Annotated in this window: 45 protein-coding genes (2 of these 45 only partly in view); 21 read left to right on the forward strand and 24 right to left on the reverse strand. The window is 72.8% G+C overall.

Going from position 1 to position 57,671, the window contains the following annotated elements:
• The 6 genes in view from A6A25_RS20215 to A6A25_RS20240 are tightly spaced (at most 19 nt apart) and all read right to left on the reverse strand, a layout consistent with a single transcriptional unit that may run on beyond the window.
• Nucleotides 1-230: the beginning of a hypothetical protein gene (locus tag A6A25_RS20215; protein ID WP_241828809.1), read on the reverse strand. 394 nt of this gene lie to the left of the window's left edge; 230 of the gene's 624 nt are visible here — the first part of the coding sequence; its start codon is at nucleotides 228-230; its stop codon lies off the left edge, out of view.
• A 19-nt stretch (nucleotides 231-249) separates the two neighbouring features.
• Nucleotides 250-1,977 (reverse strand): hypothetical protein, encoded by a 1,728-nt coding sequence (locus A6A25_RS20220; protein ID WP_073892247.1) that lies wholly within the window; start codon nucleotides 1,975-1,977, stop codon nucleotides 250-252.
• Entirely contained in the window at nucleotides 1,974-5,510 is a 3,537-nt protein-coding gene (locus A6A25_RS20225; RefSeq protein ID WP_073892249.1) for a DUF5682 family protein, read from the reverse strand. Before A6A25_RS20225 ends, A6A25_RS20220 begins: the two co-directional genes overlap by 4 nt.
• Complete coding sequence (locus tag A6A25_RS20230) at nucleotides 5,503-6,648, reverse strand: ATP-binding protein (RefSeq protein WP_073892251.1); 1,146 nt, start codon at nucleotides 6,646-6,648, stop codon at nucleotides 5,503-5,505. Before A6A25_RS20230 ends, A6A25_RS20225 begins: the two co-directional genes overlap by 8 nt.
• Nucleotides 6,645-11,462: a hypothetical protein gene (locus tag A6A25_RS20235; protein WP_073892253.1), complete on the reverse strand. Its 4,818-nt coding sequence runs from the start codon at nucleotides 11,460-11,462 to the stop codon at nucleotides 6,645-6,647. The genes A6A25_RS20230 and A6A25_RS20235 overlap by 4 nt, the downstream gene beginning before the upstream one ends.
• Complete coding sequence (locus A6A25_RS20240) at nucleotides 11,459-12,361, reverse strand: DUF4132 domain-containing protein (protein WP_241828810.1); 903 nt, start codon at nucleotides 12,359-12,361, stop codon at nucleotides 11,459-11,461. The genes A6A25_RS20235 and A6A25_RS20240 overlap by 4 nt, the downstream gene beginning before the upstream one ends.
• 164 nt (nucleotides 12,362-12,525) lie before the next feature.
• Between A6A25_RS20240 and A6A25_RS44130 the strand changes: the two genes are divergently transcribed.
• A complete protein-coding gene (locus A6A25_RS44130; protein ID WP_158073771.1) occupies nucleotides 12,526-12,687 on the forward strand; it encodes a hypothetical protein in 162 nt (53 codons plus the stop codon).
• 310 nt (nucleotides 12,688-12,997) lie between these two features.
• A complete protein-coding gene (locus tag A6A25_RS20245) occupies nucleotides 12,998-14,209 on the forward strand; it encodes a putative glycoside hydrolase family 15 protein (protein ID WP_073892255.1) in 1,212 nt (403 codons plus the stop codon).
• On the opposite strand, the gene A6A25_RS20250 is transcribed toward A6A25_RS20245, so the two are convergent.
• The 3 genes from A6A25_RS20250 to A6A25_RS20260 form a co-directional block, all read right to left on the reverse strand.
• On the reverse strand, nucleotides 14,165-15,625 hold the full coding sequence (locus tag A6A25_RS20250) for an ATP-binding protein (RefSeq protein WP_073892257.1): 1,461 nt from the start codon (nucleotides 15,623-15,625) through the stop codon (nucleotides 14,165-14,167). The two genes, A6A25_RS20245 and A6A25_RS20250, sit on opposite strands and share 45 nt — an antisense overlap.
• Nucleotides 15,625-17,304, reverse strand: a complete 1,680-nt coding sequence (locus A6A25_RS20255) for an FAD-dependent oxidoreductase (protein WP_073892357.1) — start codon at nucleotides 17,302-17,304, stop codon at nucleotides 15,625-15,627. Before A6A25_RS20255 ends, A6A25_RS20250 begins: the two co-directional genes overlap by 1 nt.
• Nucleotides 17,305-17,452: 148 nt before the next feature.
• Nucleotides 17,453-17,866 (reverse strand): hypothetical protein, encoded by a 414-nt coding sequence (locus A6A25_RS20260; RefSeq protein WP_073892259.1) that lies wholly within the window; start codon nucleotides 17,864-17,866, stop codon nucleotides 17,453-17,455.
• Between the two features lie 194 nt (nucleotides 17,867-18,060).
• Here A6A25_RS20260 and A6A25_RS20265 point away from each other — a divergent pair, with 194 nt between their 5' ends.
• On the forward strand, nucleotides 18,061-21,186 hold the full coding sequence (locus A6A25_RS20265) for a discoidin domain-containing protein (protein WP_073892261.1): 3,126 nt from the start codon (nucleotides 18,061-18,063) through the stop codon (nucleotides 21,184-21,186).
• 182 nt (nucleotides 21,187-21,368) lie between these two features.
• Here A6A25_RS20265 and A6A25_RS20270 read toward each other — a convergent pair whose 3' ends face one another.
• The 4 genes from A6A25_RS20270 to A6A25_RS20285 are packed head-to-tail and all read right to left on the reverse strand — an operon-like array spanning nucleotide 21,369 to nucleotide 24,360.
• Entirely contained in the window at nucleotides 21,369-21,842 is a 474-nt protein-coding gene (locus A6A25_RS20270) for a hypothetical protein (RefSeq protein ID WP_143193290.1), read from the reverse strand.
• 45 nt (nucleotides 21,843-21,887) lie between these two features.
• Nucleotides 21,888-22,589: a response regulator gene (locus A6A25_RS20275; RefSeq protein WP_241828811.1), complete on the reverse strand. Its 702-nt coding sequence runs from the start codon at nucleotides 22,587-22,589 to the stop codon at nucleotides 21,888-21,890.
• Nucleotides 22,586-23,803 carry a sensor histidine kinase gene (locus A6A25_RS20280; protein ID WP_073892265.1) on the reverse strand — a complete coding sequence of 406 codons (1,218 nt, stop codon included), beginning with the start codon at nucleotides 23,801-23,803 and terminating at the stop codon, nucleotides 22,586-22,588. Before A6A25_RS20280 ends, A6A25_RS20275 begins: the two co-directional genes overlap by 4 nt.
• Entirely contained in the window at nucleotides 23,803-24,360 is a 558-nt protein-coding gene (locus A6A25_RS20285; RefSeq protein WP_143193291.1) for a hypothetical protein, read from the reverse strand. The genes A6A25_RS20280 and A6A25_RS20285 overlap by 1 nt, the downstream gene beginning before the upstream one ends.
• A gap of 263 nt (nucleotides 24,361-24,623) precedes the next feature.
• On the opposite strand from A6A25_RS20285, the gene A6A25_RS20290 reads away from it, so the two are divergent.
• From A6A25_RS20290 to A6A25_RS20305, 4 genes are all read left to right on the forward strand, one after another.
• Entirely contained in the window at nucleotides 24,624-25,805 is a 1,182-nt protein-coding gene (locus tag A6A25_RS20290) for a 3-deoxy-7-phosphoheptulonate synthase (protein WP_083668494.1), read from the forward strand.
• 13 nt (nucleotides 25,806-25,818) lie between these two features.
• Complete coding sequence (locus A6A25_RS20295) at nucleotides 25,819-26,817, forward strand: FkbO/Hyg5 family chorismatase (RefSeq protein WP_241828812.1); 999 nt, start codon at nucleotides 25,819-25,821, stop codon at nucleotides 26,815-26,817.
• 17 nt (nucleotides 26,818-26,834) lie between these two features.
• Nucleotides 26,835-28,451 carry a hypothetical protein gene (locus A6A25_RS20300; protein WP_073892269.1) on the forward strand — a complete coding sequence of 539 codons (1,617 nt, stop codon included), beginning with the start codon at nucleotides 26,835-26,837 and terminating at the stop codon, nucleotides 28,449-28,451.
• Nucleotides 28,452-28,544: 93 nt separating this feature from the next.
• Nucleotides 28,545-29,072, forward strand: coding sequence for a DoxX family protein (locus tag A6A25_RS20305; protein WP_073892271.1), 528 nt, complete (start codon nucleotides 28,545-28,547; stop codon nucleotides 29,070-29,072).
• 67 nt (nucleotides 29,073-29,139) lie between these two features.
• Here A6A25_RS20305 and A6A25_RS20310 read toward each other — a convergent pair whose 3' ends face one another.
• Nucleotides 29,140-29,442: a DUF1540 domain-containing protein gene (locus A6A25_RS20310; RefSeq protein WP_073892273.1), complete on the reverse strand. Its 303-nt coding sequence runs from the start codon at nucleotides 29,440-29,442 to the stop codon at nucleotides 29,140-29,142.
• Nucleotides 29,443-29,634: 192 nt separating this feature from the next.
• Nucleotides 29,635-31,290, reverse strand: coding sequence for a cellulose binding domain-containing protein (locus tag A6A25_RS20315; protein ID WP_073892275.1), 1,656 nt, complete (start codon nucleotides 31,288-31,290; stop codon nucleotides 29,635-29,637).
• Between the two features lie 141 nt (nucleotides 31,291-31,431).
• Here A6A25_RS20315 and A6A25_RS20320 point away from each other — a divergent pair, with 141 nt between their 5' ends.
• The 3 genes from A6A25_RS20320 (at nucleotide 31,432) to A6A25_RS20330 (ending at nucleotide 34,724) form a co-directional block, all read left to right on the forward strand.
• The gene (locus A6A25_RS20320) at nucleotides 31,432-32,286 is read left to right on the forward strand and encodes a sigma-70 family RNA polymerase sigma factor (RefSeq protein WP_073892288.1); all 855 of its coding nucleotides are present in this window, start codon (nucleotides 31,432-31,434) and stop codon (nucleotides 32,284-32,286) included.
• A gap of 55 nt (nucleotides 32,287-32,341) precedes the next feature.
• Nucleotides 32,342-33,286 (forward strand): DNA polymerase domain-containing protein, encoded by a 945-nt coding sequence (locus A6A25_RS20325; protein WP_073892290.1) that lies wholly within the window; start codon nucleotides 32,342-32,344, stop codon nucleotides 33,284-33,286.
• A gap of 163 nt (nucleotides 33,287-33,449) precedes the next feature.
• A complete protein-coding gene (locus A6A25_RS20330) occupies nucleotides 33,450-34,724 on the forward strand; it encodes a M28 family metallopeptidase (RefSeq protein WP_338013219.1) in 1,275 nt (424 codons plus the stop codon).
• A gap of 341 nt (nucleotides 34,725-35,065) precedes the next feature.
• Here the strand turns inward: A6A25_RS20330 and A6A25_RS20335 are convergent, their stop codons facing one another.
• Nucleotides 35,066-35,464 carry a VOC family protein gene (locus tag A6A25_RS20335; protein WP_073892294.1) on the reverse strand — a complete coding sequence of 133 codons (399 nt, stop codon included), beginning with the start codon at nucleotides 35,462-35,464 and terminating at the stop codon, nucleotides 35,066-35,068.
• 133 nt (nucleotides 35,465-35,597) lie between these two features.
• On the opposite strand from A6A25_RS20335, the gene A6A25_RS20340 reads away from it, so the two are divergent.
• Complete coding sequence (locus A6A25_RS20340) at nucleotides 35,598-36,302, forward strand: TetR/AcrR family transcriptional regulator (RefSeq protein WP_073892295.1); 705 nt, start codon at nucleotides 35,598-35,600, stop codon at nucleotides 36,300-36,302.
• Nucleotides 36,303-36,308: 6 nt separating this feature from the next.
• On the opposite strand, the gene A6A25_RS20345 is transcribed toward A6A25_RS20340, so the two are convergent.
• Entirely contained in the window at nucleotides 36,309-37,286 is a 978-nt protein-coding gene (locus tag A6A25_RS20345; protein ID WP_073892296.1) for an NB-ARC domain-containing protein, read from the reverse strand.
• A 177-nt stretch (nucleotides 37,287-37,463) separates the two neighbouring features.
• Between A6A25_RS20345 and A6A25_RS20350 the strand changes: the two genes are divergently transcribed.
• The 5 genes from A6A25_RS20350 to A6A25_RS20370 all read left to right on the forward strand — a co-directional run bounded on the left by A6A25_RS20350 (nucleotide 37,464) and on the right by A6A25_RS20370 (nucleotide 41,561).
• On the forward strand, nucleotides 37,464-37,829 hold the full coding sequence (locus A6A25_RS20350; RefSeq protein WP_073892297.1) for a hypothetical protein: 366 nt from the start codon (nucleotides 37,464-37,466) through the stop codon (nucleotides 37,827-37,829).
• Nucleotides 37,830-37,962: 133 nt separating this feature from the next.
• On the forward strand, nucleotides 37,963-38,508 hold the full coding sequence (locus tag A6A25_RS20355) for a PadR family transcriptional regulator (protein ID WP_073892298.1): 546 nt from the start codon (nucleotides 37,963-37,965) through the stop codon (nucleotides 38,506-38,508).
• Complete coding sequence (locus A6A25_RS20360) at nucleotides 38,505-40,520, forward strand: NADPH-dependent 2,4-dienoyl-CoA reductase (protein WP_073892299.1); 2,016 nt, start codon at nucleotides 38,505-38,507, stop codon at nucleotides 40,518-40,520. Before A6A25_RS20355 ends, A6A25_RS20360 begins: the two co-directional genes overlap by 4 nt.
• A 22-nt stretch (nucleotides 40,521-40,542) precedes the next feature.
• Complete coding sequence (locus tag A6A25_RS20365) at nucleotides 40,543-40,929, forward strand: nuclear transport factor 2 family protein (RefSeq protein WP_073892300.1); 387 nt, start codon at nucleotides 40,543-40,545, stop codon at nucleotides 40,927-40,929.
• 29 nt (nucleotides 40,930-40,958) lie between these two features.
• Nucleotides 40,959-41,561: an HD domain-containing protein gene (locus A6A25_RS20370; protein WP_083668495.1), complete on the forward strand. Its 603-nt coding sequence runs from the start codon at nucleotides 40,959-40,961 to the stop codon at nucleotides 41,559-41,561.
• 21 nt (nucleotides 41,562-41,582) lie between these two features.
• Here A6A25_RS20370 and A6A25_RS20375 read toward each other — a convergent pair whose 3' ends face one another.
• The gene (locus A6A25_RS20375) at nucleotides 41,583-44,792 is read right to left on the reverse strand and encodes a S8 family serine peptidase (RefSeq protein ID WP_073892301.1); all 3,210 of its coding nucleotides are present in this window, start codon (nucleotides 44,790-44,792) and stop codon (nucleotides 41,583-41,585) included.
• Between the two features lie 179 nt (nucleotides 44,793-44,971).
• Here A6A25_RS20375 and A6A25_RS20380 point away from each other — a divergent pair, with 179 nt between their 5' ends.
• Nucleotides 44,972-45,661, forward strand: a complete 690-nt coding sequence (locus tag A6A25_RS20380; protein ID WP_143193293.1) for a DUF6461 domain-containing protein — start codon at nucleotides 44,972-44,974, stop codon at nucleotides 45,659-45,661.
• 43 nt (nucleotides 45,662-45,704) lie between these two features.
• Here the strand turns inward: A6A25_RS20380 and A6A25_RS20385 are convergent, their stop codons facing one another.
• Nucleotides 45,705-46,601, reverse strand: a complete 897-nt coding sequence (locus tag A6A25_RS20385) for a LysR family transcriptional regulator (RefSeq protein WP_073892303.1) — start codon at nucleotides 46,599-46,601, stop codon at nucleotides 45,705-45,707.
• An 86-nt stretch (nucleotides 46,602-46,687) separates the two neighbouring features.
• On the opposite strand from A6A25_RS20385, the gene A6A25_RS20390 reads away from it, so the two are divergent.
• Nucleotides 46,688-47,530, forward strand: coding sequence for an oxidoreductase (locus A6A25_RS20390; RefSeq protein WP_073892367.1), 843 nt, complete (start codon nucleotides 46,688-46,690; stop codon nucleotides 47,528-47,530).
• A 75-nt stretch (nucleotides 47,531-47,605) separates the two neighbouring features.
• Here A6A25_RS20390 and A6A25_RS20395 read toward each other — a convergent pair whose 3' ends face one another.
• Both A6A25_RS20395 and A6A25_RS20400 read right to left on the reverse strand, forming a co-directional pair.
• Nucleotides 47,606-48,073, reverse strand: a complete 468-nt coding sequence (locus tag A6A25_RS20395) for a nitroreductase family deazaflavin-dependent oxidoreductase (protein WP_073892304.1) — start codon at nucleotides 48,071-48,073, stop codon at nucleotides 47,606-47,608.
• 145 nt (nucleotides 48,074-48,218) lie between these two features.
• The gene (locus A6A25_RS20400; RefSeq protein ID WP_073892305.1) at nucleotides 48,219-49,955 is read right to left on the reverse strand and encodes an RICIN domain-containing protein; all 1,737 of its coding nucleotides are present in this window, start codon (nucleotides 49,953-49,955) and stop codon (nucleotides 48,219-48,221) included.
• 549 nt (nucleotides 49,956-50,504) lie between these two features.
• Here A6A25_RS20400 and A6A25_RS20405 point away from each other — a divergent pair.
• Nucleotides 50,505-51,638: a hypothetical protein gene (locus A6A25_RS20405; RefSeq protein WP_073892306.1), complete on the forward strand. Its 1,134-nt coding sequence runs from the start codon at nucleotides 50,505-50,507 to the stop codon at nucleotides 51,636-51,638.
• On the opposite strand, the gene A6A25_RS20410 is transcribed toward A6A25_RS20405, so the two are convergent.
• Together A6A25_RS20410 and A6A25_RS20415 are read right to left on the reverse strand one after the other, a co-directional pair.
• Nucleotides 51,639-52,319, reverse strand: a complete 681-nt coding sequence (locus A6A25_RS20410) for a response regulator (RefSeq protein ID WP_073892307.1) — start codon at nucleotides 52,317-52,319, stop codon at nucleotides 51,639-51,641.
• Nucleotides 52,316-54,856: a DUF4118 domain-containing protein gene (locus tag A6A25_RS20415; protein WP_073892308.1), complete on the reverse strand. Its 2,541-nt coding sequence runs from the start codon at nucleotides 54,854-54,856 to the stop codon at nucleotides 52,316-52,318. The genes A6A25_RS20410 and A6A25_RS20415 overlap by 4 nt, the downstream gene beginning before the upstream one ends.
• Before the next feature lie 204 nt (nucleotides 54,857-55,060).
• Here A6A25_RS20415 and A6A25_RS20420 point away from each other — a divergent pair, with 204 nt between their 5' ends.
• Together A6A25_RS20420 and A6A25_RS20425 are read left to right on the forward strand one after the other, a co-directional pair.
• A complete protein-coding gene (locus A6A25_RS20420) occupies nucleotides 55,061-56,767 on the forward strand; it encodes a PHP domain-containing protein (RefSeq protein ID WP_073892309.1) in 1,707 nt (568 codons plus the stop codon).
• A complete protein-coding gene (locus A6A25_RS20425; RefSeq protein WP_073892310.1) occupies nucleotides 56,767-57,309 on the forward strand; it encodes a hypothetical protein in 543 nt (180 codons plus the stop codon). Before A6A25_RS20420 ends, A6A25_RS20425 begins: the two co-directional genes overlap by 1 nt.
• Here the strand turns inward: A6A25_RS20425 and A6A25_RS20430 are convergent.
• Nucleotides 57,229-57,671: the 3' portion of a DUF6010 family protein gene (locus A6A25_RS20430; RefSeq protein WP_073892311.1), read on the reverse strand. 4 nt of this gene lie beyond the right edge of the window; 443 of the gene's 447 nt are visible here — the last part of the coding sequence; its start codon lies beyond the right edge, outside the window; it ends in the stop codon at nucleotides 57,229-57,231. The two genes, A6A25_RS20425 and A6A25_RS20430, sit on opposite strands and share 81 nt — an antisense overlap.

Raw genomic sequence — 57,671 nt, forward strand, 5'->3', positions numbered from 1 at the left:
GCCCGCTCGGTCGGCGCCAGCGTCTCCAGCACCAGCAGCATCGCCATCGAGACGCTGTCGGCCAGTTCGACGTCCGCCGCCACGTCGGGCGCGGTCAGCAACGGCTCGGGCAGCCACGAGCCGACGTACGACTCCTTGCGCCGACCCAGCGCCCGCAGCCGGTGCAACGCCTGGCGGGCGGTGATCCGGACCAGGTACGCCCGCCGGTCGCACCGCGTGGCGCTCGTCACGTGTCGAGCCGGGCCGCGGTCACCGTTCGACCGCCGCCAGCCACGCGCGCCGGGCGGCGGCACGGGTGAACTCGCGGACGTGCAGGCCCGCGCGCAGCCACGCGAGCGGGAAGTCGTCGCTCTCGTCGCGGATCACCCGACCGAAGGCGTCCCGGCCGCGGTCGCGCGAGGCGGCGGCCAGGTCCGCCAGCAGGTCGGCCGTGGCGGTGAGGCCGTTGCCGGTGAGGGCGCGGACCGCAGGTTCGGCGGAGGCGACGGCCGCCACGGCGCGTCCGCCCAGCGCGATGCGGTGCAACACGTTCTCCAGCGGACGGACCGGGGGTGGGACGCGGTCGGTGGGTTCCGGCCGAGGTGGCAGTGCGCGGGTGCCGTCACCGGCGACGTGGGACCGCTGCAGCTGGTCCAGGCCCAGGTCGACGTGGTGGCGCAGGTCGGTGGGCAGGTCGAGTTCCCCGGCGACGGCCAGCGCGACCGCCGTGCCGGGGCGGTCGGGCCGCAGGCGTGCCACGGCACGCAGCCGCAGCCCCGGCGCGTCGGCGAGCACCCGCAGGTTCTCCCGCGCCCGGCTGTTCGCGCCGACCAGGTCCACGTAGGCCTCGTCAGTGCCCAGCCGCACCGCGTCGCCCGCCGCGCCGAGCACGGTCCCCGCGACGAACAGCAGGTCCGCGCCCGCGGGACGGTGGGACTCGGGTCGGGTGTGCGCCTGGAAGGCACACGTCACCTGATCCGGCAACGGCCGCGCCCACAGGTCGGCCAACGGCGGCTCGTCCCACGACGCGGCGGACGCGGCCACCGCGCGGACGGCCTTGCCCGCGCCGAGCCGGTGGTCCGACGACGCCGTGCCGCCGGACAGCAGCAGGCCCGAACGGCCCAGGTCACGGTGGCTGAGCCCGGACTCGCCGATCGCCACCGGTCCGCTCGCGGCGGCGGCGACCCGTTCCGCGCCGCCGGGCATGATCGCGGGCACGGTCCACAGCACGCCGCCGTCGTCCACGAGGTGCGTGACGACACCGGCGTAACCCGAACCGGCGACGACCGCCTCGGTGCACAGGCCGTACAGACGCAGCGAGCCGATCGGCCGGTACTCGCGCCGGGCCGTGCCGCGCAGCTCGGCCGCCGGGCCGGTGCCCGTGCGCAGGTCGTGGCAGAGCACCATCAGCTCGACCAGTTCGGCGGTCAGCGCCTCGCGGTCGAACGTCGGGTCGCCCGACCGCGCGGCGGCCAGGGTGGCGGCGATGCGCAGGCCGTTGGCGGCGGCCCGGTGCAGGCCCGCGACGCGGGCGGTGTGCACGGCGCGCAGCAGTTCGGCCCGCACCACCGCGCCACTGCCCGTGGCACCCGCGCGGAGCACCGTCGCGCACGCCGCCCAGAGCGCGCCCGCCGCCGCACGCTCGTCGTCGGAGATCGTCTCGACCACGACGGGAGCCGGCTCGTCGGGCACCGCGGCCGGCTCCTCCGCGACCGCGTCGGCGACGTCGGCCGCCGCCACGGCCACGCCCCGGTGCAGGCACTTCGGCGCGAGCAGGCAACTGCACACCAGGTCGTCGGCCGCCGTGAGCACACCTCCGTGCAACGTCCAGGTGAGCGTGGTCTCGGGATCGAGGACGGCCCGGGCCGTGTCGTCGGCCGCGGTCACGGTCCACTCGGCCACGCGCCCCAGCGACGCGTCGACCCGTTTGCGCAGCCGGGGAGGCAGGGCGTCGAGCACGTCGCCCACCACCGCCGGGAACACCGGTGGCACGCTCATCCGCGCACCTTCTCCCCCACCCAACGGGCCAGCTCCCGCGGGCTGAGGGCGGCGACCGGCATGCCCGCCGCGACCAGCGCGCCCGCTACCGACGTGGAGTAGCGGGCGACGCCGCGGTCATCGAGGCTCGCGCAGCCGAGCACCGTCACGCCGGACGTGACCAGTTCCCGCACCTGCCCGACGAGCGGCCCGACCGGACCGCCCTCCTCGAAATCGCTGACCAGTACCACCATCGTCCTCTCCGGCACGGTCACCAGGGAACGGGCGTGGCGCAACGCTCCCGCGATGTGGGTGCCGCCGCCCACCCGGACCTCCAGCAGCAACGACAACGGGTCGGCGACCCGGTCGCTCAGGTCTACGACTTCGGTGGAGAACGCCAGGAAGTGCGTCGACAGCGCGGGCACCCCGGCGAACACCGACGCGGTCAGCGCCGCCCACACCGTGGACGACTCCATCGACCCCGACACGTCCACCACCAGCACCAGCCGCCAGTCGTTCGCCTTGCGCCCGCGGGTGCGGAACACCGGCCGTTCCGGCACGACCACGACCCGCCCCTCGGCGTCACGGCGGGCGGTGGCGAGGTTGGCCCGCAGGGTGCGCGGCAGGTCCAGCCGACCACCGGGTCGCCGCGTCGGCGTCGGCAGCTGGATCCCGGTCAGCGCGGGCTTCACCCGGTTGGCCAACTGGTCGGTCAGCTCGCGCACCAGCCGTGCCACCAACGGCCGCAGCCGCGCCAGCGCCGACTCCGACAACCCACCCGCCAACGACAGCACGTTGCGCAGCAGGTCCACCGACGGCCGCACCGACCCGGGGTCGATCTCCAGTGCCGCCTCCAGCCGCCCACCTTCCGCCGCCGCGGCCAGGACTTCCTCCCGGACGCGCTCGCCGAACAGGTCCCGCAGCTCCTCGGACCACTCGCGCACGCCGGGGAACGGGCTGGAGCGGTCGGCCCCGAGATCGCCCCGCGCCGCGCCTTCACCCCCGTCACGCCCATACAGCTCGTCCAACGCGGCCGCGAACCGACCCGCCCCCGCCGGACGGTCACCGTTCGCACCCAACACCAACCGCCACCGGACCGCGACGGGCAGCCCACCCGCACCGGTCACCTCGGCGGCCACCCCACCCTCACCGACCGCCTCAGGCAACTCGCTCCTACCGGCCCCGGACAACGCGCCTTCGCCGGCCACCTCCGCGGGCAACCCTCCCTCAGCCGCCGCCTCGGCAAGCGACACACCCCTACCGGCCGCGGGCGACACACTCCCACCGGCGGCTCCGACCGACCGCTCGCCCGCGTCGGCCGACGCGACCTCGCGGTGCGGCAGCAAACCGTGCGCCCGCAAGGCGTCCACGGCGGCGTGCTCGGCTGCCAACCACACCGCCAGCAGCTCCGGGTCGGGCGCGCCGACCGCGTCGACCCGCTCACCGGTGCGTCCCTCGACCACCGCCAGCACGCGAGCCCGCGCCGCAGGCCCGACCGACGTGAACGCACCGCGCAACGCGGGCAGCCGCTCCAGGAACTCCCGGTCCGCCAACCCCTCCACCCGGTCCAGCAGTGGTGTCAGCGCTTCCGGCGTCTCCAGCAACGGCCCGGCCGCCGCGAGCACCCCGGTGAGCGCTCGCCGCAGCACGCCCCGCCGCTCCGGCGTCGACGCACCGTCCACCCAAGACGCCACCCGCTCCCCCAGCGCCGACGGCGGCACCAGGCCGAGCAGCACCCGGGCCGCACCCGCCGCACCGGCGATCAGCGGCGCGCCCGTGTCGGCCAACGTCCGCAGGCACGCTTCGAGCCGCAGCCCGTGCACCTCGGGCCGCTGCCCCAGCTCCACCAGCGCCCGCGCGTCGGCGACGTCCTCCGACCCGGCCAGCCCGTCGAGCTGCGCCACGGCCGCCGTCTCCAGTTCCCGCGCCAGCGACGGGTGCCCGTCGAGCACGTCGCCGGGCGTCCCGGGCACGTGACCGGCACGCAACCGGTCGAGCAGGTCCAGTCCCGCCAACAGTTCCCGCAACGTCGCCGACGCCGGCAGCACGATCGCCGCGTCGGCCAACAGCGTGTTCACCACGTCGGGCAACCCGCACAGCGCCGCGTCCACGAGATCGGCCAGCACCGCACCGGGTGTGTGTCCGCCGTGCTGGTCGCGTTCGGCGCGGCGGGCCCGCAACCGGCCGGCCGCGGCCAGCTCCAACGTCGCACCCCACAGCCCCGCCACCGGCAACGTCGCCGCGGTCGCCGGGGTCCACGCCACCGCCCAGCGGGTGGTGAGCGCGTCGGCACCGCCGACGCCCGTGGTCGCGGTCTCCTCGCCGTAGGTCACGCCGAGCACGGTCAACCGCCGCAACGCCACCTCGCGCCGCGCGTCCAGCGCCGACCGCAACGGGTCCAGCCGCAACGACACCGGCTCCCGCGAGTCCGGGCCGGGCAGCTTCAACCCCTCGACCAAAGACTCCACCGCCGGCGCCAGACCGGACCGGGGCGTGCCCGGCGCGAGCACCCCGGTCCGGTGCCCGACCAGCACGTCACCGGCGGCCCGGGCCACCACCCGACCGCGGCCCAGCGGCTCGGCGTGGGTCAGCACGCTCTGCACCGCCTCCACCAGTTCACCGCGACCGGGCGCGGGCAGACCGCGCAGCCGGGCCAGGTCGACCGCCAGCCGCAGCGCCTCCCGCGCCTCGCCGGGACCGGCCGGGTGGCCCAGTTCCCGCACCCGAGCGCAGATCCGCACGACCACCGACGCGGCGGCGGCCTCGACCGCGCCCGGGTCGCCCGCCGCCTCCAGCACGGCCTGCTGCCACTCGGGGTCGCGGATGCCCGCCGGGTAGCCGGAACGCTCGTCCAGCAACGCGAACCCGTACGGCACCAACGACGTGACGACGTCGGCCGCGGGCACCGGCGAGTCGTCCACCGGCCCGTCCAGCAACGCCGCCGCGTGGAACGACCCGACCACCGCCGCGCAACGCCGTCCGTCCACCCCTCGCACGGCCCGCCGCATCCACGCCTCCCGGCACAGGTCGTACGGGTCGACGTCGGCGTCCTGCCGGAACGCCCAGCCGACCATCAACGCCGCCCGCCGCACGGCTTCCGGCGTCTGGCCGGGCGCGGCCGCCTCGACCAGCCGGTCCCACAGGTCGTCGCCGTCACGGCCGGTCGTCGCGCCGCGCAACGCGTCGGTCAACGGCGTCGCGCCCCGCTCGGCGGGCCGGTGCCCGTCACCGCGCAGGGCGAGCGGCAGGTCGCACGGCCGGACCTCGACGCCGTTGGCCCGCGCCCAGCGGACCGCGGCCAACTCCGGCGAGAAGTCCGCGAACGGGTAGAACGCCAGGCCACCGCCGGGCGACGCGCCGGACAGCGCGACCGGCGCGACGAGGTCGGGATCGGCCAGGAACGGCAGCCACTCCCCCAGTTCCTCCGGCAGCTCGACCAGCAGCACCTCGGGCGCGAACGCGTCCAACAGGGCGGGCACCACCGCCGCCAGCGCGGGCGAGTGGTGCCGCACCCCGATCAGGTACGGGTGCCGGTGGTCTGCCAGCTCACGCATCGAGGACGTCACGGAGTTCCCACAACTGTCGCCAGGTGCGCGCGCCGGACTCGGCCCGCCGCCGCACCGCGCCGTCCCAGTAGCCGAGCAGCCGGGCCGCGTCGCTCGGGTCGTCCTTGCGGACCACGCCGAGCAGGTGGCCGGGCAGCAGCGACAGCGGGTCGCGGTCGCCCGGGAAGTACGCGCCGGCCAGCCCGAGCGAGGTGGCGACCGACACCGCCTCCGCCGTGCTCATCACCGTGGACGGCCGTTCGACCGCCCACCCCTCCTCCGACACGCCGTTGCGCAGGTCCCGGAACGCGGTGACCAGCACCTCCAGCACCACGTCGTCCACCGCGAAGGGCGCGCTGACCCGGTCCAGCGCGGCGGTGGCCTGCCGCCGCACCAGCGCCGTCTCGGCGGCCAGGTCGCCGATGGGCCCGACGTTCTCGAAGTTGAACCGGCGCTTCAACGCCGCGGACATCTCCGACACGCCCCGGTCGCGCAGGTTCGCCGTGGCGATCACGGTGAAGCCGGGCGCGGCGTGCACGGTCGCGCCGTCGGTACCGGACAGCTCGGGCACCGCGATGCGCCGGTCGGACAGGATCGACACCAACGCGTCCTGCACCTCCGGCAGGCACCGGGTGACCTCTTCCACCCGGACCACGCCGCCGCCGCGCATCGCGGTGAACACCGGTGACGGCACCAGCGCACGCGGGCTCGGCCCCTCGGCCAGCAGCAACGCGTAGTTCCAGCCGTAGCGCAGCTGGTCCTCGGTCGTGCCCGCGGTGCCCTGCACGACGAGCTGGCTGGTGCCGGACACGGCAGCCGCCAGCAGTTCGGACAGCATCGACTTGGCCGTGCCGGGTTCGCCGACCAGCAGCAGGCCGCGTTCGCCCGCCAGCGTCACCACGGCACGCTCGACCAGCGCCCGTTCGCCGACGAACTTGGGGCTGATCGCCAGCCGGGACGGCACGCCGTCCACCGAGACTCCCTTGGGCAGCGCCAACACCTCACCGCTGCCCATCACAAACGTCACCACGGCACGCGGGGTGAGCCGCCACCCCGGCGGCCGGGGGCCGCTGTCGTAGGCCGCGAGGAACGCCAACTCCTCCCGGTAGGCGTCCTCGGCCGGTTCCACCTGCCTGGGTGCGGTCACCTGCGTCCTCCGGTCTTGAGCTCTTCGTAGGCGGGCGCGTCGCCGTCGAGCACCCGTTGCCAGGCGCGGGCGAACAGGTCGGCGACGGGTTCGAGCGGCACGATCACGCCGGGCCCACCGGGCGTGTAGTCGAACATCGGCGTCTTCCACTGCTCCAGCGGCAGGTGCGGCGAGGACAGCGCCAGCCAGCCGCCGGGCAGGAACAGCGACCGCCCGGCCCGCGCCCGCTTCGCGGTGAGCACCAGGTCGGTCTCGGCGAGCGCGGCCCGAGCCTCGCGCAGGCGTGCGGGTTTCCACCCGGTCCACCGGGCCACGTTCGCGTCCGTCGGGTCGGGCAGGGCCAGCAGCTGCAGGTACAGCGCCGCCGCGTCCTGGGTGAGGTCGAACCTCGTCGCGACCTCGACCACCAGCGCGGGCACCGACACCGTCGGGTCCTGGTGGTAGGCGGCCGGGTCGACGCCTTCGGGCGCCGGTACCGCGCACAGTGCGGTGAGGCGGTCGTCGACCAGCCGCTCCAGCATGCGCAGCACGTCGCGGGCACCGGTCAGCTCCACCACGGCCACGAACAGGTCGACATCGGCCGGTCCCACGAGACCCGGCCTGGCCACCAGCCGGCAGTACTCGTCGCGCGTGCGGGCCAGCTCCAGCCAGTCGTGGTAGGTGTACACCTCGCCGTCGGCGGGCACGTCGGTCCCCAGCAGCGCGCAGAGCTTCTCCACCGACACCCACGAGCTGAGGTCCAGGGCGAAACCGGGGTGCGCCACCCGCAGTCGCGCCAAGGTCAACGCCTCGGCCAACCGCGGTCGCAGCGGCGAGCCCGCGGGGAGCCGGTGCGCCAGCCACGCCAGCGTCTCCGGCACCGCCCGCAGCGCCGCCCGGTCGAACCCCTCCGAGCGGCGGTACTTCAGCGCCGTGCCGGTGAACGTCATCTCGGCGTCCACGGTGAGCCACGGCGTGAGGTCGGGGTTGACCACACCGGCCACGTACTCGCCGGCGTTGCGCAGGTTCAGCAGCTTCGCCGCGTCCACCAGCACGTCGTCCGGCACGGCCGTGCGCCGGCCGAACTCGGCGGTCCACACCTCGGCGACCGCGGCCACGTCCGGGCCTCTGGTCCACAGGTCGGCCGGGTCGGCGGGCACGGCGGCGGCGACCAGCCGGAGCCGGAACCAGTCGGCCAGCCCGCGGAACCGCTCCTTGGCCGCCTTGGCGCCTGCCGCGGACAGGCCGAGCAGGTGCCGGTCGGCGCTGGCGAGGAAGTTCGCGTCCCGCCGGTCCACGTTGGGCAGCCCGGCCAGCAGCAACGTCGCCTCGGCCGTGCCCAGGCCGGTCCGCTCGACCAGCGCGGGCACCGCCTCCGGGAACCACGGCGCGGGGCCGCGCTCGGCGAGCACGTCGAGGAACCGGGCCACCCGCTCGGGCCCGAACGCGGTGCGCACCTCCACGTCCGTCTCGACGTGCCAGTCCTTCGGCAGGTCGAACACGCCCGGCGTGCGGGTGAACTGCACGCCGTCGAACCGGCTGCCCGGATCGTTGCGCCACCGGGTCTCGAACAGGGCGATGAACCCGTCGCGCACCGGCGTCACCCGGTCCTTCGGGTTGGTCTGTCCCTTGTGGACGACCACGCCGACGGTGCGCCAGTGGCCGGCGCCGTCGGCCAGGCCGCCGTCCGCGACGGACCGCAGCACCAGCGCGAGCGCGGCGCGCTCGTCGTCCGGGGTGAGCGGTGACGCGGCGCGGTGGGCCAGCGCGGCGAGGTGCGGCAGCACGTCGAACCAGCGCGGCGCGTTCGACTGGGGCAGGGCGCGTTCCCCAGGCCGCTCGACCGCCTCGGCGAGCGCGGCGATCAACGCGGGCAGCGGCGTCGGCACCGGGCCGCGCGAGTTGTAGGACCGGTAGCCGCCGAACCAGTTGAGCGCGGCGTTGACCTGGTCCTCGGTGACGTCCGGCCCGGTGGGCGCGAGGACCGGGTCGACCTCGCGGGCCGCCGTGGCGATCTCGGCGTAGCCGCGGTACGAACGCTCCAGCTTGGCGGCGCGGCGGACCAGGCCCACCACGCCGGAGATGAGCGCGGGGTGGGTGAGGCCGGGCAGTGCCGCGGCGACGACGCCGGCCAGCCCGTCGCGCTCGCCCTTGACCAGCGCGGTCAGCCGCTCGCGGATCGTGCGCTTGTCCGGCCCTTCCTCCCGCGCGGCGGCGAGCATCCGGTCGACCGCCTCACGCGTCACGCCGCGCAGCGCGGCCGAACCGGCCTCGTCCCGGGGCCGCAGGAGGTGCCACCAGTCCAGCGGCGGCACGAACGGCGTGCCGGTCGCGTACTGCGGGTGCTGCTCCGCAGCCGACAGGGCGGCCAGCCTGGTGCCTTGAGGGTCGAACAGGACCATCGACGCGCGCCCGCCGGTCAGCGCCACCTCCGCGCCACCGGGCAGCCGCAGCAGGCCGATCGGGCAGTGGGAGAGCCGGACCCGGCGGCCGTCCACGCCCTCGCCGACGTGCGAGCCGTCCGCCTCGCGGCGCGCCCGCCAGCCGTGCAGGCCGTCGGCCGTGCCGAGCGGGCTGTCGCCGGTGCCGGGCGCGGCGGGTCGCAGGTCGCAGCTGCCGAGCACGAGCGTCGCGCCGTCGGCGGCGAAGTCCTCCACGAACCGGGGCAGGCTCGCGCGACCGCGTTCACCGCTGGCCGGGTCGACCTCGAACCAGCGCCAGGCTTGGTCGTGCCAGAGCGGGGTCCACACCGCGGCACCATCGCCGTGCGCCTCCGCCGGCCTCGGCACGACCGTGTCACCGGGGTGCACGGCCCGCCGCCCGGCGAACCGGCCGCCGCCGGGCAGCGCGATCGAGGCCGTCGGCTCGGAGTTGCGGTAGAAGCCCGAGTTGCGCTCGCCGAGCTCGAAGACGTGGTCCGGCGCGTCGCTCCAGTACGCCAACTCGCCGTCCGGGCCCTGCCAGCGCACCAGCAGCACACCGTCGAACCAGGACGCGGCGGGCGCGAACCCCCAGCGGTGCCGGGCGTCGGCCGGGATGCGGGACAGGTGCTCGGCGAGCACGCCGTCCGGGCCGACCACGACGAACGTCTCGCCGCGGCGCAGCACCAGGGCGGGCCAGCCTTCGCCGCACACCATCACGACGCCGTCGTCCTTGGGCGCGCCCGCCGACCGCAGCCGTTCGACGGCCTCCTCCAGCGCGGGCCACCCCAGCTCGTCCAGCAGGCCCGCGCGCAGCGTCGTGTGCAGGGCGGCGGCGACATCGGTGCGGGCCAGCGCCTCGGCCACCTCGGGCACGTCCACGTACGCCTCGGGCAACCGCACGACGGCCAGCCGGTCGAGGTGGTCGGTCAGGTCGGGCAGACCGGTGGCGGCGACGCGTCCGGCGTGCGCGCCGATCCACGAGCCCAGCGCGCTGCGCAGCCCCGGCGTGGCCATGGCGGACGACAGCACGTCCAAGGCGACGGCGTTCCCGCGGATCTTGGAGCGGGCGTGGGCGATGAACCCGTCGCCGAGCTTGCCGCCGAACCGCTCGGACGCGGCCAGCGCGGACAGGTCGCGGCGGCCGGGGGCGTCGTCGGCCAACCACCCGGCGACGTCGAGATCGCGGCCCCGTCCGCCGTCGTCCGCGATCGGCACGTCCCGCGACACCAGCAGGTCCAGCACGTCCAGGTCGAACTGGCGGTAGTAGCGCAGCGTGCGGACCGGCACGCCGTCGGCCACGAGCCGGTCCGCCATCGCCTCGACCAGCTCCAGCAGCCGCACCGACCGCCCGGTGGCGCGCCACCCCGACTCGCGGACCGCCAGCACCGACGACAGCCACTCGGCCGGGTGCGCCTGCACCTCGTCCGGCCCGATCAGGGCACGGGTGGCGCCGCAATCGGTCAGGATCTCCAGCCACAGGTCGAGCACGGTGTCCGAGTCGGGCACGAACGACAGCAGCCGACCGCGCACCGCCGCGTCGTCCTTCGCCAGCGCCACCAGCGAGGCGCGGTAGGACTTCCAGAACGCGCCGCCCGCGCGGCTGATCGAGGAACTGTCGAGGATCTCGCGCAGCAGCCGCCGGTCCTCGGCCGCGAGGTCGCGCTTGGCGGCCTTGGCCAGCCGCCGCACGTCCTCCGGCATCCCCGTGTACGGCGGCAGGCCACCGCGCGTGCGCTCCACGCACAGCGTGAAGAACAGCTCGTAGGCCGCATCCGGGTCGTGCTTGCGGGCCAGGCCCTTGGCGTGCGCGGACAGCGCCTTGGCGGTCAGCGCGCCGGCGAACGCGAACTCCAGGAACACCTCGCGCGTGCGTTCCGGGTCGACCGCCAGGTCGTGCACCTCCTCCGCCTCGCGGGCCTTGCCGAACATGCTCGCCGCGTAGGAGGTGTTGCCGTGCTGCAGGAAGATCCGCCCGGCCTGCTCGTAGAACGTGGGCAGGAAGTGCGGCGCGGACCGACCGAGCATCTCGCCGAGCCTGGTGAAACCGTCCTTCGCCGACCCCGCCTTGGACTTGGCGGTGCGGGCCAGCCGTTCGACGTCCTTGACCAGGTTGAGCGCGTGGTGGGCGTTGGCCGGGTCGTTCACCAGCGCCCACGCGGGGAAGCCGAGCGCGCTGCGCTTGCCGGTGCCGACGTCGGCGACCCGGGAGGGCGCCTCGAACCCGAGGTACTCGCAGGTCAGGTCCTCGGCGCGGCCGAGCACGGCGGGCACCAGCCGGACCACGACCTGGCCGTCCAGGCCTTCGTGGGTGTAGTGGCGGGCGGTGATGGTGTCGCGGTCCTCGCCGACGTCGGCGGTGCCGGGCAGCACGGCGCCGGCCGCGATCAGGGCCTTCGGGCTGAGGTCGTTCACGCCACCACCGCTTCCTCGACGACGCGACCGGCGTGGATCGCCGCCGCCATGCGCATCCCCTCGGACCACGCGACCGGTCCGACGTCGCTGAGCGGCACCGCGGTTCCGTCCTCCAGCGACCAGGCCAGGTGGCCGGTCCACGCCTCGGACTCGGGGTAGTCCGAGCCGAGCCAGTAGCGGGCCTCCACCACCCGGCCGTCCTCGAACGCGGAGTAGACCGCCTCGCCGCCGCGCACCGGGTAGCCGAGCGTGCGACAGCGGCTCAGCGCGTGGTTGAGCTGCTCGAACTTGCCGCCGGCGTAGTCGTCCACCGAGGTCTTGCCCGCCAGTCCGGCGGGCTTGGCGAACGTCTGCCGGAACAGCTGCTGCACCTTCTGCTCGACGCCCAGTTCCGCGCCGAACTCGCGCAGCTCCTCCAGGTCGTCCAGCAGCACCGGGTGCGGTATGCGCACCACCTCGGGCTTCAGCCGGCGCGTGTCGCCGTCGAGGGTGACCACGCCCAGCCCCCGTTCGGGGTCGGCGTCGCGCAGGAACCCGGTCTCCGCGCCCGTGCCGTCGTCGGCGGTGACGACGAGGTCGCGCAACGCGTCGGCCCACGCGGCGTCCGCCCAGACCTCGGCGATCAGTGCCGCGGGCACCGGCAGCGAGCGGACCATCCAGCCGTCCACGGCGGCCAGGCACTCGGCCCGGTGCCGGGACAGCCACTCGGCGAGCTGCCGCAACTGCACGACCCTGGGGTCGTCCTTGAGCGACGCGGGCACCGAGGAGAGGAGCTTGCCCTTGCCGTTGCGGCACTGGACGCGCCCGTTCTCCCCGAGCCGCACCTGGTAGCCGGAAGCGTGCCCGGATTGGGATTGGGCGCTGAGCCAGCCCACGGTGTCCTCCTGCGAGTCGTTCACGACGGTTGGCGGGGAGGTTAGCGACGGGGTCCGACAAAACGATCAGTTCGGCCGGTTCGTCGCCTCGCCGTGACCAGCGGCGGGACGTCCGGCGGCCGGCTCCTACCTCAAGCCTTGCCCAAATCAGGTGCGAATGTGACTGGCGTCTCCCTAGCCTTTCCCCCATGAGACTGCTGCTGTGGATCGCACTCACGTGCGCACTGGCGGTCGAGGGGGCCATGGTCCTTCCGCTGGTGGCGGGTATGGCGCTCGTCGGCTGTGCCGAGGTGCGACACCGGACGGCCCGGCCGAGCGCGCGGGTACGCCATGATCTTTTCGCCGGTTGACCGAAATAGTTGCGACCAATAGAGACGACCGATTTCGTGCGTAGTGTGGCGCACGTTACTTGACCTGCCCGGTGACGAGCGGTTTTACTGCGGTCGCGCATTCGCCCTACTGACCGGTAGGCGATCTTCGCGTGACCGAATCGAGGGCGGGCACGCCCATTGTCCCCTGTTGTGGGTAGACATTGTCGTCGCGATCGACAGTGGGTGCCGCCTGCCGTACCGGGAGTCCGGCATGTCCCTGTTCCAACGGAATGACCGCGTCCGACACCGGCTTGCGCGCCGCGGCCGAACCCGCATACTGCTCTCCGTCGTGGCCGGTGTCACCGCGGCGACCGCGCTGGTCGCACCGTCCGGCGCGACGGGCGCGACCGGCGCGGCCGACCAGGACGTCTCGGGAGGTGGGCGGGTGCAGTCCTTCTGGCTGCACATGAACTCCACCCCCGTCTCCGACGAGGTGCTGGCCACCGAGGCGCGCCGCCGCGCCTACATCGTGCTGAACGCCTGGGAAGGCGCGCTGATCCCGAAGCTGAAGGCGGCGAACCCGGCCGTCCAGGTTTTCGTCTACAAGGACTTGTCCTCCACGCGTTCGTACGCGTGCCGCGACGGGGTGGACGACGCGCAGTTGCCGACGGGTGTCGGGTATTGCCAGGCGGAAAAGGACCACCCGGAGTGGTTCCTGCTCGACCCGAACGGCCGCCGGTTCGAGTACAGCGGCTATTCCGGCCACTGGCAGATGGATGTCGGCAACACCGCCTACCAGGACGCGTGGGCGGCGAACGTGATCGAGAGCAGCACGGCGGCCGGATTCGACGGCGTGTTCATGGACAACGCGCTGTTCCCGTGCGACGCCTATCACGAGGGCGTGTGCCCGGCGAAGTACCCGACCGACGCGGCGTTGCAGGACGCGTACAAGTCGATGTTGGCCAACACCCGGGACGAGTTCGTCGCGGCCGGGTTGAAGACGGTGGCGAACCTGTCGAACGCGCGACTGCACGCGGGCGCGTGGGACGCCTACACCGAGCACCTCGACGGCGGTTTCGACGAGTGGTGGCTGACGTTCGACGACACCAACCTGCTCTCGGAGTACCCGGAGGGGTGGAGCAGGCAGGTCGCCGAGATCGCGGCGAACGAGGCCCGCGGCAAGATCACCTGGGTGCAGCCGCACCACACCGACGGCGCGGACCGGCCGTACCGGTTCGCGCTGGCCAGCTACCTGCTGGCGGCGGGTGACCGGGCCGCGATCGCGAGCATCGACCAGACCGACGGCTACGGCGACCCGACGCCGTGGCGCACCGAGTACGACTGGGACCTCGGCACGCCGTCGGGGCCGTACCGGTCCGCGGGCACGAACATCTTCGTCCGCGACTTCGCGTGCGGCACGGTCGTGGTCAACGCCAACCGCACCGACAGCAAGTCCGTCACCGTGCCGCTGGACGGCGGGCACGTGAACGAACGCGGCACGCAGGTCACGTCGGTCTCACTGGCCGGTACCTCCGGCGCCGTCCTCCGCAAGCCCTGCTGACGGAGCGGTCAGCGGCAGGTGTACCCGGAAGCGGGTGTCACCGGGCTCGGAGTCCACGCGGATGTCGCCGTGGTGGCGGTCGACCACGATCCGCCATGAGATGTCCAGCCCGAGCCCGGTGCCCTCGCCGACCGCCTTGGTGGTGAAGAACGGCTCGAAGATGCGCCCTTTCACCTCCGCCGGGATGCCCGCGCCGGTGTCGCCGATCTCGACCACCAGGTCGTCGCCGGCGCGGGAGGTGCGGACGGTCAGCGTGCCGTCGCCGTCCATTGCCGCCACGGCGTTGTCCACCAGGTTCGTCCACACCTGGTTGAGCTCGGCCGGGTAGGCGGGCAGCGGCGGCAAGGAGCGGTCGTAGTCCTTGACCACGCGCACACCGTCGCCGAGCTTGCCGCCGAGCATCACGAGCGTGGAGTCGAGCAGGTCGTGCACGTCGACCACCTGGAACGGCGCCCGGTCGACCTGCGAGTACTGCTTGGCCGCGCCGACCAGCGTGGACACCCTGGTGGTGGCGTCCTCGATCTCGTTCATCAACGTCTCGGTCTCGACCGTGTAGGCCAGCCAGCGCACGGCGGCCTCGGTGGCGGTCTGCGGGCACAGCGCCGCCGCCCGGTCCAGCCACTCGACGTCCAACCCGCCCGCGACCAGCACGGGTGCCAGGTCCCACCCTCCCGCCACGCCGTGCGCGTCCAGCCAGTCGGCGACCTCGTCCTCCAGGTCGGCGGTCTGCATCGGACCGAGCTTCGGCGCCTTCGCCACCCGCTCGACCGCGCTCTCCTGCAGTTCCACCAGCACCGGCAGGGTGGCCGGGTCGATCGAACCGCTCGCCAGCAGCGCCAGCTTGTGCCGCATCCCGGCCACCCGCTCGCGCAGCGCGCCGGTGGCCCGCACCGCCGCCGCGGCCGGGTTGTTCAGCTCGTGGGTCAGGCCGGCCGACAGCGAGCCGAGCGCGAGCAGCCGTTCCCGCTGGCTGACGATCCGCTCGGTGTTGCGCATGCCGAAGAACAGGCCTTCCAGCAGGTGGATCGCCATCGGGAACCACGAGCGGAACATCGCGCCGAAGTCGTGCGCGGGCAACTGGTACAGCCGCACGTCGGTCACCGCGTCGGCGGTCATCTGGTAGACTGTCTTGGCCTCCGCGTCGGCGCCCAGGTACGCCTGGGTGGCACCGAAGTACGCGCCGCGGTGGTCGGTGCGGTTGGTCTCCACGCGCTGGCCGCCGATGACGCGGCTGAGCGCCACCGTGCCGTCCAGCAGCACGAAGAAGCAGGTCGCGGGCTGACCTTCGCGCAACACCTGCGTACCGGCCGCGTGCGTCTCGACCTGGCCGTGCGCGACGAGCCACGCCAACTGCTCCTCCGACAGGTGCTCGAACAGGAACAGCCCGCGCAGGTCGTCGACCGTCAGGTTCTCCATCACGACCTCTCCAGGTAGCGGTGCACCAGTGACACGGCCATCGCGCCGTCGCCGACGGCCGAGGCAACCCGCTTCACCGAGTCGGCGCGCACGTCACCGGCCACGAACACGCCCGGCACGCTCGTCTCCAGGTGGTAGGGCGGCCGGTCGAGGTCCCAGCCCTCGGGCAGTCGGCCGTCGGTGACCAGGTCCGGTCCGGCGAGCACGAACCCGCGCTCGTCACGGGCCAGTGTGCCCGCCAGCCAGTCGGTGTGCGGCGCGGCGCCGATGAACGCGAACAGCCACGACGTCGGCACGGTCGTCGTCTCGCCGGTCTTGTTGTGCCGCAGCGTCACGGTCTCCAGGTGCTCCTCCCCCGTGCCGCCGACGACCTCGGTGCACGTGCGCACCTCGATGTTGTCCACCTTCGCCAGTTGTTCGACCAGGTAGTGCGACATGGACGTGGCCAACGAGTCGCCGCGCACCACCAGCACGACGCGGCGAGCGTGGGCGGCGAAGTACAGCGCCGCCTGGCCCGCCGAGTTGGCGCCGCCGACCAGGTAGACGTCCTGGCCCGCGCAGCCCGGTCCTTCGGTGGTGGCCGCGCCGTAGAACACGCCCCGGCCGGTCAGCTCGTCGAGACCGGGCGCGTCCAGCCTGCGGTAGGACACGCCGGTGGCGAGGATGACGGTGTGCGCGGCCAGCTCGGTGCCGTCGTCCAACCGCACCACCCGTGCCGCGCCGCGTGCCTCCAAGCCGACGACGTCGCACGCGGTCAGCACTTCGACGTCGAACTTCAGCGCCTGTCTGCGGGCCCGGTCGGTCAACTGCTCGCCGGACACGCCGTCGGGGAAGCCGAGGTAGTTCTCGATCCGGCTGCTGGTGCCCGCCTGGCCGCCGGTGGCGCGGCGCTCGACCAGCACCGTCCGCAGTCCTTCCGACCCGCCGTAGACGGCCGCGCCCAGCCCGGCCGGGCCGCCGCCGACCACGATCAGGTCGTAGAAGTCGGTGGATGGCCGGGTGGTCAGGCCGACCCGGGCGGCCAACTCCGCGTCCGACGGCTCGACCAGCGTCTCGCCGTCCGCGGTGACGACGACGGGCAGCCGCACGCCGTCCTCGCCGCACGCGGTGAGCAGCCGCCCGGCCTCGGCGTCGCCGTCGTCCAACGCGTGCCAGCGGAACGGCACGGAGTTGCGGGCCAGGAAGTCGCGCACCTCGTAGGACCGCGACGACCACCGGTGCCCGACGACCCGGACCTGCCGGACGGGCCCGCGGTCGGCCGACGCCCAGGCGCGCAGCAGGTCGTCCAGCACCGGGTACAGCTTCTCCTCCGGCGGGTCCCACGGTTTGAGCAGGTAGTGGTCGAGGTCGACGACGTTGATCGCGCGGATCGCCGCGTCGGTGTCGGCGTACGCGGTGAGCAGCACCCGCCGTGCCGCGGGGAACAGGTCCATCGCGGCCTCCAGGAACTCGATGCCGCTCATCCCGGGCATCCGGTAGTCGGCCAGCAGCACCGCCACCTCCTCGCCGCGCAGCTTGATCTCGCGCAGCGCGTCGAGCGCCTGGGCGCCGGACTCGGCCCGCACGATCCGGTAGTCCTCGCCGTACTTGCGGCGCAGGTCGCGCGCCACGGACCGGGACACGCCCGGGTCGTCGTCCACGGTCAGGATCGAGGGCCTCGCGACCGGAGGTGTCGTCATGTCCACATTGAACCAGTCGGCGGCACCCATTCGGCTTGCCGACGGGTCGACGCCCGCGCCTACCCGAGCCAGGGAGCGGATCTGTCCTCTTTGGACTCACGACGGCGCCGGACGGCACGTTCACCCGCCCGGTCCATCCCGGTCGGGGTCACTCGTCGGCGAGGTCGACGTCGGCGAGGTCGTCCACCCCGACCACATCGGCGCCGTTGAACACCACGACCACGCCCAGCTCGGTGAAACCGGGGACTCGGCACTCGGCGAACCGGACCAGCCAGTCCCGGCCGGGGTGGAAGGTGAACTCCGGGTCGGACACGGCGTCGGGACCGTAGCCGGGGCGTTCGCGCAGGTGGTCGGCTACGGCCTGGTGGGCGGTGGCGAGCAGCCGGTCGCGGTCGCGCAGGACCGAACCGATGAACGGCAGGTCGAGGTCGTCGGTGGTGGCCGGCTCCTCCACCAGCACGCTCACCGACGTCCCGGCGGCGGTCGTGTTCCAGCACGCCACACCTTCGGGCACGTGGTCCACCGGGGTCAGCTCGCCGAAACCGGGAATCGTGATCGTCACCCGTCGATCCTAGTGCCGCGCCGCTCCCGGACCCGACCGGAACCGGGCCGCCAGGTCGGCGAGAACCGGTCCGCCGGTCCCTTGACGGCGGCACCACCCGTGAAGTTCGCTGTGGGAGAGCGCTCTCCGAGAGTCAGTCGACGATCCGCGGCCGGCGGCACACCGGCCGCGGGTCACCCCTGCCTGGAGTCGCCATGCCCGAAGCACCCACCCGGCACCGCCGCCGGGTACCGTCCCCGCTCCCCGCCTTGCTCCCACCGCCGCGACGTCGCCGGGTCCGGCCCCTGCCCGCCCTCCTGGCCGTCGTCGCCGCCCTGGTCGCCGGACAGCTCGCCATCGGGTCGCCCTCCGCACAAGCGGCCGGTGTCCTGCTGTCGCAAGGCAAACCGACCACCGCGTCGTCCACCGAGAACGGCGGCACCGCCGCGTCCGCCGCCACCGACGGCAACGCGGGCACCCGGTGGTCCAGCGCGTTCGCCGACCCTCAGTGGTTGAGCGTCGACCTGGGTGCCACCGCCACGCTGGACCGCGTGGTGCTGACCTGGGAGGCCGCGTACGCGACCGCGTTCCAGCTCCAGACCTCGGCCGACGGCGTCACGTGGACCACGATCCACACCACCGCCAACGGCTCCGGCGGCACGCAGAGCATCCCGGTCACCGGCACCGGTCGGCACGTGCGGATGTTCGGCACGGCCCGGGCGACCGGCTACGGCTACTCGTTGTGGGAGTTCCAGGTCTACGGCACGACCGGTGGCACGCCGTCCGGCACGCCGATCTCGGAGTACAAGCAGGTCGCGGCCTCCACGTGGGAGGGCGGCAACGCCCCCGCCGCGGCGCTCGACGGCCGCACCAACACCCGCTGGTCCAGCCAGTTCGCCGACAACCAGTGGCTGCGGGTCGACTTCGGCGCCGTGGCCACCGTCAACCAGGTCGTGCTGAACTGGGAGGGCGCGTACGCGCGCGGGTACCGGCTCGAACTGTCGAACGACGCGGTGAACTGGACGTCCATCTACTCCACCACCACCGGAGCGGGCGGCGTGGAACGGCTCGCCGTCGGCGGCACGGGCCGTTACCTGCGGCTGTTCGCGACCGCACGGGCCACCGGCTACGGCGTCTCGCTGTGGGAGTTCCAGGTCTTCGGCACCGTCGACACGTCCGCGGCGACCCCGCCGTTGCTCTCGCCGCCGACCAAGGCCCCGGCGGTGACCGGCCGGTTCGCCCTGTCCGCGCCCGCCGACAACGCGATGGTCACCTCGACCCGGCGTCCGGTGTTCTCGTGGGCGACCGTGCCGGGCGCGGTGCGCTACCAGGTGTGGCTCAACGTCAGCCGCACGGACTACGACTTCACCGCATCGGGCAACCTGATCGACCTCTACACCAAGGTCGCCGAGCCCACCGGCACGAGCTACACACCTTCGTGGGATATTGCCGACCGGTGGACTTACAAGTGGTTCGTGGTCGCGGTGGACGGGTCGGGTGGCACCAGCGCGTCGAACATCCGCGCGTTCAGCGTGTACGTGCCGACGTTGGCTTCGGTGGACGACGGCGTGCGGGTGGTGAACGGCAGCCGTGACCTGAACAGGAGCGGCACGATCGAGCCGTACGAGGACTGGCGGCTGCCCGTGGAGACGCGGGTGAACGACCTGCTCGGTCGGATGACGATCGAGGAGAAGGCCTACCAGATGTTCTACAACGCCCAGGTGTTCCCGCGTTCGGGGTGGCACTTCGGGCCGGCGGAGGCGCAGGACCTGCACAACGCGTTGCTCGGGTCGAGCGGGACGCGGTTGGGCATCCCGTTCGTGACGGCCGGTGACACCATCGCCGGGTACAAGACGACGTACCCGCTGCAGAGCGCGTTGGCGGCGGCCCGGAACTACCCGTTGCAGTACAAGCTCGGCGACATGCAGCGGCGTGAGCAGCTGGAGGTCGGGGCGCGCGGTGTGCTGGGGCCGTTGGCCGAGGTGGGCACGAAGGTGCTGTACCCGCGCATCCAGGAGGGCAACGGTGAGAGTTCCGAAGTGGCGGCGGCCCAGGTGCGGGCGCTGGTGGCCGGGTTGCAGGGCGGGCCGGAGCTGAACCCGGCCTCCGTGCTGGCGACCGTGAAGCACTGGCCGGGTGAGGGTGCCGGTGGTGAGGCGTTGATCGTGTTCGACAACGTGACGATCAAGTACCACACCGCGCCGTTCCGGGCCGCGATGGAGGCCGGTGCGGTGAACATCATGCCGGGGTACGCGGGCAGTTCGCTGCTCGACCCGGGCGGGCCGGGCGCGGGCGACAGCGCGAAGATCCTCGCGTACCTGCGGCAGAACCTCGGGTACACCGGGCTGATCACGACCGACTGGCTGCCGTCCGGGTCGTGGGTGGGCGCGGCGAACGCCGGTTCCGACGTGATGGGTGGTGCGGACCCGGGTGCGCCGGGGTTCACCATGGGCCAGTTCACGGCGGGGGTTCCGGCGGCGCGGATCGACGACGCGGTGCGGCGGGTGCTGCGGCTGAAGTTCAAGCTCGGGATCTTCGAGAACCCGTACGGCGACCCGGTGAACGGGCCGTACCGGTTCCACAAGCCGGAGTACGCGGCGCTGGCCAACCAGGCGTCGCGGGAGGCGATGACGTTGTTGAAAAACACGCCCGGTGTGCTGCCGGTGCGGCTGAACCGGGGTGACAACATCGTGGTGGCCGGTCCGCGTGCCGACGACACGGCCGCGTGCTGCATCTGGACGAGCTACTTCCACCAGGAGTACGGCTCGCAGACCATGTTGCAGGCGATCCGCACGCGTGCCGCGCAGGCCGGGGTGAACGTGCACAAGGACACCGGGCCGGCACCGAAGCTGGCGATCGTGGCCGTGGGCGAGACGTCGTACACGCACGCGACGAGTTGGCCGAAGGAACAGCCCTACCTGCCGCCCGACCAACTGGCCCTGATCCAGGACTTCCACCGCCAGGGCATCCCCGTCGTGGTCGCGTTGGTGCTCCCGCGGCCCTACGTGATCACGGAGTGGCACAACCTGGCGAGCGCGATCGTCGTGACCTACCGCGGTGGTGAGGAGATGGGTCCGGCGCTGGCCTCGCTCCTGTTCGGCGACTACACCCCGACGGGCAAGCTCCCGTGGCAACTGCCGCGTGCTCTCAGTGACGTCCTCCGCCCCGGCGGCACCGACGTCCCGGCCGACGCCACCGAGCACTGGGACCTGCCGTACGACCTGGGCGCCACCGCCGCCGAACGTGCCGACATCCGGGCCAGGATCGACGCCGGCACCCCCGTCCCCTCCACCTACGGCACCCCGCTCTACCCCTTCGGCGCCGGCCGCACCACCTTCTAACCCCGAGAGTCGTACCTCCAGCCCTCGTGTGTCCTACGTTCGCGTCACGCGTGTCCTACGTTCAGAACCCCCGAGTTGAACACTCAGAACAAGATCGACTGTGCTGAGTGTTCAACTCGGGGGTCGCGAACGTAGGACACACGCGTTCCGAACGTAGGACACGCGCGGGCTGGAGGTTGGGCTCACGTGGAGAGGGTGGTGATGCGGGTGCGGAGGGCGGACTCCAGGTCGCGCAGTTCGCGGGCCGGTGCGCCCAGGCCGGTCAGGGCGAGGCGGTGGCGTTCCAGACGGTCCGAGCGGTAGCGGGGGAACGCGAGCTTCAGCGCGCAGTCCAGCATGACCAGGTGGTAGCGGAGCAGTTCGACGGTCCGCTGCGGCAGCGGGGGCCGGTCGGTCTGCCACGCGAGGTCCGCCGCCCAGCCGGACAGCCTGCTGTACTGGGCCGCTACGGCACGCCCGCTGCGCGCGACCTCCCACGACGGCTCACCCGGTTGCGCGCAGTCGGCGATCACCGCCTCCGCCCGCTCCTGCAGCGCCACGGCCTGGACCACGACCTCCAGCAACGTCCCCAGCCGCACGAGTTCCGCCGTGGCCGGGTCGAGCATCACGCTCGTCGGTTCGGCACGGCGACGTGCCCTGCGCGGATGAATGCGCACCACCGCACGGTACCGCGCACGGGGCCGCACGGTCGACCGTAACGATCAAGGCGTGCGGCCGGCAGGCGGCGGCGGGCTGCTGCCCGGCACGACCAGCCCGCTGTGGTAAGCGGCGGCGATCGCCTGGGCGCGGTCGCGCAGCCCCAGCTTCATCAGGATCCGCCCCAGGTGCGTCTTCACCGTCGCCTCGCCGACCACGAGGTGCGCGGCGATCTCCGGGTTCGACAACCCGTGCGCCACGAGCACCAGCACCTCCCGCTCGCGCACCGTCAGCTCGCGCATCTCCGCCGACGTCGGCATCTGGTGGCGCGGCCGGGCGGCGAACTCGCGGATCAGTCCTTTCGCGACGGTCGGGTCCAGCCACGCCTCGCCCGACGCCACCGTGCGCACCGCGTCGACCAGCTCGCGCGGCACCGCGTCCTTGAGCAGGAACCCCGACGCGCCCGCCCGCAACGCCGCGTACACCGCCTCGTCCACGTGGTACGTCGTCAAGATGATGATCTTGGTGGCGTGGTCCTCGCCCGCCGGGTCGGCGTCGATGATCCGCCGCGTCGCCTCCACCCCGTCCACGCCGGGCATCCGCACGTCCATCAGCACCACGTCGGGGTGCAGCTCACCGGCGCGCGCCACCGCGCCCGCGCCCTCGTCCGCCTCGGCCACGACCTCGATGTCCGGCTCGGCGTCGAGCAGCATCGCCAGACCGGCCCGCACCAACGGCTGGTCGTCCACCAGCATCACCCGGATCACCGGTGTTCCCGCACGGGGTCGCTCGCCACCGGGCCCGCGACCGGCAGCACGGCCCTCACCCGGAACCCGCCCGACGGCACCTCCTCCGCCGCCAGCCGCCCGCCCACGATCGCCAGCCGCTCCTGCAGCCCGGCCAGACCGTGGTTCGTGGACAGCGCGCGCTCCGGCCGCCGACCCCGTCCGTCGTCGGTGACCTCGACGGACAGCTCGTCGGGCTCCCACCGCAGCCGCACCTCCACGCACGCACCCGGCCCGACGTGCTTGGTCACGTTCGTCAACGCCTCCTGCACGACCCGGTACGCGGCGAGGTCCACGCTGGCCGCCAGCCGGCGCGGCTCGCCCTCCACCCTTGTGTGGACCCGCACCCCGGCCGCCGCGACCGTGCCGACCAGGTGCTCGACGTCGGCCAGGCCGGGCTGCGGCCTGCCGGTCACGCCGTCACCGGACTCGTCCTCGTCGCTGAGCCGCAGCGCGGTCAGCATCCGCCGCAACTCGCCCATCGCCTGCTCACCGGCCTCCTCGATGTGGCCGAGCGCGTGCCCGACGCGCACCGGGTCGGTGTCGAGCACCCGCCGCGCACCCGCCGCCTGCAGCACCATCACGGTCACCGAGTGCGCCACGATGTCGTGCAGTTCGCGCGCGATGCGGGTGCGTTCGGCCACCACCGCCTCGTGCGCCTCGACCCGGCGGCGGAACTCCAGGTCGTCGGCGTGCTGCCGGCTCAGCCGCGCCCACCGCCCACCGGCCCACACGCAGCCGTACACGAGCAGGTAGAACACCAGCGTGGCGTAGGTGGCGACCATGCGCGCCTCGGGCGGCCGGGACGCGGCCTCCCGCAGCCCGGCCAGCACGGCGAGCACCGCGCACGCGAGCAGCGCACCGGCCGACACCTTCGCCTGCGCCCGCAGCGCGACGGTGAACAGCGCTACGCACGGGATGGCGGTCGGCTGGAACTCCAGCTCGCTCGTCGGCGTGACGAGCACCGCCCACACCCAGACCACGCCGAACACCAGCACCGGGTACCTGCGCCGCACCAGCAGCGCCGCGAACCCGATCGCGGCCAGGGCGACGAACAGCCACATCCCCGCACCCTCGGGTTTGCGGCTGCTCACCGCGGAGAACAGGAAGACGTCCACCACGGCGGCCGACGCCGCCAGGGCGAGATCGGCCGCCGTGGCGCGGGACAACCACGGTGGCCGTCCCTGCCGGTCCATCAGGCGGTCTCCTTCCGGCACGTGGGCAGCAGGTCGCACGGGTCACCCGGCACGAGACCGTCCTCGGGTTCCTCGAACTCGGGCTTGCGCTGAGCCGCCTCGACCTCGGGCACCTGGCGCAGCAGCTCCGGCGTGACGGCGTCCCGCGCGCCGGGTTCGATCACGCCCAGGGACTCCAGCGCCGCCCACAGGTCGCCCGGGTGCCGCTTGAGCGCCTCCTCCAACTCTCGCTCGGTGAACTCGCCGACGTTCGGCCGGTGCCGCGAGTCGTTCGCCATCCGGATCAGCGCGAACCGGGCGCCCTCACCGCCGGGCACCAGGCAGAACGTGACCCGCTCGGCGACGAGTCGCTCGATCCGGCCGCCCTCGCCGAGCGGCAGCGGCAGCACCAGCAGGTCGATGCCCTCGGTCGACTCGGCGATCCCGTCGGTCGAGGCGGGCACGAGCACCACGCCGGGTTTGGTCAGCAGCCCGGTGGCCAGGTGGCCTTCCTGCGGTTTCTCGGCGAAACCGTGTGCCTGCACCGACACCGTGAGACGCACGTTGGAACTGGACACCATTCCCTCCCCTTGTCACCCGATCACACGTCACCGCACGCGTATTTCCGCGCGCCGCGAACAATGGGATCACCCCCTGCCCGGATTATCGTCCACCCCGCGTCGGAGCTTGACGATCCCCCTCCCGGTTTACCTCGATCGGGCGACGCCGCACGGGAAAGCGGAGGCGGCGAATCCCACCGGGGACCGACGAAAAGGTGCCGCGTGATTCAGCACCATTGTCGTCGAAACCAGCGAGGCAAACCGGATCGACGGAGGCGCGAGTGTCCACGGAGCCAGTTCCGCGCAGTCACGCCAGGGTGTTGTCCGAATGGGAGACGGCGCACTGGAAATCGCTGCCCGCAGTCCAGCAGCCGACGTGGCCGGACCGCCGGGCGCGGGCGTTCCGGGCCCGGCTGGCACGGCTGGACGGCCTGGTGACACCGGCCGAGGTGGCGGCGTTGCGCGCGGACCTGGCCGAGGTCGCGGCGGGTCGGCGGCTGGTCGTGCAGGCCGGTGACTGCGCCGAGCCGTTCGCCGAGTGCGGACCGCGGCACGTGACGCCCAAGGCGGCGCTGGTCGACCGGCTGGCCACCGCCCTGGGCGGCGACGACGTGCCCGTGGTGCGGGTCGGCCGGATGGCCGGGCAGTTCGCCAAGCCGCGGTCGCGGCCGACCGAGGTCGTCGGCGGGGTCGAGCTGCCGGTGTACCGGGGCGACCTGGTCAACGCGCCGCAGCCGCACGTGCTGGCCCGACAACCGGACCCGACGCGGCTCATCGCGGGCTACCACGCCGCGCGGTCGGCGACGGAGCTGCTGCGCGGCCACCACCCGTGGCTGCGGACCAGCCACGAGGCGCTGGTGCTGGACTACGAGCTGCCGCTGGTGCGCCTGGACGACCGGGGCGTCCCGCTGCTCACCTCGACGCACTGGCCGTGGATCGGCGACCGCACGCGCGACGTGTGCGGTGCGCACGTCCGGCTGCTCGCGTCGGTGGCCAACCCGGTGGCCTGCAAGGTCGGCCCGGGGCTGCGGCCCGACGAGCTGCGGGCGCTGTGCGACCGCCTCGATCCGGAACGGGAGCCGGGTCGGCTGACGCTCATCGCCCGCCTCGGCGCGGACCGCGTGGCCGAGCTGCTGCCGCCGCTGGTGGCGGCGGTCCGCGCGGCGGGCCACCCGGTGATCTGGCTGTGCGACCCGATGCACGGCAACACGGTCACCGACGCGGACGGCCGCAAGACACGACTGGTCGACACGGTCGTCCGCGAGGTGGCGGACTTCCGGGCGATCGTGCACGCCGCCGGTGGGGTGGCCGGCGGCCTGCACCTGGAAACGACGCCGGACGAGGTCGAGGAGTGCGGTTGGGACGGGTTCCCGACCGGCTCGTTCACGAGCCTGTGCGACCCGCGGCTCAACCCCGGGCAGGCGCTCGCCGTGGTCGCGGCGTGGCGCGCTGTCCGGCTCTGAAGGGGGAAAATCATTGCGTGGCAACGTGATCGTGACGCCACCGTGCACCTTCCGGTCGGCGGAGGAGTTCGCCGAACTGGCCGGTGACACCGTGCTGGGCGCCGTGCGGTACTCGACCGCGGGCGGCCGGCCGAGGTGGGAGCACGGCCTGCCGGTCCTCCCGCTGCACATGGTGCGGCCGGGTGAGCCCGAGGTGGTGGAGGTCTGGCACTCCGAGGGGGGCGTGATCCGGACCGGCGAGCACCAGGGGCTGCTCTACGCGCACGACGGCGAAGTGCTGTTCTGCGCCGGGTGGATCGGGCCGTCGGCGGACTGCGGCGAGGCGACGCGCCGGGCGTACCTGGCGGCGTTCGAGCTGGTGGAGCGGCTGGGCTACCCGACCGTGTTCCGCATGTGGAACATGCTCGACGGCATCACCGACCGCAGTGCCCGCGGCACCGAGGTGTACCGGGACTTCTGCGTCGGCCGGGGCCAGGCGTTCGACGAGTACGGGCACGCCATGCCCGCGTCCACCGGCATCGGCTCGCTGGGCGACGGGGTCGCGTTCTACTTCCTGGCGCACCGGTCGCACGCGGCCGTGCACTTGGAGAACCCGTTGCAGGTGCCCGCGCACGAGTACCCGGAGCAGTACGGGCCGAGGCCGCCGAGCTTCGCGCGGGCGACCTACCTCAGGCCCGAGCAGGGGCGCGGCTCGCTGTACGTGTCGGGGACCGCGAGCATCCTCGACCACGCCACCGTCGCCCCCGGTGACGTGGGGCGCCAGGTCCAGGTGACGCTGGCCAACATCGCCGCGCTGATCGGCACCGACAACCTCGTCCGGCACGGGATCGACGGCGGTTACCGCCTCGGGGACCTGCGGGCGATCAAGGTCTACGTCAAGCGACCGGAGGACGTGCCGCTCGTGACGCGGCTGTGCCGCGACGAGTTCTCCCGGCGCGCGGACTTCGCGGTGTTCACCGTCGACGTCTGCCGCCCGGACCTGCTGGTCGAGATCGAAGGGATGACACCGTGAACCGAGGGGGAGCACCCATGCCGAACACGTCCGTCCTCGCCGAGCCGGGCGCGATCCGGATCCTGATGGTCACCGACGGGACGGCGAGCTTCGACCGGGCCGACTTCGGCCTGGCCACGCTCGTGGACGTGCTGCAGACGCCACCCGGGTCGTGGGTGGGCTTCGAGGTGACGCGAGCGCACCGGGAGACCAACCTGCCCGCGCAGAGCGCCGACCTCGCGGGGTTCCGGTTCGACGGGCACGACCTGGGCCAGTACGACCAGATCTGGCTGTTCGGCGTGGCCCGGGCGCAGCGGCCGCCGTTGGAGGAGACGGAGTTGCGCGCGCTCTCGGAGTTCATGGACGGCGGTGGCGGCGTGTTCGCCACCGGCGACCACGAGGACCTGGGCGCGTCGATGTGCGGCTCCGTGCCGCGCGTGCGGAGCATGCGCAAGTGGCACTGGCCGGACCCCGGCCCGAACGGCGAGCCGGTGGCGCCGTCGGTCGACGGCCCGGACCGCAACGACACGCTGTCGGAGGGCCACGACCCGATGTTCCAGCTCAACGACCAGTCCGACGACATCCCGCAGGTCATCACGCCCCGGATGTACGCGACGTCGGACTCGCCGAAGTGGGCGCACCAGGCCTACCCGCACCCGCTGCTGTGCGGTCCGCGCGGCACGATCCGCGTGCTGCCGGACCACCCGCACGAGGGCGAGTGCTACGTGCCGGACGACCTGACGCGGTCGTTCACCTTCGACGGGTACGAGATCACCGAGTACCCGGCGGGGCTCGCGCCCGAGGTGGTGGCGTGGTCCACGCTCACCGCGCGGGCGGCGGAGCTCGACCCGAGCAAGGGGCGGCTGGCCGCGAGCACGTTCGGCGCGATCGGCGCGTACGACGGGCACCAGGTCGGCGTGGGCCGGGTGGCGGTGGACGCCACGTGGCACCACTTCTTCAACGTCAACCTGGTCGGCGACCCGACCGTGCCGGAGGACCCGATCAAGAGCGTCGGGTTCGCCGCGTCGGAGTCCGGGCGGGCCGCGTACGAGGAGATCAAGGCCTACTTCCGCAACATCGCGGTGTGGTTGTCGCGGCCGGCCGACCAGGAGGCCATGTGGTGGCGGGCGGTGTGGGCGACGCGCTGGCACCACCAGGTGGCGATGGACGTGCGGCCGGCGCTGCTGGGCTCGCCGGAGTCGTTGGACCTGGCGGAGTTGCTGCGCATCGGCGCGGACGCCCGTCGGGTGCTGACGGCCACCGTGACCAGGGCGGACGCGTTGCAGTGGGCCGGCCGGTACGGCGTGGGCGCGGTCGACGCGGGCCTGTGGGAGACGGTTCGGCCGCACCTGGACCCGTGGCAGCCGCGGGCCGGTGAGGAGGAAGCGGGGCACTTGCCGAACCTGGTGATGTCGCTGCTGCCGGAGTTGGTGCTGGACGCGGTGCTCGGCGCGGTCGTGTACGCGGTGGCCACGGCGTTCCCGGAGCCGACCGAACAGGCCCGCGACGGCGCGGCGGGCGTCGACTGGGCGTCCACGGTGCGCCCGCATTTGGACCGGGCGCTCGACGTGGTCGCCGAGCAGGTGCGGCGGACCGACACGCGGTTGCGGACGTTGGGCGACACGCTCACCACCGCCCGCCGGTCCGGTGCCTGATTCCGGACGACCGATTCCCGGGGCCGTTTCGCGGGGTCGATTCACCGAGCCGATTGCCGAAGCGATTCCGGATGAGCGACGAGGGGATGAGTGATGAGCAGCGAATTGACCAGGCCACCGGAGGTCGACCGGGCGCCGGCTGCCGGGTCGTCACGTTCCGCGTTGCCCGGGATGGCGTTGTTGTCCGGCACGGCGTTCTCCGGTGCGGTGTCACGCGCGGTGGACGGCGTGCTGGACCGCAGCGTCGGGCTGCTGCGGGTCGCGCTGGGCGTGGTGTTCCTGTGGTTCGGCGTGCTGAAGGTCGCGGGCACGTCACCGGTGCGCGACCTTGTCGCCGCCACCGTGCCGTTCGCGCCCGCGTCCTGGCTCGTGCCCGCGGTGGGCGTGGTCGAGGTGCTGGCCGGGATGGCGCTGGTCGTGGCGGTCCAGGTGCGGCTGGTGACGGCGTTGGCGGCGGTGCACCTGCTCGGCACGTTCCTCGTGCTGGTGGTGCAGCCGGCGGTGGCGTTCCGCTTCGGCAACCCGTTGCTGCTCAGCGTCACCGGTGAGTTCGTGCTGAAGAACCTGGTGCTGCTGGCCGCCGCGCTGGTGGTGGCACGGCACCACGACCGACGGCGCTGAGACGCCGTCCCGCCCCGCCGGTCGGTCAGCTCTGAGGGGTGCTGACCGGCCGGCGGCGGTCGTCGTGTCAGCCCCTGGTGTAGGTGAGGCAGTTGGCGGCGTGGTCGCCTTGGCCGGGCCCGACGGTCACACCACCGGGCGCGGTGCACTCCAACTCCCTGTTGTGGACGCAGTCCGTGCGCGAGCACGCGCCGACCTGCGCGACGACCTTCGGCAGGCCGCCCTTGCGGGCGAGGGGGATGAACGTCCCGCAGTCGGCTGCACCGTTCGCACCGCTCACGGTGATCGCGAAAGCGTGACAACCGTCGTGGTTGTACGAACAGCCCGTGACGGTGCACTCGCTGACGGCCGGCATTTCCGTGGTGGTCATGACCGCTCCTCTGGGCAGCAGTTTTCCTGAACGGGACGTTGCCACCGACCACGGTGTGCCGCAACACGAAATCATTAAGGCGAGCCTAACCTAAAGGCTGCGGCATGATTCGGATCGGCGCCCCGGAAAATGTCATGCACGGTTTGCACGGCGGCGGTGGGCACGCCCGGAACCCGGGCGATCGTCGTGCTCTCACGGCGTCACCGCGATGTTGGTCAGCCCGATCACCGCCCGCGTCACGGTGTTCGACCCGTGCACCACGTTCGGCACACCCGGGCACTTCGAGGTCGACGTGACCCGGATCGCGTACTGGCCGACACCGCCCAAGTCCGAGCGGTTGTCCCGCCACACGTTGCCGCAACCGTTGGTGAACGACGGCGTGGTGGCCGGGTGGTGCGTCTCGTAGCCGTTGGCGAACGTGCCGGGCGGGGCGAACACGCCCGTGTTGCCCTCGATCGTGTAACCGACGCCCTTGAGGTCGACCCACGAGTCCGCCGAGTTCTGCCCCGACATGCCGGTGCCGTCGAACGTGTTGCCCCGGATCACGCCGCCGAACGTGCCCTCCTTGACGTCGACGTGCTCGGCCGTGACGCCCGGCCCGATGCGGTTGCCGAGCACCTGCACCCGGTCACTGCGGTCCACGCCGCCGGAGTTGCCGTGACAGGCCCAGTTCGAGCCGGCCGACCCGAGGTAGACCGCCTCGCCGTACCCCGGCTGCGCCAGTCCCGTGTGGCTGATCGTGGAGTCGCGCAGCACGCTGTCCGCCGACGAACGCCGGAAGTGCACCGCCTCCTCGTCCACGTGGTGGACCCGCACGCGGTCGATCACGGTGTGCTGCGAGTTGTCCGCGACGATGCCCTTCTTCGACTCCCGCACGGTGAACCCGACCAGGTTCCAGTGCGGCGCGTCGTGCAGCCACAGCCCGTAGCCGGAGTCCCAGCCGGGCGTCGGCGCCGGGCAGCCCGGCCCGGCACCCGACGGACCGTCGTTGACCAGCACGGCGTCCACCGGACCGGTCAGCGTGACGGGAGCGGCGGCGGTGCCCGGCCGGGTGATCACGAACGACCCCCGGTACACGCCCGCGGCCAGCCGGATCGTCTGACCCGGAACTGCCGCCGCCAGCGCCGCCTGCAACCCCGCTGCCGTCGACACGTCCACGGTGGACCCGGCGGCGGCGGCGGTCGTGGCGGTCACCGCGGCGCTCGGAGCGGAGACGTTGCCCGCCGCGTCACGCGCCCGCACGGTGAACGCGTACTCCGTGCCCGGCAGCAGACCACCGACGGTCGCGGCGGTCGAAGGGGCCGACGCGACCACCGTCGTGCCGCGCAGCACCTGGTACTCGGTGACGGCCACGTCGTCGGTCGAGGCGCTCCACGCCAACGACACCGAACCCGCCGTCACGCCCGTCACCCGAGGACCACCCGGAACGGTCGGCGCGGCCGTGTCGGGAGCCGGACCGCCGCCTTCGCAGGGCAGGCCGCCGACCGTGCAGCCGGTCGGCAGGCCGACACCGGAGACGGTGAACCCGAAGCTCGCCGTGCCGCCGGGCCGCACGCGGCCGTTGAAGCCCGCGTTGGCGAACCGGTGGCGCTGCCCGTCCCGGGTGAGCACGGCGTTCCACGCGTTGACCACCGACGACCCCGGTGGCAGGTCGAACTCCACCACCCAGCCGGCGCTCTCCGCGTCACCGGTGTTGGTCGGCACCACCTGCCCGCCGTACCCCGTGCTCCACACCGACGACTGGCTGAACACGGCGGACAGCTCCGCCGCAGCGGCCCGTGCCGGGCCGACGAGCACCGCGACCAGGCAGGCGAGCCCCGCACCCACCGCCGCAAGACGCTTCACCATGCGTTCCCCTCGGTCTCCGGCGGCGGCCGTGACTGGCGAGATCCCTGGCTACCACGTCGGCGGCGAGCAGTCGAGAAGATGGTCCTGTCACCTTTCGGGGATCCGGTTCGTCCCCCTGGTGGACGAACCGGGAGGAGACCGATGCACGACGAGCTGGCGCACCGCTTCGAGGCGCACCGCGGCCAACTGCGCGCGATCGCCCACCGGATGCTGGGCTCGCTGCCCGAAGCCGAGGACGCCGTGCAGGAGACCTGGCTGCGGCTGTGCCGGGTCGACGCCGACGACATCGACAACCTCGCCGCGTGGCTGCGCACCGTCGTGTCCCGGGTGTGCCTGGACGTGCTGCGCAACCGGCGGACCCGCCGCGAGGACACCCTCGACCACCTGCCCGACCTGCCCGCCGACGACGACCCCGAGACCGAGGCGCTGCTCGCCGAGTCGGTCGGATTGGCGCTGCTCGTCGTCCTCGACAGCCTCACGCCCGCCGAACGGGTGGCGTTCGTGCTGCACGACACGTTCGCCGTGCCGTTCGAGCGGATCGCACAGATCCTCGACCGCAGCGTCGCCACCACCAAGAAGCTCGCCAGCCGCGCCCGGCACAAGGTCCGCGGCACCCCGCTCACCGACACCGAACCCACCCGCCACCGGCACGTCGTGGACGCGTTCCTCGCCGCCGCCCGCGCGGGCGACTTCGACGCCCTGCTCACCGTGCTCCACCCCGACGTCGTGCGCCGCGCCGACCCCGCCGCCCTGCCGCCCGGCGCCGCGGTCGAGGTCCGCGGCGCGCACGCCGTCGCCGCCGAGACCGTGCTGCTCACCGCGAACGCCCGCCACGCCGAACCGGCCCTCGTGGACGGGCGCCTCGGCATCGTCGTCGCACCGCGCGGACGACTCCGGCTCGCCCTCACCGTCACGGTCGTGGACGGCCGGATCGCCGCCTACGAGGTGATCGCCGATCCCGCGCGACTGCGCCGGCTGACCGTCACCGTCCACTGATCCCGCGGGCCGTGTCCCGCTTGCCTGCGGCACGGCCAACCGCAAGGGTGGTGCGATGGGTGAAGAGCGGGACGGCGTGGCGCTGACCAACCTGGACCAGCCGCTGTTCGACGGCGCCGACGCGACCAAGGGCGACCTCGTCGACTACCTCGACGCGGTGGCCGACCGGATCATCCCCGGCCTGGCCGGGCGACCGCTGTCGGTGGTGCGGGTGCGGCCGGGCCAGGAGCCGTTCACGCAGAAGAACCTGCCGAAGTACACGCCGTCCTGGGTGCCGTCGGTGTCGCTGTGGGCGGAGACGTCCAAGCGCGAGATCCGGTACGCGTTGTGCGAGGACCGGCGCACGCTGCTGTGGTTCGCCAACCAGCGCGCGGTGGAGTACCACGTCACGCTGGCGCCCGCTGGTGCGTTCGACCGGCCCACCTACCTGGTGCTCGACCTCGACCCGCCCGAGGGCGCCGGGTTCGACGTGGTGGTGGCGGCGGCGAAGCTGGTGCGGCGGGCGCTGGCCGACGACGGGCTGTCCGGCGTGGTGAAGACCAGCGGGTCCAAGGGCGTGCACGTGTTCGTGCCGGTGGACGGCGTGGACCACGACGTGGCCGCCGCGACCCGCGCGCTGGCGGCCCGGGCCGAACGGCTGGACCCGGAGCTGGCGACCACGGCGTTCATCAAGGACGACCGGGGCGGGCGGGTGTTCCTCGACTCGACGCGGGCGTACGGCGCGACCGTGGCCGCCGCGTACAGCCCCCGGATCCGACCGGGCGCCACCGTGTCGTTCCCGGTGGACTGGGACGACCTCGACTCCGTGACGCCCGCCGACTTCACCGTGAAGACCGCACCCTCGCTGCTGGGCGACGACGACCCGTGGCACTCGCGGATGCCCGCGCCGCAGAAGCTGCCGGACGACCTGGTCGCCGAGGGGCACACGATCCCGGTGGCCCGAGTCCAGGCCATGCACGAGGGGAAGCGGCGGGCACGCGCCCAGCGCTCGCAGAAGTAGTCCGGTCTGCGCTGAGGTCGTCCAGCGGACAGTGCCGTCCGCTGTGCGTCCGAACGTGCCACGACGAAAGTCGCTACCGCAGGGGTGTCGCAGACCGCAGGCTCGTGCGTGGCTATCCCTAAACCCTGCGGAGGCAGCCATGTCCTTGAAGAGGACAACCCCTGTGGCGAGCGCGCTGGTGCTCGCCGTGGCCCTGCTGAGCCCACCCGCCGTGAACGCGGCACCGGTGAGCACCCTGGCCGTGCCGGACATCCCGGTGGCCAACGTCCAGGCGCACCTGAACGACCTGCAGACCATCGCCACCAACAACGGCGGCAACCGCGCGCACGGCCGGCCCGGCTACCTGGCATCGGTCAACCACCTGAAGGCGAAGCTCGACGCGGCCGGGTACCAGACGTCCGTGCAGCAGTTCACCTACAACAGCGCGACCGGGTACAACCTGATCGCGGACTGGCCGGGCGGCGACCCGAACGACGTGCTGATGCTCGGCGGCCACCTCGACAGCGTGAGCTCCGGTCCGGGCATCAACGACAACGGCACCGGGTCGGCGGGCCTGCTGGAGGTCGCGCTGACCGTGTCCCGGCAGAGCCTCGCGCCGCGCAAGCACATCCGTTTCGGCTGGTGGGGCGCGGAGGAGCTGGGCCTGATCGGCTCCAACCACTACGTGAACAACCTGCCGACGACCGAACGGTCGAGGATCAAGGCGTACCTGAACTTCGACATGATCGGCTCGCCGAACCCGGGCTACTTCGTCTACAGCGCCTCCGGTCAGCCGACCGGGTCGTTGCAGTTGCAGCAGACGCTGCAGGCGGCGTTCACCGTGCCGACCGAGCTGACGTCGGTGGGCGGGCGGTCCGACCACGCCGCGTTCGCGCGGGCGGGTATCCCGGTCGGCGGCACGTTCACCGGCGCGGAGACGACCAAGACCTCGGCGCAGGCGCAGAAGTGGGGCGGCACGGCGGGCGTCGCCTTCGACCGCTGCTACCACCGGTCTTGTGACACGATCAGCAACGTCAACCTGACCGCGTTGGACCGCAACAGCGACGCCATCGCCTACGCGCTGTGGACGTTGGCGGGCTCGGGCAGCACCCCGCCGGGGCCGCGGTTCGAGAACCTCACCGACGTGACCATCCCCGACCTGACCACGGTGGAGAGCCCGATCACGGTGTCGGGGGTGGCGGGCAACGCGCCGTCGGCGCTGGCGGTCGGTGTGGACATCACCCACACCTACCGGGGTGACCTGGTGATCGACCTGATCGCGCCGGACGGGTCGGCGTACCGGGTGAAGACCTCCAGCAACGACAGCGCGAACGACATCGTGACGACGTACACGGTGAACGCCTCCTCCGAGGCCGCCAACGGCACGTGGAAGCTGCGCGTGCAGGACGTCGCGTCCGCCGACATCGGCCGCATCAACGGCTGGTCCTTGCAGTTCTAGCGACCCCTCGCAGCAATTTCAGCCGCAACCTTGCAGTTCCCCCGGGCCCTTGCGGTTCCGCCGTGCCCTTGCTGTTCCGCCGGGCCATGCAGTTCTGGTGGGTCCATGCAGTTCTGGTGGGGCTGTTGCACTTCTTGTGGGCCCTTGCAATTCCGTACGACGCCGTGCGGCGGCGGAGCACCCTGCACTCCGCTGCCGCGCGGTCACTCCCGCCGCGAAGCACGGCGTCGCGACCGCCACCGGGCGCGCCGCGAGCCGCGCGCCCGGCGCGGCGTCGGCTGAACGAGGCGGTGGGCCGGCACCCGGCCGGCCCACCGCGTCCACCCCGGGGCGACTGATCGCTACGCGGCGGACTCGTCCATCCAGAACAGGTTCCACAGGTGGCCGTCGAGGTCCTCGAAGCTGCGGCCGTACATGAAGCCGTGGTCCTCGGCCTCCCGGACGAACCCGCCGCCCGCGGCCAGCGCCTTGTCCGCCACCTCGTCGACCTGCTCGCGGCTGTCCAGCGACAGCGCGACGATCGCCTCGGTCGTCGTGGCCGAGTCGGCGATCTCCTTCGTGGTGAACGTCTTGAAGAACGGCTTGGTCACCAGCATCGCGTAGACGGTGTCGCTGAACACGACGCAGGACGCGTTCTCGTCGGTGAACTGCGGGTTGTGCGCGAAGCCGAGCGCGGCGAAGAACTCGATCGACTTGGTCAGGTCCGTCACCGGCAGGTTGACGAAGATCTTCACGGACATGGCTTGAAGCCCCCATTTGGCGCGGCGGACACGGGCGTGTCCTGCGGATACTTGTGTGTCCGTCGGACACTGGGTGTACGATAGACACAGATCGACAACACGAGCAACCCCCGATTTCGGAAGCGGTGAGCGGATGGCGAGCGAGGACCGGGCGGACTTGCTGTGGGGTTCGCGGGACAAGCCCGCACGGCCGGCCAGGCTCGCGCTCACCGTCGACCGCATCGCCGCCGCGGCGATCGAGGTGGCCGACGCGGAAGGCATGGCGGCGGTCTCGATGCAGCAGGTCGCGGGCCGGTTGGACGTCACGAAGATGGCGCTGTACCGGCACGTGGCGAGCAAGGCGGAACTGGTCGCGGTGATGATCGAGTCGGCCGTCGGCGAGCCGCCCGACCTGGGTGCGGTGCCGGGCGGGTGGCGGCCGAGGCTGGTCCGGTGGGCCGACCTGATGCGGGAGACGTGGCAGCGCCACCCGTGGCTGCCCGCCGCGACCACGGGCGAGCGCCTGACCGGTCCACGTGAAGTCGGCTGGACGGAGTCCGCGGTGGCCGCGCTCGAAGGCACCGGCCTGGACGGCGGCGAGCGGATGGACGCGGTGTTCCTGCTCAGCGGGCACATCCGCAACACGCAGTCGGCCGCGACCGCGGGCACGCAGCCGTGGACGGCGCAGAAGCAGCTGCGGACGATCCTGCACGAGCACCGCGACCGCTTCCCCGCGCTGCACCAAGCGGCGCGGTCGACCAACGGCGCGCCACGGGACAACGGCTGGGAGTTCGGCCTGAACCGGATCCTGGACGGCCTCGACGTGCTGGTACACGCCCGCTCCGGCACGGCGGGCTGACCGGCGTCAGCGGTACCTGTTCCGGGTCGCGCCGCGGCGCCCCGGTGTCCGGGAGCGGAAGTCCGGTGCGGGACGGGCCAGGGCGGGCAGCGCGCACAGGCGAGCCTCCGCCCGGGTGAGCCTGCGATGGGACCAGGTCAGGACGGTGTGCGCGCCGGCCGCGGGATCGTGGTTCTCCAGTGCGGTCGGTCCGAGTTCGCGCAGTTCGGCGGCGAACGCGCTCAGGGACAGGCACGGGCGGGTGCAGGCGTGCCCCGCCGTGACGCCCAAGGCCAGGGGGAACCCGCCGCACAGCTCCACCAGCTCCTCGACCGCCGCCGGCTCCTCCCGCACCCGGACGGCACCGAGGCGCTCGGTCAGGAACGCACGGGCTTCGGCGGCCGACAGCACGTCCAGCGGCACGTGCCGGGCGCCGTGCCCGATGATCAGCCCGGGCAGGCTGTCGCGGCTGGTCACCACCGCCGCGCAGGTTCGTCCGCCGGGCAGCAGCGGCACGACCTGGCCGGTGTCGGCGGCGTTGTCGAGCACCAGTAGCACCCGTCTGCGCGCCACCAGGGTGCGGAACAGGGCGGTTTGGGCGTGCGGGTCGGCCGGCTGCCGGTCAGGGCCGACGCCGAGCGCGTCGAGGAACCCGCGCACCGCCACCACCGGGTCCATGGGTGACCCTCCCGCACCGCCGAGGTCCACGAACAGCTGGCCGTCCGGGAACCGGTCGAGGTTGCGGTGCGCCCAGTGCAGCGCCAACCACGTCTTGCCGATGCCACCGGGACCGACGATGGCGGCGATGCCCACCGTGGCGGCCGTGCTCATGGCGTCGAGGCGGTCCAGTTCGTCGCGGCGGCCGACGAACGGCGACGGCGCGGCCGGCAGTTGGCGCGGCACCACGGGTTCCGCCGAGGCGGTCGGCGTGGTGAGGGCGGTATCGCCGGCCAGGACCCGCCGGTGCAGTTCGCGCAGCCCCCCCGTGCACCGAGACCTCCCCACACCAGGAATAGCGGCTCCACCAGCGCGATGCAGGAACTCTGCAAGAGGTTCACACCATGGGTGCCCCATCGTGAGCACCGGGGCGGCGACCACCACGTTCGGCAACACCGACGCCGTGGCCGACCCGCTCCCCAGGTCCCCCGCCGGGCCCACCAGTCATCGAACAAGGCGGTAACCATGAACAAGGTGAAGTCCGTGATCGCCATCGGGGCGGCGCTGTTCGGCTGCGTGACGTTCGGAGGCGTCGCCGGCGCGGAACCGGTGTCCGACCGGCAGGCGCCGCGGCCCGCGGCCACCTGCGCCGACTACGACTACGTGCGGGTCACCACCAACAAGTTGAACGTGCGGGCAGGCAAGGGCACCAACTACGACATCCTCAAGACCGTGTACCGCGACGACAAGCTGTCCTGCTACCCGGTGGAAACCGGTGGCCGGTACACCGCGTGCGGCACCAGCAACGCCAACGGCTGGATCCCGATCGACTTCCGCGGTGACGTCGGCATCGACGGCTACGTGGCGAGCACCTGCGTCGCGGACATGTGACACCCGGGTCCTCGCGGTAGGACGGGCTCCCGGCGGATCGGGTCGGACGCGGAGCGCCCGCCGCCGGGAGTCCGCTCCGCGCGGCTATGCAACTAGTTGCACTGCACCTCGTTGCACAGCTACCGTCACCGGCATGGCGTTGGAGCACGCGATCCTCGTGTCGCTGGACGAGCGCTCGGGCTCGGGCTACGAGTTGGCCCAGCGGTTCGAGAAGTCCATCGGCTTCTTCTGGGCCGCCACCCACCAGCAGATCTACCGCACGCTCAAGCGCATGGTGGAGCTGGGCTGGGTGTCGTGCCACGAGGTCGCCCAGGAGGGCCGCCCGGACAAGAAGGTCTACGAGGTCGCCGAGGCGGGCCGGGCGGAGCTGGCCCGCTGGCTGGCCTCACCCGGCGAGCCGGAGACCATCCGGCACGACCTGTCGGTGAAGATCCGCGGCGCGTCGCTGGGTGACGCCGCCGCGTTGACCGGCGAGATCGCCCGGCACCGCGACCTGCACGCCGAACGCCTCGACGTCTACCTCGCCATCGAGAAGAAGGACTTCCCGGACCCGTCGGCCCTGTCCGGCCGGCGGCTGCACCAGTACCTGGTCCTGCGCGGCGGCATCCGGGCCGAGCGGGCGCTGGTCGAGTGGTGCGACGAGGTGCTGGCCGCGATGCGAGAGGACGATCGGCGATGACCGCGTACCCCACCCTGCTCCAGCCCTTGGACCTGGGCTTCACCACCCTGCGCAACCGGGTCCTCATGGGCTCCATGCACACCGGCAACGAGGACCGCGCCAAGGACTTCGACGCGCTGGCCGCCTACTTCGCCGAACGGGCGCGCGGCGGCGTCGGTCTCATCGTCACCGGCGGTTTCTCGCCCAGTTGGACGGGCTCGCTCTACCCGTTCGCCTCCAAGCTCACCACGCACCGCGAAGCGCGCGACCACCGCGTCATCACGCAGGCCGTGCACGAGCACGACGGCAAGATCGCCCTCCAGCTGCTGCACGCGGGCCGGTACGCCTACCACCCGTTGAGCGTGTCCGCGTCCGCGCTCAAGTCCCCGATCAGCAAGTTCCGCCCCCGCGCGCTGTCGGACCGGGGCGTGCGCGCCCAGATCGACGCGTTCGCCCGCGCCACGGCGCTGGCCCGTGAGGCGGGCTACGACGGCGTCGAGATCATGGGCTCCGAGGGCTACTTCATCAACCAGTTCCTGGCGCCGCGCACGAACAAGCGCACCGACCGCTGGGGCGGCAGCGCGGAGAACCGGCGGCGCGTCGCGGTCGAGATCGTGCGCCGGTGCCGCGAGGCCGCCGGTCCGGACTTCATCATCATCTACCGGCTGTCGATGATCGACCTGGTCGAGGACGGCCAGACGTGGGACGAGGTGGTCGCGCTCGGCCGGGAGGTCGAGGCGGCCGGTGCGACGATCGTCAACACCGGCATCGGGTGGCACGAGGCACGCGTGCCGACGATCGTCACGTCCGTACCGCGTGCGGCGTTCACGAACGTCACCGCCAAGCTGCGCCCGCACGTCGGCATCCCGGTGGTCACCTCGAACCGGATCAACATGCCGGAGGTCGCCGAGGAGGTGCTGGCGCGCGGTGACGCGGACATGGTGTCGATGGCGCGCCCGTTCCTGGCCGACCCGGACTGGGTGCGCAAGGCCGAGACCGGCCGGGCCGACGAGATCAACACGTGCATCGCGTGCAACCAGGCGTGCCTGGACCACACGTTCTCGTTGAAGAAGGCCTCGTGCATGGTCAACCCGCGCGCGGGCAACGAGGTCACGCTGCGCCTACTCCCGACCCGCCGCGCCAAGCGGGTCGCGGTGGTCGGCGCGGGTCCGGCGGGGCTGGCGGCGGCGACCGCGCTGGCCGAGCGCGGGCACGCGGTGGAGCTGTTCGAGGCCGACGACGACATCGGCGGCCAGTTCGCCATCGCCCGGCGCATCCCGGGCAAGGAGGAGTTCGCCGAGACGATCCGCTACTACCGGCGGCGGATCGAGCTGACCGGGGTCAAGCTGCACCTCGGCACCCGGGTCACCGCCGACGACGTGGCCGACTTCGACGAGGTCGTCATCGCCACCGGCGTCACGCCACGCGTGCCCGCCATCCCCGGCGTGGAGCGCGCGCTGTCCTATGTGGACGTGGTGCGGCACGGCGCGCCGGTCGGCGACCGGGTGGCGGTGATCGGCGCGGGCGGCATCGGGGTGGACGTCACCGAGTTCCTCACCCACGCCTCCTCCCCCGCGCTCGACGTGGCCGAGTGGCGTGCCGAGTGGGGCGTCACGGATCCCGAACTGGTGCGCGGCGGCGTCACCGCGCCGAAGCCCGCCAAGGCCGCGCGGCAGGTGTACCTGTTGCAGCGCAAGGCGTCCCGGATCGGCAAGGGCCTGGGCAAGACCACCGGCTGGGTGCACCGGGCGGCGCTGGCGGCCAAGGGCGTCGAGCAGGTGACCGGCGTGAACTACGAGCGGATCGACGACGCGGGCCTGCACATCACGTTCGGACCCGAGCGCGAACGGCCGCGGGTGCTCGACGTCGACACGGTGGTGGTGTGCGCGGGCCAGGAGTCGGTGCGCGACCTGGTGGACGAGCTCGCCGGGCGTGGCGTCGTCACGCACGTCATCGGCGGCGCGGACGTGGCGGCGGAGCTCGACGCCAAACGCGCCATCGACCAGGGCACGCGGCTCGCGGCCACGATCTGACGGATTCGACCAGGAGGCACGGATGAACGCGGCACTGCGGTTCAAGGCGGCTGTCGAGGCGGACGACATCGTCGGCGCGACGGAGTTCTTCAGCGACGACATCACCCTGCACAGCCCCGTCAAGTTTCAGCCGTTCGAGGGAATCGACGCGGTGCGCTCGCTGTTCCGCGTGCTGCAGCGGACGTTCGAGGACTTCCGGTACGTCGGCCAGTACGACGGGCCCAACGGCCACGTGCTGCACTTCCGCACCGTGGTGAACGGCAGGCAGGTCGAGGGCATCGACCTGATCGAACTGGACGAGGACGGCCGGATCGGCACGTTCACCGTGATGATCCGGCCCCAGTCGGCGCTGACCGCGGTCGGCGAGGCGATCCTGGCGGGCCTGGTCGCCGACGGCGCGGTGTCGTAGCCGACCGGCGTCACCCTAGGCTGCACGACGTGGACTTCATCTTCACCCGGCCCGACTCGAAGGCCTCCGCCGCCGCGCTGGAGGTGTGCCACGAGTACGCCGAGCCCTGGCTGCTGAACCACTCGTTGCGCGCCTACTCGTGGGCCGCCGCGTACGCCTCCATCGAGGACATCGCCTACGACGGTGAGCTGCTGTACGTCGCCGCGCTCCTGCACGACCTCGCGCTCACCCCGGCGTTCGACAACCACGCGTTGCCGTTCGAGGAGGCGGGCGGGCACGTGGCGTGGGTGTTCGCGGCCGGCGCCGGGTGGGGACGGGCGCGGCGCGACCGGGTGGCGGAGGTCATCGTGCTGCACATGCGCGACGACGTGCCCGCCGGGGACGACCCGGAGAGCCACCTGTTGCAGGTCGCGGTCAGCGCCGACGTGTCGGGCCGCGGCCTCGACCGGTTCCCCGAGCAGGTCAAGGACGACGTCGTGACCCGGTACCCGCGGCTGGGCTTCGCCGACGCGTTCCTGCGCCGCGCCGAGGACCAGGCCGAGCGCAAACCCCGCTGCGCGGCCGCCGCACTGATGCGCGACGGCTGGGCGCAGCGGTTGGCGAACAACCCGTTGGACGCGCCCGGCCGGTGACCGGGCGCGTCCGAGGGTCGATCACTTCAGGCCGTAGGCCCGGATGATCGTCTGGTCGACCGTGTTGCCCGCGGCGTCACGGGCCTGTGCCTTGAGCGAGACGAACTTCGCCCCGGCCGGGTGCACGACCGCCGCCAGCCAGCGCTCGCCGACCTTGACCAGCGGCGCGGGCCGCCACGTCGCGCCGTCGTCGAACGACACCTGCACGGCGGGCTTGGCCACGCCCCGGGCGCCGGTCACGCCGTTGCGCTGCACGTACACCGGGATCGTGAACGGCCGTCCCGCCGCCGTCCGGTTCTCGGCGTCCAGCGACGGCGCGAACCGCACCGCGAGCAGCGGCAGGGCCGCCGGGTCCTCGCCGGCGACGTGCTCGGAGGTGAACGACCAGTCCGCCGCCACCCGGGTGGACAGCTCGGCCACGCCGGACCGCTCCGCCTCGGTGTGCAGCCGGTAGGTGCCCTTGCCCGCGGGCACCACGCCCGTCACGTACCCGTCGTAGGGCGACTCGGCGAGCAGCACGCCGTCGCGGTGCAGCGTCGTCTTCGCCGCCGTGACGTCGGAGAACCCGTAGTGGTTCGGGTCCTGGTCGCTGAACATCGGCAGCGAGATCACGACCTCGTCGCCGAGCCGCCCCGCCCACTCGTAGGCGCGGTTCGTCATCGGGAAGGCCGGTCCGAACACCGCCGCGTTCCACTTCTCGGAGACCGTGCGGCCCGCGGTGAACGTGCGCGGCAGCCCGGTCCCCTGGTTGCTCTGCGGCGGGAACGCCTGCGGCTCGGGCATCTGCAGGAAGTTGCCGTACCAGCCGATGCCGGGCGTGTAGTACTCGGTGATCTCCAGCGGCAGCGGACCGCCCGCCATCTGGTCGCGGAACCCGGTCGTGCCCGGTCCGGCCGAGGCGACCAGCGACTTGACCTTCACCAGGTCACGGCGGTGGAACGCGCGGTCGAGCCGGTCGGGCACCGCGCCGTCGTGCCGCCAGGCGACCGAGTACTGGTACGGGCTGCCGACGAACGAGTCGTTGCCGTCGGGCTTGGCGAGCCGCCCGGCGACCTCGAAGGTCGCCGCACCCGGCGCGGACGTCTTCGACGGCACGAACAGCACGTCCTCCGGCCGGAACCCGATGAACCCGTTGCCCGTCTCGCCCCACGACGCCGTCCGGCTGAAGAACACCTCGGTGTACCCGGCCTCCGCGTCCGGCTCGTCCACCGACAGGGCGAGCGGCTTGCCCGCGCGGGCGTCGAACACGAACTCGGCGGGACCGGTGATCGTGAGGCTGGGCTCCAGCACCTGGGTCAACTGCCCGGTCGCCCGGGTCTGGATGAACGCGTCGGCGTAGAACGTGCCCTTCGGCACGCGGACGATGACCGTGCCGGACGGGTCGTGCTGCAGGTACGCCTTGCGGTGGCCCATGTCGACGAGCCGGAAGAAGTAGTCCGGGGCGGGCGCGCCGGTGTGGTCGAGGAACGTGAGCTTGACGTCGTAGCTCTCGACCTCCTTGGTCACGCCGATCGGCGTGCGCAGCGGCGTGGCGCCGCCGGTGGCCACGACGGCACCGCTGTACCGGCCCTCGGGACCGGCCGGCGCGGTGTCGACCGTGACCAGGACCGTCGCCTCACCGCCGGCGGGCACGGTGAGCGACGAGGGCGAGAACGCGACCATGCCCGCGGGTGCCGGGTCGCCGTTCGGGTCGCGCAGGTCGGCGGTGGGCGTCAGGGTCACCGGTGCGGTGCCGGTGTTGCGGTAGGCGATCTTCGCCTGGATCGGCTGGTCGTCGGTGTGCGGCCACCGGGCCACGCCCAGGCTCAGCGACGCGGGTTCGGCGGTCAGCGACTGCTTCACGGCGGCGGTCACGTCCACCCGGCCCGCGCCCTGCTCGTGCGCGGTCAGGTCGGCGTTGGGCTTCGCGCTCGCCATGAGCGCGCTCTTGAGCTGCGCGGGTGTCCAGTCCGGGTGCTGCGCGGCGAGGATGGCCGCGGCTCCGGCCACGTGCGGCGAGGCCATCGACGTGCCGGACAACGCCACGTGCGCGTCGCCGACCGGTGTGCCGATGCGGCCGTTCTTCGCCTTGGCCGCGACGATGTCCACGCCCGGCGCGGTGATGTCCGGCTTGATCGCGTCGTCGTCCCAGCGCGGTCCGCGCGAGGAGAACTCGGCCAGCCGGTCGGACCGGTCCACCGCGCCGACGGTGAGCGCCAGGTCGGCCGCCGCCGGGCTGCCGATGCTCTGCTCGACCGGCCCGCTGTTGCCCGCCGAGACCACGAACAGCGCGCCGCCGGTGCTGGTGAGCCGGTTGACGGCCTGCGACATCGGGTCCGTGCCGTCGGTGCGCATCGAGCTGCCCAGGCTCATGTTGACCACGTCGGCGCCCGCCGCCACGGCCCACTCCATGCCCGCGATGATGTCCGACTCGTAGCCGCCGCCGTGGTCGTCGAGGACCTTGCCGTTGAGCACGGCGCTGTCCGGCGCCACGCCCTGGTAGCGGCCGGAGCCGGTGATGGTGGCCGCGACGTGCGTGCCGTGGCCGACCCGGTCGTCGGTGTCAGGGCTGTCGGTGAAGTTGCGCGACTCCACCACGGCGCCCACGAGGTCCGGGTGCGTCGGGTCGACGCCGGTGTCCAGGACCGCGACCTTGGCGCCGGCGCCGGTGTGCCCGTCCTGCCAGGCCTGCGGGGCGCCGACCTGCGGCACGCTGCGGTCGAGCGTGGCCCGGACCGGACCGTCCAGCCACACCTTGTCGACCCCCGCGGCCCGCACCCCCGTCCAGAACCCGGTGTCCTTCGGCACCTTCACCGCGTACCCGCCGATGCTGGTCAGCGGTTCACCGGCCACGGCCGGGCCGGTCGACGTCACGATCAGCGGCGTGACGTGGGTCGACCGGTCGTCGTAGCCCGCCCGGATCAGGCCCGTGACGTCGAACAGCCGCTCGTCCAGCCGACCGGACCGCACGTCGGCCAGCACGTCGGTCGGCAGCACGTGCAGGTCACCGTGCTCGTCGAGCCGCTGCACGAACCGCACGTCCGCACGACCGCGACCGGGCCGCACGTGCGCCCGGTCACCGCGGACCGTGACCACGTCACCGGTCACCAGCGTGACCGTGCCCTCGGCGCGCGCACCACCGGCCCGTTCCCCCTGCTCCTGCGGCTCGGCCGTCGACGGGACCCCGGCGGCGACCATCACCGCCGCCGCGAACAGCCCCAACGCCAGCGGTGCCCTCGTTCTGCGGGACATGTGAACTCCCCTCACCGTGGCGGTACCTCACCGACCGCCACTGCCCTCGGTGACTAGGACACCGCAGAGAGCCACCGCGTTGCACCGGAGATCGCGCAACCTGCGGTGCTATTACCCACTCGGCCCAACCGCGGCCCCGGTGTCCGCCCGCCGCACTCCCCTGCCCCTAAGGTGATCGCGTGTCGTTACCCGATCCCGTCGTGCGCCCCGATGCGGTCGACCACTACGTCACCCTCCTGGCCGACGACGGCGCGCTGCCGTCGGAGGCGTTCTGCCTGACCGTGGTGCGCGGGCTGTCCGTGGCCGAGGCGTTGACCCGCTTCGACGCGCCGCCCTCGGGATGGACGACGACTCTCGCCGACGCCGGGCCAACGTCGGTCGCGGCGTACCCGGACGAACTGCCGCTCGTGGTCGCCGACCACCTCGACGGCTGGACGCTGCCGGCCGAGGACAACGGCTACCACGGTGCCCAGGAAGAGGTCGTGGCGACGTTGTCGGTCGGGACGGTCGCGGCGAGCGTGCACTGGAACGTCGAGTTCGACAGCAACCTCGTGCCCGATGGGGACCTGCTCGCGCGGGCACACGCGGAATACCGGGAGGCGCTGCACCTGCGGTGGCGGCGGTGCCTCCCGCGGACCTTGCCGGCGGACCCGGTCGAGCGGTTGCAGGCGGAGTTCCGCCGCCGCGACGCGGACACCGGCGCGGAGCGGGCGGCGGTGGCCCGTGCCCACGCGTTGGCGGCCACCGCCGCGAGCCGGGTTGCCGATCCGGCGGAGGCCCTGGGTTGGGCCGTCTACAACGCCATCCAGGCCGACCGGGCGGTCGAGCCACACCGACTCGGCCTCGAGTGGGTCCAGCGGCTGACCTGACCCGGGCCGTTCGACCGACCGCAACGACCGGCCTGCCGCGAGGTCAGGCGCGGGACGCGCCCAGGTCCGCCGCCGCACGGGCGTAGCCGACGACGAGCGGCCGGGTGTCGTCCGCTCGCCAGGCGACCGCCAGTTCGCACGGTGCCACGCCGGTGACCGGCCGCACCACCACGTCGTCCCGGGCGATCAGCGGCGCGTTGCCCTCCGCCAGCAGCACCACGCCGTCGCCGTTCGCCACGGCCTCGTGGGTCTCCTCGGCACTGGCGATCTCGCCGCCGATGATCGGCTCCCGGCCGCCACGCGCGTCCAGCGCGAGCCAGTGGTCACGCGCGTGGCCCGCCGATTCGGGCAGCGCGAGGAACGGCTCGTCCAGCAGCTCGGCGAACTCGACGCGGTCGCGGGCCGCCAGCCGGTGGCCCGCCGGCAGCGCGACCAGGCGCGGCTCGCGCGCGACCACCACCCAGCGGTACCGGTCCACGTCGGCGATCGGCAACCAGACGAAGCCGACATCGGCCGAGCCGTCGCCGAGGCCGACCGTCGGATCGCCCCAGCGGACCTGGCGCAGCGTGATCCTGGCGTCCGGGTGCTCGGCGGTCAGCCTGGACCGCAGTGCGGGCAGCAGGCCACGGCCCGGGCTGGTGCTCATGCCGACCACCAGAGTCGCTTGCCGCGCCGCCTTCGCCGACTCGACCGCCGCCCGTGCCCGGGCCCACTCCGCCACGATCCGCTCGGCGTGCGGCAGCAGCGCGGCGCCGACCTCGGTCAGCCGCACCTCGCGCCGGTCCCGCTCGAACAACGGCGCGCCGAGCTGCCGCTCCAGCACCCGGATCTGCTTGCTCAACGCGGGCTGGGACACGAACAGCCGCGCGGCCGCCCGGGTGAAGTGCAGTTCCTCGGCCACGGTGACGAAGTAGCTCAAGTCGCGTCCGTGCACGTCCATAACCAATGGCTATCACAGCCGATCTTGGACGCGGCACGGCCCACCGGGCACAGTGGACACCGCACAACGCGAACTGGGGAGTGAAGTTGACGAACAACCCGAAGGTGTGGCTGGTGACCGGCGCGAACAGCGGCTTCGGCCGGGCGATCGCCGAGGACGCGATCGCCGCGGGCGACACCGTGGTCGCCGCCGTCCGCCGCCCGGAGACGCTGGCCGACCTGGTGGCGCGCCACCCCGACCAGATGGACCCGGTGCGGCTGGACGTGACCGACACCGCGCGGATCGAGGAAGTGGTGGCGGACGTGCTGGCCCGGCACGGCCGGATCGACGTGCTGGTGAACAACGCGGGCCGGACGCAGGTCGGCGCGGTCGAGGAGACCACCGACGCCGAGCTGCGGTACCTGTTCGACCTGCACTTCTTCGGTCCGGCCGCGCTGATTCGCGCGGTGCTGCCGTCGATGCGGGCCCGGCGCGCCGGCGCGATCGTGAACCTGAGCAGCGTCGGTGGCCAGATGTCGTTCGCCGGGTTCGGCGCGTACAGCGGCACGAAGTTCGCCCTCGAAGGGCTGTCCGAGGCGCTGGCGGACGAGGTCGCGGAGTTCGGCATCAAGGTGCTCGTGGTCGAGCCCGGGGCGTTCCGCACCAACCTGTTCGGCGCGGGCGCGGCGTACTTCAGCGAGGAGAACCCGGCCTACGCGGGCAGCGCGGGCAAGACCCGGGACTTCGTCAAGACCGGGCACGGCGGGCAGGCCGGTGACCCGGCCAAGGCGGCCGCCGCCATCCGGACCGCGCTGACCGCCGACAACACCCCGCTGCGGCTGCCGCTCGGCGACGACTCGGTGGACACGATCCTCGGCCACCTGGACGCCGTGCGCGCGGAGATCAGCGACTGGGAGAAGGTCGCTCGGGACACCAGGTTCGACCAGTGAGCACGGTCCGGCGCGGGCACCTCTACGGCGAGGAGGGTGCCCGCGCCGGACCTGCCCGCGTCTCCGGCCGACGGCTCACTCCCGGTCGAGCGGGGTCAGCGCGACCACCGGGATGGTCCGCGTCACGCCGTCCTGGTAGGCCGCGTAGAACGGGTACTGCGCACTCACCGCGTCGAACGCGCGATCACGTTCGGCGCCCTCGAGGACGACCGCGCGGGCGGCGGACCGCACACCGTCGACCTGCACGGTGACCTCGGGCTTCGCCACCAGGTTGCGGTACCAGTCGGGGTGGTGGGGCTTGCCGAAGTTGCTGGCCACCAGCAGGTAGCGGGCACCGTCGCGGAAATAGGTGATGGGCGCGGTCCTGGGCCGGCCCGTCCGCGCGCCGGTCGTGGTCAGCAGCAGGAGGTCCATGCCGGTCAGCACGCCGCCGACACGTCCGGCACCGGCCCGGTACTCCCCCAGGATGGCCGCGTTCCAGGCGTGGACCTCCTCGCGGGACGCGTCAGCGGACGGGACCGCGTCGCTGGCCTTGGCGCTCACTCCGTGCTCCTCCCGATCGAGTTGCTCCTCGCAACCTACTGACGATCGGTGACCGGGGCGAACATCATCCGTCCCGCTCACGGGACACGGGCGTACGAGCCTGCCGAAGCTCGGCTCGTACGCCCGTTCCCGCCCAACCGCCGGTCTACAGGGCGACCAGCTTGCCGCCGAGCGTCACCACCAGGCGGCCGTCGGAGGCGTAGGACCAGGCCAGCGCGCCGGAGTAGGACGCGCACCGCGAGCCGTTCGTGCCCATCCAGAACTGGTTCGACGTGTCGGAGTTGCCGACGATGCGGTCGTTCGTGCCACTGCTGCTGCGGCACGAGGTGTTGTTGCGGAACACCGAGGACCCGCCGTCGAACGTGTAGTTGCGCTCGTCGTTGTCGATGCTGAGGTTGTTCGAAATCGTCATCGTGCCGAGGTTGCGGTTGTAGGTCAGGCCGTGCTTGCCGTTGTCGTAGGCGATGTTGCGGCGGATGACGTGGTTGACGCCGATGTCCTCGCCGCCGAGCTTGTAGCCGTTGCGGTCGCCGTTGCCCGCCTGGCCGCCGTTGCTGAGCGTGCCGTTCTTGTAGGCCAGCGAGTCCTCGATGGTCACCGCCCCGATCGGGCCCGTGTCGGTCTTGGTGTAGAGGTCCCAGCCGTCGTCGATGTTGTTGTGCGCGACGGCGTACCGGAACACGTTGCCCGGTCCGGAGGTGAGCTTCGCAGCGAACCCGTCGGCGTCCTCGCCGTCGGAGTCGGCGTTGTCGTGGGACTCGGCGCTCAGGATGAGGTTGTTGGCCGGCCACTGGTCCTTCGGCGTGGTGGACAGCATCCGCGACAGCTGCAGGCCCGTGTCGCGGTTGAAGCGCGTCACCGTGCGCTCGAAGATGTTGTTGCTGCCGCCCACGAAGATGCCGTTGTCACCGGCGCGCTCGACCACGATGCCCTTGACGTGCCAGTAGTTGCCGTTCACCGCGAGGCCGCGGTTGGCCGGGTCCTCGGCCTGCGCGGAGAAGTTCAGCACCGGCGTCTCACCGGGGTGGGCGAACAGCTCCGTGCGGTCGCCCGACGTGCCGTTCTTGCCCTGCGGGATGGTCACCGTCTGCGCGAAGCGGTACGTGCCACCGCGCACCAGGATCGTCCCACCGGGCGTGATGCGGCTGATCGCCGAGGTCAACGTCGTCGGTGCCGACTCCGTGCCCGCGGCGCTGTCGGTGCCGTTCGGCGACACGTACAACGCGGAACTCGGCGGGTTCGTGGTCGTCGTGGTCGTAGTCGTGGTGGTGGTGCTCGTCGTGGTGCTGGTGCTGGTGCTGGTGGTCGTGGAGGTCGGTCCGCCGGTCACCGGGGTGAACGTCCACTGCTTGGTGGCGACGCTGTCGCACGAGTTCTGCTGCACCAGCGCACCGGCGGAGGTGGAGTTGTCCTTGATGTTCATGCACTTGCCGCCGTTGGTGTTGACCACGCGGTAGTTGCTGCCGCTGGCCGTCACCGCCCAGGTCTGGCCGGCGGCGCCGGTGCACGTCTCCAGCTGGATCGCCTTGCCCGCGCTGGTCGACGCGTCCCGGACGCCGACGCACAGGCCGCCGACCGCCGACGTGATCCGGTACCCGCCGCTCACCGCGGTCAGCGTCCACTCCTGGTCGGCACCGGTGGCGCACGCCTCCTGCCGGAGTTGCACGCCGCTGGTCGGACCAGGGGCGTCGAGGCACAGCCCGCTGCCCCCGTTCTTGACCGTGTACGTCCCCGCGCTGACGGCGGCGTCCGCCGGCGCGACGTTCGGCCACGCCGCGAGCGTGACCGCCAACGCGGCCACGGCGCCCGCCGCGATCAATCCCCGGCGGATGCCGGGCGGTCTTTTCCACCGCGTGACGACAGGCTGCTCCGGTGCACCCATGACCACTCCACTTCTGGACGTTCTGCGGGAAGACGTGCGCGGCCCCTTTTGTGCGCGGCGGAACACCCAGGGCATCCGATCGGGTTCGCGTGCGTTAGACGCACCATTCGAACACGAACCGCCATCTCGCCGGATGCTATGAGGTTCACCGCACCCGGTCAACGGCGGATTTCGGCGCAGCGACCTGCCACGACGGGTTCGAATCAATCGAACGCGCAGGTCACCACCCCACTATCGTGATCACCGACCACTGCGCCACCCGCACCGGAAAATACGGGCCGGTCATACTTGTGAACAAATCGGCGGCGCACTGGTCATACATGTGAACAACGGGCGCGCCACCACACCCCGGACCGCCTTTTCCGAACCGTTCACACGCCTTTCCGAGGAAACGTCGGCACGGTGTGCGCGCGGCGGAACGGGCGCGGCACCCGCGCCCGTGCGGGACCGCGGACGTTCCCCCTGATTCCGCTGTCCGGCCGACGCCGGAGCCGGCCCGCCGCGGCTACCGTCGGATCGATTCAGCGGACATCTCGCACTGGAGCGACCATGCCCAAGTTACGTACGCCCGCGGCCGTCTTCGCCCTGGCCGTGGCCCTGCCGCTGGTGACCGCGCCCACCGCGCAGGCGAGCGTCCTCGTCACCGAACTGCCCGGGCTCCCCGGCTACCCCACGCACCGCACGGTCTCGGTCAACGACCTCGGCCAGGTCATCGGCTTCACGTCCGGCAACGGCGCGCCGCACACCGTGCACTGGTCGCCCGGCGGCGGCGCCACCGACCTCGGTCCCGGTATTCCCTCGGGGCTCAACCAGGGCGGCCAGGTGCTGATCCAGCAATCCGTCAGCGCCACCGGCCCGTACGTCCAACGGCCGCGGATCTGGCACGCGGGCGAGGTCACCGACATCACGCCGGGCTCCGGCTGGGTGATCGCGTCGGCGATCAACAACCGCGGCGACGTGCCGATGACGCTGCCCAGCTCGTCCTCGGGCTACCACCAGGAGCGCGCGGTCCTGTGGCACGACGGCAAGCACACGTCCTTGCCGTTGACCGGGCCGCACCTGTGGCTGAGCGCCATCAACGACGCCGGGGTGGTGGCGGGCAACAAGCTGCCGATGTTCAACGGCGACGCCCACGCGTTCCGCTGCCTGGACTCCACGACGTGCGAACCGCTGGCCAAGGTGCCCGGCTCCGGCACGTACCGGGTCGAGGCGATCAACGAGGCCGGTGTGGTCGTCGGCAACCAGGACACCCAGGCGTTGCGCTGGGAAGGCACGGGCGTCACGGTGCTGTCCACCGACGGCGGGGTGGCCGACAACAAGCAGGCGCTCAACGAGCGCGGTGACGTCGTCGGCTGGACCAGGGAGTTCAACGGCGACCGCAAGGCGGTGCTGTGGCCCGCCGGCGGCAAGCCGGTCGACCTGGGCGTGCCCAGCCCGTCCGAGGCGGTCGCGATCAACGAGCGCGGTGACGTGATCGGCTGGACGTCGGCGGACAACCCCGACGCGCCGCGCGCGTTCCTGTGGCGCAACGGGAAGGTGGTCTACCTGGGTTCGCTGGGCGGCGCGCACAGCCTGCCGACCGCGTTGAACGACCGGGGCACGGTCGTCGGCGAGAGCACCACCGCCGACGGCACGCTCAAGGCCGTGAAGTGGACCCTGCTCACCACCACGCCGCGCCGCTGATCACGGCTGGAAGCGGTAGCCCCGGCCGGGTTCGGTGACCAGGTGCCGGGGGTGGGCGGGGTCCGGTTCGAGCTTGCGGCGCAGCTGGACCAGGTACACGCGCAGGTAGTGGGTGGCCGACGTGTGGTTCGGCCCCCACACCTCCGCGAGCAGCCGGCTCGGGCTGAGCACCTCGCCACCCGCCCGGACCAGGACCTCCAGCAGGCCCCACTCGGTCGGGGTCAGATGCACCTCGGTCCCGTCGCGGTGGATCTTCTTCGCGGTCAGGTCGACGGTGAACGACGCGGCGCGCACGAGCGGCTCGTCGGCCCCGGCCCGGCGCCGGGTCGACCGCCGCACGGCCGCCCGCAGCCGGGCCAGGAACTCCTCCATGCCGAACGGCTTGGTGACGTAGTCGTCGGCGCCCGCGTCCAGCGCGCGCACCTTGTCCGCCGAGTCGAGCCGGGCGGACAGCACGACGATCGGGGCGGTGGTGGCCCGGCGCAGGCCGGTGATCACGTCGAGGCCGTCGAGGTCGGGCAGGCCGAGGTCCAGCACGACCACGTCGGGGTGGTCGTCGGCCGCGCGCAGCGCCGAGGCGCCGTCCGCGGCGGTGAGGACCCGGTAGCCGTGGGCGGTCAGGCTGATCCGCAGCGCGCGCACGATCTGCGGGTCGTCGTCCACCACCAGCACGGTGGTCATGCCGTCGTCGCCGCGGCGATCGGGAACGACAGGACGATCGTCAGGCCGCCACCGGGGGTGTCCTCGGCGGTGATGGTGCCGCCCATGGCGTCCACGAACCCCTTCGCCACGCTCAGCCCGAGGCCGACGCCCGGCGTGGCGTCACGGTCGCCGAGGCGTTGGAACGGGGCGAACACCGCGTCGGCGGTGTTCTTCGGCAGCCCTTGCCCGTGGTCGACCACCCGCAGCTCGACCCGGTCGCCGTAGGCGCTGGCGCGCACCGCGACCTCCGGTTCGTCGACCTTGATCCGGCCGTCGCCGTCCACGTCCACCAGGCGGCGCGGGGTGAGCCTGCCGTGCCGGAGGGCGTTGTCGATCACGTTGGCCACGACGCGTTCCAGCAGGCCGAGGTCGGCGAGCACGGGCGGCAGGTGTTCGGCCACGTCCACGGACACCGTGCCGCGTTCATCGATACCGGCCAGAGCGCGCGCTACCACCTCGTCGTATGTCACCGCACGCAGTTGCGGCACGACCGCGCCGGTGGCCAGGCGGGACGAGTCGAGCAGGTTGTCGACCAGGCCGGTCAGCCGGTCCGCGGACACCTCGACGGTCTCCAGCAGCTCCGAGACGTCCTCATCGGACAGTCGCAGGTCCGCGTCACGCAGGCTGCCGACCGCGGCCTTGATGGAGGTCAGCGGCGTGCGCAGGTCGTGGCCGACGGCGGACAGCAACGCGGTGCGCAGCTCCGTGGTCTCGGCGCGCCGCTGCGCCTCGGCGGTCTCGGCGGCCATCCTCTGCTGCCGCAACGCCATCAGCGCCTGACCGGCCGCCGCCTCCAACGCCCGCTGGTCGGCCGCCGGCATCGCCCGACCGCGCAACGCCAGGTGCACGTCCGCCGTCACGGGCACGTCCACGTCCGCGTCGTCCGGCTCGGCGCACGGCCGCGGCCCGACGCACGCCACCCGTTCCCACTCCCCCTCGCGCCGCTCCAGCAGCGCCACGGACTCCAGCCCGAAGTTCTCCCGCACCTTCTCCAGCAGCCGGGCCAGCGGGAACGGGCTGGTCAGCACGGTCCGCGCGTAGGAGGCGAGCAGCGCGGCCTCGGTGCGGGCCCGCGCGCCCTGCTCGGCCAACCGTGCCGCCCGGTCCACCACCACCGCGACCAGCACGGCCACCAGCACCATCGCGACCAGCGTGACGAGGTTCGCCGGGGTCGCCACGGCGAGGCTGTAGTAGGGCGGGGTGAAGAAGAAGTTCAGCAGCCCCGCGCCCAGGAACGCCGTCGCCAGCGCGGGCCCGTACCCGCCGACCAGCGCGACCACCACCGTGACCAGGAAGAACCCGAGCAGGTCGGTCGAGGAGGTCAGACTGTCCTCCCACAGCAGCCCGATCACGGTCACGGCCGCGGGCAGCAGCACGGCCAGCGCCCAGCCGAGCAGCTTGCGGGTCCGCGCCCGCGGCATGCCACCCCACCGCCACCGCGGGCCACGACGGGATTCATCGTGGGTGACCATGTGCACGTCGATCGGCCCCGACGCCTGGATGGTCGCCGCGCCGATGCCCTCGTCGAACACCCTGGCCAGCCGCGACCGGCGGGACGTGCCCAGCACGAGCTGGGTGGCGTTCACGCCGCGGGCGAAGTCCAGCAGCGCGGTCGGCACGTCGTCGCCGACCACGGTGTGGAACGTCGCACCGACGTCCTCGGTGACCCGCCGGAACCCGGCCACCAGCTGCGGCGACACCCCGGCCAGGCCGTCGCCGCGCAGGACGTGCACGACCATCAGCTCCGCGCCCGCGCGTGCCGCGATGCGCCGGGCACGCCGGATCAGCGTCTCGCTCTCCGGGCCGCCGCTGATCGCGACCACGACCCGTTCCCTGGTCTCCCAGGTGTCGGTGATGCTCTGCTCGGAGCGGTAGCGCTGCAGCGCCACGTCCACCTGGTCGGCCACCCACAGCAGGGCCAGTTCGCGCAGCGCGGTGAGGTTGCCGACCCGGAAGTAGTTGCCCAGCGCCGCGTCGATCTTGTGCGCGGCGTAGACGTTGCCGTGCGCGAGGCGGCGGCGCAGCGCTTCCGGCGTGAGGTCGACCAGTTCGACCTGCTCGGCCCGCCGCACGACCTCGTCGGGCACGGTCTCGCGCTGCCGGACACCGGTGATCCGCTCGACCACGTCGTTGAGCGATTCGAGGTGCTGCACGTTGACCGTGGACAGCACGTCGATGCCCGCGTCCAGCAGCTCTTCGACGTCCTGCCGGCGCTTGGCGTTGCGCGAGCCGGCCGCGTTGGTGTGCGCGAGCTCGTCAACGACCGCGACCTCGGGCTTGCGTTCCAGCAGCGCGTCGACATCGAGCTCGCCGTCGAGCCGGCGGGGCAGCTGGTCCAGGCCGTCCAGCAAGGCGGCGGTGTTCTCGCGGCCGTGCGTCTCGACCAGGCCGACCACGACGTCCGTGCCCCGGGACTTGCGCCGGTGGGCCTCGCCGAGCATGGCGAACGTCTTCCCGACACCGGGCGCCGCGCCGAGGTAGATCCTCAGCTCACCGCGCTTGCGCTTGCCTTCCACGGCCTCAGTGTGCTCGCGCCCGGTCCGCCGCGCGGCCGAACCCCGGTCCTTTACGCGGTCTTGACGGTCCGCTCGCCCGGTACCGGGACGTCCCGGGACGGCGCCGAAGTGTTCACCGGGAGTTCGGCTCCGCGCACCACCGGACACATAGCCGCAAAACGATACTTCGGCGTGCCGCCGTTCGGGTCATGATCGGAGTACCGCATGTCGCACGACCACCACCACGACCACACCCACGAGCACCCGCACGAGGAGGTGGAGGGCAGCTGGCGCGACGCCGAGGACGACCGGCCGCTCTCGGTGGCGCGACGCCGGTTCCTGGCCGGGCTGGGCGCGGCCGGTGTGGCGACCACCATGGGCGCGGCGCTGGGCGCGGCGCCCGCCCACGCGCACGGTGACCGGCCGGCCACGCCGGTGAACCCGTGGCACGGGCGCGGGCGCTGGTTCGCGGGCGACCACCACATCCACACCAAGTACTCCAACGACGCCCAGTACGAGGTCGCCCAGCAGGTCGCCAAGGCCCGCGAGCACGGGCTGGACTGGGTCGTGATCACCGACCACGGCGGCGTCGCCCACGAGAAGTTCTCCATCGACCAGGTCGCGCCGGACATCGAGCGCGCCCGCAAGTCGTACCGGGACGTGCTGGTCTACCAGGGCCTGGAGTGGAACATCCCGGGCGCCGAGCACGCCACCGTGTTCCTGCCGCCCGGCCGGTCCACCGTGGACATCCTGCGGGCGTTCGAGGCGGCCTACGACGGCGGTGTGCTGTCCACGCCCGTAGACCGCGGCGGCAAGGGCCTGCTCACCCGCTCCACGTCGGCCGACGGTGAGCCGTACGCGTTGGCGGCCCTGCGGTACCTGGAGGCGCAGGTGCTCTCCGGCCGCACGGAGATCGCGCTGATGTTCGCCAACCACCCGGCCCGGCGCGGTGTGGACAGCCCGCACGAGTTCCGGGGCTGGCGTGACGCCGCGCCCGGTGTGGCGGTGGGCATGGAGGGCGCGCCCGGTCACCAGGCGGCGGGCATCCCGACCGCGGCCGGTGGCCGCGGCGCCGCGCGGGGGCTCTACGACGCCTCGCCGAACCAGGACAGCTTCCCCGGCTTCGCGCCGACCGCGACGGAGAACCCCTACCGCACGTACGGCGGGTTCGACTGGATGACCGCCAAGGTCGGCGGCCTGTGGGACTCGCTGCTGGCCGAGGGCAGGCCGTGGTGGGTCACCGCCACTTCCGACTCGCACCGGGTGCACCTGGACACGCACAAGCAGGGCACCGGCGACCACAACACGACCGGCAGCCGCGGCGCGCCCATCGACACCGGTGTGCCGCGGGTCGAGAGCGACTACTGGCCCGGTTTCTACAGCTCGACCCTGGTCGGCGCCGACTCGAAGTCCTATGTGGACGTGATGCGGGGCATGCAGGGCGGCAAGGTCGTCGCGGTGCACGGGCGGATCATCGACCGGCTGAACCTGCGGGTGCGCTCGCTCGGCGAGGGCGACAATCGGGGCGTCACGATCGGCGGTCGCACGTTCGTCCGGCGCGGTCACGACGTCGAAGTGGTGATCGAGGTCGACCTGGCGCGCGGCCCGAACTTCGCGGGCGTGGTGCCGAGGCTCGCGAAGGTGGACCTGATCGCCGGTCCGATCACCGGCCCGGTGGTGGACCGCGACACGTTCTCCGCGCCGGGCACGTCGGCGGTGAAGTCGTTCGAGGTGGCCCGCACCGCGCGTGGCACGGTCAAGTTCACGCACACGTTCCGCCGCGTGGAAGGGGCGTTCTACCTGCGGCTGCGCGGTTCGGACGGCAACCGGCTCACCTCGGACGGCAACCCGGTGATGGACGTGATCGGAGACGCCGACCCGTGGTCGGACCTGTGGTTCTACGCGAACCCGGTGTTCGTGGACGTCATCTGATGCCGTGGCTCGGCGCCGTGCCCGCCCTCCCCGGCGAGCACGGCGCGGCGCACGTCGACGCCGCGCTGCTGGCGGCGCTCGACGGCGTGGCGGCGGACTTCGTGTGCACGCACGTCGACCGGCTCGGGCCGGTAGCCGTCACCACGCTGTCCGCCCACGTCACCGGCGAGGTGGACGCGGCGCGGCTGGCGGAGTCGTTGGGCGGCCCGGTGGCCGTGCTCGACTCCGGCACCCCCGACTCCCCCGCCGCCCGTGCCGCGAGGGCCGGTCGGGACCGCACCGACGGCCGGTGCGTCCGGTTCCCCGGCCAGTCGGCACTCACCGGCACGCACCCCGCGGCCGAGGTGGTGGCGGTGTCGGCGATCGACCGGGTGGTCGGCATCGGCGTCGCGGTCGCCCCGACCGACCGGGTCGAGACGCTGGGCTTCCTGCGCCCGGTCTGCCGGGACGGCGAGCTGCTGCTACTGGTGGAACCCGCCGTCGGTGGTGTGCTGCGCCCGGCGGAGGCGGAGAGCCCGCACGAGTGCTGCGGGGGTCATTGACCGCCAACCCGGGCCGCCCGCGAACGCCCACAGGGCGATCACCGGGTCGCAGATCGCGCAGCCGAGCGACGAGTGCTCGGCGAACGGCACGATCGGGTTGCCGTACACGTGGTGCGCCACGTCGGCCGCCGTGTGCACGAGCCAGCCGATGCCGATGAACGTCCACGACGTCAGGCCCCGGTAGGCGCAGTAGGTGATGACGGCGGTGATGGCGAACTCCCACGCGCCCAGCCCGCCGCCGCTGAGGTACGCCGCACCGGCGCCGCCGACCATGACCGCGTTGAACGGTCGGCGGTGCCGGTCCGGGATCAAGGAGTTCAGGAGCACGTACAGCACGCCGATGAGCAGTGCCGAGACCACGA

Origin of the sequence: Saccharothrix sp. CB00851, from assembly GCF_001905065.1 — a bacterium.
Lineage (GTDB): Bacteria > Actinomycetota > Actinomycetes > Mycobacteriales > Pseudonocardiaceae > Actinosynnema.

Excerpts from the sequence above, each read along its gene's own strand:
- A6A25_RS20375 (WP_073892301.1), bottom strand. The coding sequence starts at position 44,792 with ATGTCCCGCAGAACGAGGGCACCGCTGGCGTTGGGGCTGTTCGCGGCG.
- A6A25_RS20365 (WP_073892300.1), top strand. The coding sequence starts at position 40,543 with ATGAACGCGGCACTGCGGTTCAAGGCGGCTGTCGAGGCGGACGACATC.
- A6A25_RS20225 (WP_073892249.1), bottom strand. The coding sequence starts at position 5,510 with ATGCGTGAGCTGGCAGACCACCGGCACCCGTACCTGATCGGGGTGCGG.
- A6A25_RS20350 (WP_073892297.1), top strand. The coding sequence starts at position 37,464 with ATGAACAAGGTGAAGTCCGTGATCGCCATCGGGGCGGCGCTGTTCGGC.
- A6A25_RS20400 (WP_073892305.1), bottom strand. The coding sequence starts at position 49,955 with ATGGGTGCACCGGAGCAGCCTGTCGTCACGCGGTGGAAAAGACCGCCC.
- A6A25_RS20255 (WP_073892357.1), bottom strand. The coding sequence starts at position 17,304 with ATGACGACACCTCCGGTCGCGAGGCCCTCGATCCTGACCGTGGACGAC.
- A6A25_RS20405 (WP_073892306.1), top strand. The coding sequence starts at position 50,505 with ATGCCCAAGTTACGTACGCCCGCGGCCGTCTTCGCCCTGGCCGTGGCC.
- A6A25_RS20250 (WP_073892257.1), bottom strand. The coding sequence starts at position 15,625 with ATGGAGAACCTGACGGTCGACGACCTGCGCGGGCTGTTCCTGTTCGAG.
- A6A25_RS20355 (WP_073892298.1), top strand. The coding sequence starts at position 37,963 with ATGGCGTTGGAGCACGCGATCCTCGTGTCGCTGGACGAGCGCTCGGGC.
- A6A25_RS20335 (WP_073892294.1), bottom strand. The coding sequence starts at position 35,464 with ATGTCCGTGAAGATCTTCGTCAACCTGCCGGTGACGGACCTGACCAAG.
- A6A25_RS20320 (WP_073892288.1), top strand. The coding sequence starts at position 31,432 with ATGCACGACGAGCTGGCGCACCGCTTCGAGGCGCACCGCGGCCAACTG.
- A6A25_RS20310 (WP_073892273.1), bottom strand. The coding sequence starts at position 29,442 with ATGACCACCACGGAAATGCCGGCCGTCAGCGAGTGCACCGTCACGGGC.
- A6A25_RS20220 (WP_073892247.1), bottom strand. The coding sequence starts at position 1,977 with ATGAGCGTGCCACCGGTGTTCCCGGCGGTGGTGGGCGACGTGCTCGAC.
- A6A25_RS20325 (WP_073892290.1), top strand. The coding sequence starts at position 32,342 with ATGGGTGAAGAGCGGGACGGCGTGGCGCTGACCAACCTGGACCAGCCG.
- A6A25_RS20265 (WP_073892261.1), top strand. The coding sequence starts at position 18,061 with ATGCCCGAAGCACCCACCCGGCACCGCCGCCGGGTACCGTCCCCGCTC.
- A6A25_RS20360 (WP_073892299.1), top strand. The coding sequence starts at position 38,505 with ATGACCGCGTACCCCACCCTGCTCCAGCCCTTGGACCTGGGCTTCACC.
- A6A25_RS20305 (WP_073892271.1), top strand. The coding sequence starts at position 28,545 with ATGAGCAGCGAATTGACCAGGCCACCGGAGGTCGACCGGGCGCCGGCT.
- A6A25_RS20425 (WP_073892310.1), top strand. The coding sequence starts at position 56,767 with ATGCCGTGGCTCGGCGCCGTGCCCGCCCTCCCCGGCGAGCACGGCGCG.
- A6A25_RS20340 (WP_073892295.1), top strand. The coding sequence starts at position 35,598 with ATGGCGAGCGAGGACCGGGCGGACTTGCTGTGGGGTTCGCGGGACAAG.
- A6A25_RS20300 (WP_073892269.1), top strand. The coding sequence starts at position 26,835 with ATGCCGAACACGTCCGTCCTCGCCGAGCCGGGCGCGATCCGGATCCTG.
- A6A25_RS20315 (WP_073892275.1), bottom strand. The coding sequence starts at position 31,290 with ATGGTGAAGCGTCTTGCGGCGGTGGGTGCGGGGCTCGCCTGCCTGGTC.
- A6A25_RS20385 (WP_073892303.1), bottom strand. The coding sequence starts at position 46,601 with ATGGACGTGCACGGACGCGACTTGAGCTACTTCGTCACCGTGGCCGAG.
- A6A25_RS20280 (WP_073892265.1), bottom strand. The coding sequence starts at position 23,803 with ATGGACCGGCAGGGACGGCCACCGTGGTTGTCCCGCGCCACGGCGGCC.
- A6A25_RS20410 (WP_073892307.1), bottom strand. The coding sequence starts at position 52,319 with ATGACCACCGTGCTGGTGGTGGACGACGACCCGCAGATCGTGCGCGCG.
- A6A25_RS44130 (WP_158073771.1), top strand. The coding sequence starts at position 12,526 with ATGAGACTGCTGCTGTGGATCGCACTCACGTGCGCACTGGCGGTCGAG.
- A6A25_RS20420 (WP_073892309.1), top strand. The coding sequence starts at position 55,061 with ATGTCGCACGACCACCACCACGACCACACCCACGAGCACCCGCACGAG.